Source organism: Bradyrhizobium nitroreducens, assembly GCF_002776695.1.
GTDB lineage: Bacteria > Pseudomonadota > Alphaproteobacteria > Rhizobiales > Xanthobacteraceae > Bradyrhizobium > Bradyrhizobium nitroreducens.
In genome coordinates this window covers 3,320,607-3,375,856 of sequence record NZ_LFJC01000003.1, presented here as the reverse complement: position 1 = coordinate 3,375,856, position 55,250 = coordinate 3,320,607, and the positions used below count along the sequence as shown (strand labels likewise).

The window sequence follows — 55,250 nt, the reverse complement described above, 5'->3', positions numbered from 1 at the left end:
TCGCCAAGCTCGCTGCTTGGGGAAGGATGGCCGACCGCTATGGCGGGGGCATTGGCCTCGCTTGCGGCTTCGGTGGCTTGGTCGCTGTCGATATTGACGACGACGCTTTGGTTGATCCGATCCTCGCGGTGCTGCCGCCGGTCATGGTAGCCAAGCGAGGTCGGAAAGGTCGGACGGCGCTATTTCGTGCCGTCGAGCCGTTGCCGTCTAAGAACTACCGCGCCGCCGATAGGCGGGGGTTGCTCGATTTTCTGAGCGTCGGCAAACAGACTGTTTTACCGCCGACAATTCATCCCGACACCGGCCGCCCGTATGAATGGACGACTGAGCGGACGCTGCTCGATACCCAGCTAGAAGAGCTTCCGGCGTTTACTCGCGCCCATCTCGTCACGATGGAGGTAATCCTCCGTGCGCATGGGTGGGACGAACCCGCCCCTCGCCAGCCGCGTGGCGAGGCTGTAGAGCGGCCTGCGCAGGGCGCGCCTGCTGACGACACGCTGTGGCATGACGATCTGAATACGGTCGCGCTCTCGAACTTGGCCGCCTGGGCCCCTGCGCTTTTGCCGGGGGGCCGCTGGCGCGGGCCGACCTACAGGGTGGTCGCACGATGGCGCGCGTCCGGCTCTGGCCGCTCCGAGGAGAAGCGCGGCACGAACCTGTCGTTTCATCCGGACGGGATCGTTGACTTCGGCACCGGGGAGACCTTCACGCCGGTCAGGGTTGTCGCCAAGGCCGAACGCATTCCTTATCCGGCTGCGGCGGCATGGCTACGCCAGCAACTCGGCTTGCCGGACGAACGCCTGATCCTTCTGCGCTCAACCAAGTCAGGCTCGCTCTCGCCGACCTATCCTGACCGTGCCGTCCCGCTTGCCGACGCCACGACGGAACTGCGGGGCGCTCTGGACGATTTCGAAGCGCAGATGAAGGCGTGGCGCATTTATCGCAACCAGACCCGCCTCAAGTCGCCGCTGATTCATCAAAAGCCGCCTGTATGGGGCGTAAAGATTGAAGCTGGCGGCGGTAAGTCATTTCAAGCAGCTCGAAATGTTGCCGCATGGACCAGACGCGGATGGCGCCTAGCTTATGTGGTCCCGCGTATCGACCTCGGTAAAAATATCGCGCTCGACCTGAAGAGCCTTGGCATCAAGGCACAGGTATATCGGGGCCGCGAACAGGCCGACCCCGACGCGCCGGGACAGACCATGTGCCAAAACCTACCGGCTGCGGCTGCGGCTATTGCTCTGGGTGTCAGCGTCCGGCCCGCCGTCTGTATGCGCCGGATCAATGAGACACTGGTGCAATGTCAGTTCGCTACTGTCTGCGGCCATGAGCGGCAACGCGAGGCGAAGCCTGACGTTTGGATCATCACGTCGGCATCGCTGCTCTATGAGAAGCCGGACTTTCTGCCCGAGCTAGATGGCCTTGTGATCGACGAGAAATTCCACGACAACGCCATCGGCGATCAAACGAGGATCGATACGACCGAGCTTTGGCGCGCCAAGATCGAACTTTGCAGCGACGAAGAAAACGATTTCCTGCTCGGCATGCGCGCGAAGCTGCTGACGGCGACAGAAAACAATGGCACTGGGCCGTTATCCCGCGCGGTACTCGATGAGCACGGCATTTTTCCGCATACCGCCTTGCGGGCCGCGATCTTGGAGCAACGTCTGGTCAAGCCGGATGTTCTTCGCCCGGGCATGAGGGAGTCCGGGCTCAATCTTGCACTCCACAAGCACCGCGCGCGGAATAGGCTCGCGCGAGAAGCGGGCGATCTATGGAACGAGATCGCGATGTTCCTTACATTCGACCATCGGCATTCGGGACGGATCAGCGTGGCGGGCAGCACGTTCACGTTCACGCCGCTGCGGCCGTTCCATCCGTCCTGGTGGGCGCCCGTGCTCGCGCTGGACGCAACTCTCACGACGCCGGAGATCCTGCACGCCACCGTGTTTGGGGATGAAGTCGCCGGCATTCCGGTCGCCGCCAGCGTCAAGGCCGACATCACCATCCAATGGCCGGATCATGTCCGCGTTCGGCAGGTCATCGGCGCACCCGTGTCGATGGGCTCCCTTGGAGTCGGCGAGAAGGCCAAGCCGCACCCGCGTAACGAGCGGGATATCCTCCGCTACATCCGTCAGCAGGCCGCCCTGATCGCCCCGGCGCGTCTTGGGGTCATTTCCTACCTCGGCCTTGAACAGCGGTTCGCCGGTCAGGCGCCGGCGAGTGTGTCGTGGATGCATTTCGGCGCCACGTCGGGCCTGAACGATTTCGAAACGGTGGCCGGACTCGTCGTCATCGGCCGGTGGTGGCTGTCCCCCGACAAGATCGAGGCGCGCGCGAGCGTGTTTGCCGGATACCCGGTCAAGCCTATCGGCGAGTTCTACCGAAAGCGGACTGGCGGCATTCGGATGACCGAAGGTCCGGCCGTCGCCGCCAGCGTCGAGTGTCACCCCGACCCGTTCGCCGAGGCCGTCCGCCGTGGTGTCACGGAGGACGAGCTTGAGCAGGCCATCGGTCGATTGAGGCCGCACCGCCGAACGGAGCCGTGCTTTCTCGACTTGGTCGGGGATGTGATCCTGCCGCTAACGGTGGACGAGGTCGTTGAGTGGGATGCCGTCTGCCCCGGTGCTGAGGCTGACATGATGGCCGAGGGTGTGGTCCTTCTCAGCAAGAATGACGCGATAGATGCCTTTGGCGTATCCAAGCGGGAGGCCGAGGAAGTTCGGGAGGTGAGCCCCACTTCCTTAAATAGTATTCCTATTAGAGAACTGGGGCTCACCTCGCCCGTTCGCCGCGTCACCTATAAGAAGGCTGGACCCGGCCAGAAACCCAATACCGGCACCTATCTCCCCGGCATCCTCCCCGGTGGCGAAGCCGCCCTGCGCGAGTGGCTTGAAACCCGGCTTGGAGCGCTGGCGAGCCTTGAGGTCGAGAGCGCGCCGACGAAGGCTGTCTTCGCAAAGATCGGCAGGGAAACGGAAAGCCTGTTAAGGTTCGAAGATGCATTCTCAACCACGCTGCGCTCCATCGCGGCGTGGTTCGATGATATCAAACGGCGGGATGCGGAGGGATGGTGATCATGAACCAGCAACGACAGATTGCCTATATCGCGCAGAGACAGGAAGAAGTCCGCCATTTCGCGGCCGAGCAGCGTGCCTTGATCGCAACGGATGCTTGAACGCTCTGGCTGTTCCCCCTGGGCGGGATGGTCACTGGGGCGGCGGTGTTCGGTGCAGGCATGGCATTCGCGAAGCTGATCGGGACGTGACTTCGACCGTACAGGCCGGCCGCTACCAAGTTGGGGATTTGTCAAGCTGAGGCCCGCTAAGCGGGCCAGACCGGAAGTGATCGGCAGACTTCCGGACGGCGACTTGTAACCCGTAGCGGACCTCGGCTTTCTTCCAAATGCGAATCAAGACGCTTGCTGCTTCAGGTGGCAGTCAGCGTGCAATGCCTAAAATTTAGTTATCCCAGCCTTGCCAAATTGAACGGAAGTTCCCACGTTCACGCGATGTCCCAATTGGACATGAAGCGGCCCGGAAGGCGGTTGGACGCCGACCGGGCCAGAACCCCACCTGGACGGCAGGGAGTTTGTGATCACATGGACAGTAGTTGTTGTTTAGACAAGAATTGTCAAGTGGCTCACTCGTTCCTGTCGTCCTTGCTTATCGAGGACCAGGACTATGGCTATCAATTTCGAAACGAGTGATCCGCCCGGACTTCTCAAGGCCTTCAAGAAAGCGATCGACGAAGGCCATGTAGTTACTTGGGCTTACGACAGTGATGGCGACTTCTATCATACCCCTCCTCAGTGGAAGGGCCGCGGTTGGTTGCGGCCAAGCTATGCGTTGGGGCGCCTGTCGCTCAACTACATCTGCAACGGTGGCCTCAAAACAACCAAAGCCGACTACGGCGTCTGTCACGGTCGCTTCATCGAATCGATGCTGGCTCACTGTGACGGGCTCTTCCTCAGCGCCGCGGCGACGGCGATGCCGACGAACGCCGATATAATTAATTCCACGTCAGTCGCTTAGGAGCAGGCCGGAGGCCGTGCTGTTGCTAGCGCGCGGCCTCCGGCCAAGGAGATACCATGACACCCCAACAGGCCAAAAACGAGATCCGCCAACTTTTGCGGAACGAGCTTGACGACTGTGACCGTGCGATCCGGAACGAAAATCTGTCTCGCGCGCGAAACGAACTTGATGATGCGATGCGCAAGTTGAAGCGCATTGCCGACACCCTTCAATGAACGGAGCAAACGAAATGTCAAAACGGCAAGTCTTCCACTCAGTTCCCAAAGGCAACGGTTGGGCCGTAGAGCGAGGCACTAACGTGATCTCCAATCACCGAACGCAAGCAGCCGCCGAGGCCGCAGCTATTAAGGCCGGCCATCGCGCTCAAAATAATGGAGGACTAGGCCAAGCTGTTCTCCATAAGAGCAACGGGCAAATCCGCGAAGAACGGACCTACGGCGCCGATCCGCACAACATCAAAGGTTAGCAATACGGGCGCCGTCGTTCGCGCGGCGGCGCCACACCTTCAAGGGGATATACGATGTTCGAAATTGGCAAGCGTTACCAAATCCACATGATCGAGGGCGGCAGCGAGGGCTACTCCGACTGGGAGGTTGTTTCGATTGAGCTGCCGCTGATCAAGATCCGCAATGGAGTGACTGAAGATCGGATAGTTAATACAAGTTCGCCGATGTTCGTTCGCGCCGAACTCAGTCGCCACAAATAGAATCAGAACATACCGGCATTTCTCTCAGCGCTGTGCAAGGCGCCAACCGGCATCCTTAGCGGACTAAAGGAATCCATCTTCGCCATAGAGGCGAGTATCTGCCTTCAATCCTATCGAGTTTGCGATACCTGACCGGCCCACGCGATTGTTGGAGTCTGATAACAGCCTGGCCGCCGCTGACCTTCGCGCGAACCACCGCAGCGTCTGCTATCCGGAGTAGACCGGAACAGCCCTGAAACAGGTTTGACGTCGCAGTTTGACCCAAAGCGGACATCGTGATGGCTTAATTCAAAACTGGGCACGCTATCTGCCCTCAGTTGACGAAAACTATTACTACAACCATTTTCTAGCTTATAGACCAATGACACATGAGGTCTGAGTGGATCAATGGCCCCGCGAGCGAAGGCAGCAATTTCAGGCCTCTTGAGGATTTTTTGGGTTAGCCTGTTCGTTGTGTCGGTGATTTTGGCGTTCGGCTGGTTTGTCCTTGATGGCAGCACGACCCGGTCTCGCGTCGTTCGATCACGGCTCACAATTGTAGTTGAAACTCCTGAAGGTGAACGATCAGGTTCTTCCGTTACGCAAAACACTATTAGCTTCCCTGGTGGTCTCACCAAGGCCCAAGGATGGGCACTGACCGAACAACTGGTGGGCGAGGTGGTCGCAGTTGATCTCGGCGAGCGTGGCGTGTTGTTTTCCACCTTCGAAAGACCGTCAGTTCTGTCTCGCAGAGGAGGTGACGCCTACAATGCTTCGTTGGCACCGTTCCCGCAGGAGAAATTTCGCGGCAATTATGTCTCCAACGCTTCCTTAAATGAAAAGTACGCAGCTTACCTCGACGAGCTGAACCGTCTCAAACCGAAGTCCGCCCTGTTGCCTGAAGCCATGCCCGCATTGGTCCGGTTCGTTAATCTGAACGATCCGACGAGTGTCGCGCTCCTCGATCCACACGATCTCGCTGCGAGCTTTGGTCGAGGTGTGATCCTCAAAGGCGCTACTATAGAGATCACCGACGATCCGATCACCCATGGTATCGAAGATCGATTGCCTTGGCTGAGGTCGAGCAAAGTTGCTGAGTATTTGTTTCCCAATCCGACCCATCAACCGCCGCCAGATGCTCGAGAGGTTAGACATCTCAGTTATGACGATTTCAGGAGATTGCCCCGATGACCGATATCCGGCCGGGTGCGTGATGGAGCAATTTGGGACTTCCGCTTGTGGCCCGTGGCTGACCTCAGCCCAGAGCGCGACGATGTCCGCTTCCGAGAGATCACCCGACCAAGGGCATCCTGGCTGTCGACGGCAGCCTCTGACCCGTAGCGGACCTTTGCGGCGGTAGTTCTCGGCAGCTATGATGCTAGCCCATGAAGACAGCATTTGACATAGCAACGAGGCCTGTCGTCGATGAGACTAGCATGCGTGCTCTTGTTGCTTGCATCGATGCAGTCCGTCAATGCGCAGCAGCAAAGCTCGAAATTAACTTTACGCTGCACTGGAACGAGTAGGTTGGTGGGTAAGCCCGGAGCGGAACTGGAATTTACTCCCCTCTCCAATCTCAGCATCATTGTGAGCGACGTCGATCAAACAGTGTCGTTCCAGGATAAGATCCTGTCGATCACGAAGATTACTCCCTTGCTTGTCGGGTTCAGCAGCCAATACGCGAATGGGAAGCCGACCATCTCTGGCCGGATCGATCGGCTGACCAAGAGCGTCGAAATCGAGTGGACGTATGAAAACGTCGGCGAGAACACCCATTGGGAGCTTAAGTGCCGTCCCGAAGGTCCCTTTCGTGATTGGGGGTGAGCAGCTTTACTTCTTGCCTCAGCCCACGGCCGAGGATCTGTCGGTGGTCAGGGGTAGACCGGACCTAACTTAAACCCGGCACGACCGTCGCGATTGACCCGTAGACGAAATCGTGGGTTCGGTAATTTTGCCCCAGGCTGTTAACTTGACCAGAACGGTTTTTTTGCCATCAATTCCAGGCTTTGACGGACGCGGGCGATGAAGGTTTCCCTGACATGGCTTGCAATAGCCACAGCGGTCGCATCTCTCCTGTTTGGTGCGAATGCATCTGCTGGCGTTCCTTATTCCTTTTCTGATCTTCCGTCGCAGGAGGGCCGCTGTATCGGCGACCAGGGCGTCGGCGAAATTGACCGCTCGGAGAAAACGTGTCTGGCGCAGGTTGGCGAGCTGGCCCAGCGCGTCGGCCCTGGCTTGCAGTTGAAGTTCAGGAACGGGAAGACGAGAATTTATCTCAACGAGGAAGCGAAGTGTCAGTCCGACGGCGCTGACGACTGCGTCAAGTATCAACTGACGGGGTATTTTCCCGAGCACGACCTTATCTTGATCGAAGTTGATTATTGGGAAGGTGCGAGTTGGCTCCTCGTAAGGGCCGACACGGGTGACGGCATAGCAATCGTTGCACCCCCACACTATTCGCCGGACAGACGCTGGCTCGTATCCGTCGCCTCGTCTGTAGGTCCCGCTGGACCTCCCAACGGAATGGACATCGTTCCGAGCGTATCCAATCCATCTCTCAAGGAGTGGCACTATCGCACGCCGGACGATGGGCAATGGCTCTATGAATTTGCTGGCTGGGAAGGAAACACTCGCGTCAAACTTCTTGCGTCGTCGTTGAGTGAGCCCCAACGATGGGTCTCCTGCTCTGTCGAGCGCCGGAATGGCGAATGGCATCTGAGAGAGCCACGATGAGAGCCGGCATCGCTTCCACTTCTGGCCCGATGGCGAAGTCCGGCTTGGCCCAGATATGGTCAGCGATCGGGGGCACACCGGAAGTGATAGGGCGCCGTTCAGACCGGTGCTTTTGACCCAAAGCGGATACTGATAGATGAATGACATGGAAGAGAAAGAGACCAATCGACCCTCATTATGCGCATCCGCGTATAATGTCATTTTATACGCTTTCGCGTATTGGCTGCCCGATGGATATAATCGCCCGCTCCCCACAGCAACTTGGTGCTGCCATTAGACGGCACCGCCGGATGAAACGTCTTACCCAGGGTGCCTTGGGTGATAAGATGCATGCGCGTCAAGCGACCATCTCGAAGCTAGAAGCCGGCGAACCAGCGACACAAATACGCACGCTTACGGATGCCTTGGCCGCACTCGATCTGGAGATCATCATCCGTCCACGCACCAAGGGTTCGGCCAAAGCGATCGAGGATCTTTTCTAATAGAGCGTCGCATCTTCCGTGCACCGCACGATGTGTGCTCGCGGGCTCCTGTTTGAGGTATCCTTCTTGGATTGCAACTCGTGACGCTAAGCACGCTAACGGCTGTCAGGATTCTTCACCGCTGACGCGCCAACGCTCGGTACAATGGATGGCGACAGACGCCTGTTGGCGCGACAGATTTCCGGAGAACAGTTTTAGTGTCCTGCGATTTCGCACCAAGCGCCGATGGTCCAGTTTCATCACCTTCGCGCCGACGTGTTTGATGGCTTATGGAGCCAGAGGGCGTTTCCAGTGGCGCTGCCGGCAGCAAAGCTGTATAGATAAACCCGATATCGCGCAGCGGAGTGCCAGCAGTGCCGGAGCAGCGCGCGCTTGTTGCTCGTAGGGGGAGTCTACCTCAGACGCAAAAAGCGCAACGGGCCGCGCAGTACGTCCGTATGTCCACTGACTACCAAAAATATTCGATTGAGAATCAAGCTGTGGTCATTGCTGCCTACGCACAGCTTCACGGGCTCTCAATTGTGCGCACCTATCGCGATGAAGGTGAAAGCGGCTTGCTGATTAAGAACAGGATGGGCCTTACTCAGTTGATCGCTGACGTTAGCTCAGATCAGATAGATTTTGGCAATATTCTAGTCTTTGACGTCAGCCGTTGGGGGCGCTTTCAAGACGCAGACGAAAGCGCGCATTATGAGTTCATCTGCAAAAAGGCGGGGGTTAAGGTCGCATACTGCGCGGAGCAGTTTGATAACGACGGAAGCCTTCTTTCCAATATTTTGAAGAACATCAAGCGGGTCATGGCGGCCGAGTACAGCCGCGAGCTATCGGCAAAGGTTTTTGCTGGGACCTCGCGGTTGGCTAGGATCGGATTCAAAATGGGCGGCTCGGCCGGTTTTGGCTTGGAGCGTTTCTTGGTGGATGACCACGATCAGGTCAAAGGAGTTCTCAAGCCCGGTGAACGCAAATGCTTGGCTACAGACCGAGTGAAACTACGTCCAGGACCGACCGAGCAAACCGCAATCATTAAGAGGATTTTCGATGATTTTGTTGGAGGAAAGTCTCAATGGAAAATCGCGAAAGAACTAAATCAGGAAGGAGTGGCGACACATAACGGCCGACTCTGGAGTAATAAGCTTGTAGGCGCTATTCTAAAAAACGAAGCATTCATCGGCAACTACGTCTACAATCGTTCGACGGAAAAACTAGGCACGAAGCGAAGGCACAATCCAAAAGAGCATTGGATAAGGAGCGAGGGCTGCATCACGCCCATTATCGATAAGGCTGCGTTTATACGCGCGAACAAGATCATGGATGAATGGCACGTCAAGATTTCAGAAGACGAGATGCTGCGGCGGGTGCGCAAAGTACTTCTGAAGAAAGGCAAACTCAGCGCCAAGATTATTAATCAAGCTCCGACGCTTCCACACAGCGGCACCTATTATAAGCACTTCGGTAGCCTTCAAAACCTTTACCGACTAATCGACTATCGCGAGAACAATAAACACTGGACGGATCTTACCGCCCACCAGCAGTGGCTCGATATGAACATCGGGCATGCTGTGCAGCTTCGGGAGCTTCTTGAGAAGGCTGGTGCCAGTGTCACGATTGAGTCGTCAAGTGGGAGCTTGCTGGTGGACGAGATTGTGCGCGTTCACTTCGGCTTGGCTAAATGGCGCAACTACGACGGCAAGGTGCGTTGGGGTATGCGCCACCGCGTTCGATGGCATTCAGGTTGGATAGCGGCGATCAGAATGGGCGAGAATAACGCAAGTATTCTCGACTATTTACTACTCCGCGTTCCTCCTCCGGGAGGTCCTCATTTGTGGCTGTCTGAGGAGACGCTCCGCGCTCGCAAGATCGAACGTTTCAAAACTTTCTCTGCGCTTGCTAAATCGCTCATTCGTCGCGTTTGTCGATAGGTCAGTTGCGACGAACTTGGAGCCGAGAAAATCGCATCTTGCTTTTGCGCGGTCGGCGTCCGTTAGGAAATGGACTGAGAGGGGCTCGACATCGGTAATTGGCCCATCTGCGACTCGGGGTAAAATTCGCCGTTGCGCTACTGTTGGGTGAAAAGCGGACATCGGTCGGCCCGCTATCATTTGCAGGTCACTTTGGGTCCTTCCGGGGCGCTTCCCCATGCGGGTGACGTGCAACCGCCCGGGTTTACCAGGCACAATTTTTCCAAACTGAGTTGTTGTTCTCGCACGACGTCGCCCGCTGATGTGGAACAATGCGCGAGGGGTGATTGCTTTGGGCTGTAGCGAAGTAGCCCATTATCCGACCCTAAAGGCAGTTCAATCGCCTTCAGGACGCCCCGATGCCCGATACTAGTCCGCTGTATCCGCCCGATTTCCGCGCTTCGCCCATTTCACCCTCCACCCGGAAGCGACGCAGAAATCCGCGCACCGTCTCGATGCCCGAGCGCGTCGGACCGTTCGCGAGACTTGTCTTCGCCGAGATGGCCCGCCAACGAGTGACTTACGACTCGCTGGAAGAGCGCAGCGGCGTGCGTAGGGCCACGCTGAAGGCTTGGAGAAAGAAGAATCGCCCCGGCTTAGAGAGCATTGAAGCGGCCCTGGCAACGCTCGGGTTCGGCCTTGTCCCCGTCGCCACTCTTGAAGTGCTCGACCATCCCGAACTCGCGGGCGAACTCACCGCGCTAGCCCTCAAGATGCGTATGAATATTCCGCAAACCTGGGCCGCTCTGATTGATATCGGCGTCGAGCAGAAGCTTCTCCGCATGCGGGCGGACGAGCGCGCCGCCATTTTGGCCGAGCATGAAGCGCGCCTCGCTCGCATCCCCGCCAACGACAACCAGAAGCGCCGCCGTAAAGTGGCCTAAGGGATACCGGAACGGTCCCGACGAACGCCCCTGGTTTTCCCATACTGCTCTCGTTGCTTGGTTCTCCTCCACACCAAGTAACGCCGTTCGCCAGCCTTGGCCGGTGTGTTTGGTAGCCAGATGCACCGGTCATTTTTTCAGATGGATGCCCATGTCTAACGTCTATCTCTCGCGCACCCAGGCCGCAAAGCGGATCGGCCGTTGCGCGAAGACTCTCCGCAACCTCGCCAAGCGTGGCGATGGCCCTCCGTTCTTGTTAATTGGCGACCGACCTGCATATCCGGCCGATCAGCTTCAAGTCTGGCTCGCAAGCGGTGGAGATGCCCAATGAGCCGAGCCAAGCTTCTCGCCGACCTCAAGGCGGCGTCCGCAGATTACGCAACGGCTCAGCGGCAGCTTGCGGCCGAGCGTTTCAACGTCCAGCACGGAATCGCGCACAATCTGATGTTCGCCGAGAGCCGCGAGCATGTCGCCTATCACCGCTGGCTCGGCGCTCATGAAGCATTCGCGACCAGCGCACCGAAGCTCGCTCCGAAGCCTACCCCGAAAGCATCGGACGTCGCACCGCGAGACCCCGGCGCGGAAGCCGTTGCCGACTACTGGCGGCGCTGATTCACCCCCCTTGAGATCAAGCACAATGAGCATTCTGAAGTCCCTCTTTGGCAAGAAGCCGATTACTTCCACCAATATCTCTGCCGAAATTGAGAAGGCGCGCGCCGAGCATGACGCTGCTCTTGCCAAGCGCGGCGCAGCGCTGGCCGGTCTCGGCTTGATGGACGATGCTACCCATCAGAAAGCCGAAGCAGAATATGAGGTGCACCGGCGGGCTGCAGACCGGGCTGCCGCCCGCCTCGCTGATCTTGAAAAGGCGCACGCCGAAGCGCTCGCTACCGAAGCGGCGGTCGAGAAGCAAGCCGAGGCAGAACGCTTCCGCCAGCGCGTCAAGAATGCGCGCAATGATGTTGAGGTTGGGGCAGTTGCCTTGCTTCGCGAGTACGACGCTACGGCTGCAAAGCTCGCCGAGATCATCGCGCGGCTCGGCGAGATCGACGCCGAGGCGAGCGCGGTTAACGAAGCTGGCCGTCGCGCACCGGGCTTCGAGCCTGTGCGCAGTATCGACGCCGCGCACCGTCAGCGCCCGGGTCGGCAAGCGAGCGAGCGTCGCGAGGTGCAGCAGTGCTGGGTGTTCGCGAACGGGGATGTGCTTCCCGTGCGAACCAGCGCTGATGGTAACGTCATCAAGGAAGAGCCTCGCTGGGTTCATCATGAACAGCGTTTCGACACTCCGCGCCTTGAGCAGCGTGAGATTGTCGTGTCGCGCACTGAGGCACGCGCTGGCCACTATGAAGCCGGCCTGGCCGGCATCGTGCTTCCGCCCGGCTTTGCCCGTGGTGCTGCACATTGGCCGCGCAAGTCATTAGCGCACCGGGCTCAAAGTTGACTTGGGCCATCCTGTCAAAATCGGCGGGCTGGTCTGCGAGAACGTCGCTGTGTTTGCAGAGGAAGCGCAGCTGCGACTGCCTGATGTCGGCTTGTCCGCCAATAGCGGCGCATGAGCGGACGGCGCCAGAGGTCACGTAAGGGCCAAATGCGGACGACAGTATGGCTCTTTGCCAACCTCAGACGTCGCCCCATAACGACGCGACTCCGAAGATGAATGGCCTAAAGACGAACTCATCGCGCTCGACGATCAATGACGGGCCGTTCATCCCCCAATTGGACCGGCCGGAGACTTCAACCCCATCGATGAAGTTGACCTGCGGCAAACGTACGTATGGAATGGACGGATTCTTGTAGGGATCGGAATATTCCATACCGGTCGGAAATTCCGAGACCACCGGTCGGCAATACCCAAATCCTCTGGTTGCTCCGCTGCGAAAATCGATGCTCGCACCAATATGCGGCCCGTTTTGGAGTAGGGATTCCCCGCGTGTCGCAGCGTCTCGGGGCCAAGGCAGCGCGATCCAGCCGCCAATATCGGGATAATAAGAGGGGGCAAGAAATCGCGGATGCTTTTCCCGCTGGTCCAGAGCGCGTCTTGGCATGCCTAGCGTCGATACAAATTCATGCTGCATGACTTGATTGGCCGGATACGGCGTCGCCCCATCATGATCGGTCAGTACGGGGCGACCATAAGTGAATGGATGGATCGCTTCGCTATCTTGCTGCGTAGCGGGCAGCCAGAACCGGGGCCTTTCGGCCGGCCAAAGTTCATGCGCACGCTCTTTCCCTTGCCCGAAGAGCCGATAGCGGGCGTAGCTAAAACAGACAACCCCCATTGGAATGCGGGCGGCGGACAAGCCACGGTCCCTGAGTGCTGAGGCACCGATGCGCGTCCAGTATGAAGTGCGTTTGACTAGATTTGGCTGTTCACGCCGAAATTGCTCGAATGCCGCGCGGTCGGCTCGCTCAATCGTAGCGCCGCCAAAACTCAAGTCCGACAGCGGACTGTCGTAGGCATCATCCGACATATAGGCAGTGCCGAACGCCAACGTCTCTGCGTCATCAAAGACGATGACAGCCGGCAAGAAGTCCGGAGCAACTCCGCCATTCTCCGTTGTCTCACCACGGCACGCTTGCGGTGGATGAACGACAAGTCCTTTGCCATCGCTCATTCGGCGTCCGAAGACGCTCGGCGTGACCCCAAGCTCTGACGTGCGGCCACCATCCGCGTAATTGATTTGACGTCCGCCGCAAGTGACCACGATATCGAAGTCCTGCGGTTCACCTTTATAGGTCAGCTTTACTCTTAGGCGATAGTACGTGCCGGTTTCGCGCTGTACGGATTTGACAAAATCCCAATTGCCGCGAAGCGCCTGGAAGACCGGCGAACGCTGCGCAGCGACGACCGCCCCAAGAAATGCAGCCACTACGAGCAAGAAGAAAAAAGCTACTTTGGCCTTCATGCACGATGTTGTTTCAAGGGTTTGTACTGGTCACAGCAGCTCATCGCGCGATCCAGCAGCACTTGCTCCTTACACGCCACAAGGCTGACGACCGCGTTATCGCAACCAAAGGTTAAGGCGCCGTTTGCTGCAAACTGCAAATTCCATCGAGTTCTGCTTTGGGTCATGACCACCCCTCAAGTGCCGGCTGGCTGCTTCCGGTCAACTCTCAACTTTGGACATGACCGAGCACCACCCTGGCTGCCGCGAAGGGCCAGAAGGCGAAGTGGCTCCCTTAGCAAAAAGGGCGAGATGCGGCTAATTTGAGCGATTTGAGCAAGAGGGCTTGCGGATCTTTATGCGAACAGGCTGAAATGGTCTGGATCATCGCTATTGCGTTCTTAGGGTTTGGCTGGTGGCGCGTAAGACGCGCTCGCGAACGGACTGCTGAGCTGGCAGCAGCGGGGGTCTTGCGCTCGCCGTTGTACTGGGCGTCGAACACGCTGGTTGCAATCCTGTTGGCCCTAGTGCTGTACATCGCCCACATTCACAATCAATGGCCCGTTCCAGCTTTCCTTTGGTTCGCCACCATTGCGATCATCGTAGCTTTGCTTTTCCTGCGCCGCGCGTTGAAGTGGCGCTACCCTGTTTAGATTGGCTGCCAGTCTTGGAGGCCGCGTTGTATACGAACTACGCCGATATCCGTAGTCGCATAAGCGAGGAGCCCTCATGGTTCGATGAGTCAGCAGTTCCGCGCTATGGACCTTTCAAGCCGGACGCGGTCGCGAATTTTTATGCCCGTGAAGCCGCTCTGGTTCTGGCTGCATGTCAACGCTGTGGTCATCATTTTCGCTTGGCGATTTCGCAGCCCTTCTTTGAGAAAGATCCGGACGTTGCTACTGCCATCTGTCACCGGAGTCTGCACTATGGTGATCCCCCTAACGTCGGTTGTTGTGAGGCGGGGCCGTCGACAACAGTCGTAGAACTTGAAGTGTTGGAGTACTGGTGGCGCAGATTGGGCTATGACTGGAACCGAGAGACTTCATTCGAGGTCGGCGTGGTTTCCGAAGTAATGAGCGACGACTACCGGCACGAGGCGTACTACGACGTGGATCGCAATCCCGAATTTCCATTATCGTTTGGCTCTATACCGAAGGAGCCGACAGGCACTCAATTTGAGGAGCTTGTGGCGGAATTGTTGACACGATATCCAGCGGCGCCGCGCGACGCAGTCGAAGCTGCCCTGCGTTCCGTCTGGACGGAGCGTATGTTTTCAAGACGGTGTTTTCAACTTGCTGAGGACGCGCTTGCTGGATTTCAGTGGCCTGCTGCCAGGCCGGACCGGGACGGTGCTTGAAGTCTGCTCCGGGTCAACAGCGCCGTTTTGAGCAGCGGTGGGGAGCTTCCGCTTTACCCCCGACTTCGGACAACTCGCGGCTACGCCCTAATGGAAGCGATGGGCCAGAAGCGGAACTGCGACTTGAGTTTACCGAAGGTTAGTATGCGGTAAGGCACAACCAATGGAGGTCGTTTCTTCTGGAGACTCGTTGTGACCAGCCCGGCATCCCAGCGATTTCTGATTTCGCTTTCTTTAGCCATCCACTGGGGGGTAACGTCGAGCGCCGCACTGTTAGCAGCACCGATTGATCAGTCTCCACCGCGAGAGCCGCAATCGAGCTTGTTAGAGCTCCGGTTTGGAGCAACGACGATTGTCGTTGAAAGGAAGACCATCAATTGGATCAGCGGCTATCAAAAAAGGCCGGATCAATTAACAGAACCAACGATAACCGTTCCCAACAACGGGTCCGTTTTCTTCACGCCTCCGTTTGAGGTCCCGAGGTGCTTGGAAATCGGACAGGTGCTTTTAACCTATCAGACCATCGAGCCGACCGTGCGCCAGCCGCTCTTTGTCGACTATACACCGATGGCCTCCGAGTTTCGCGGCATTTCCCAACTCAGGCCACCATCCGGACGACCTATATTGGATCTGTATCAATTTGAAGCCAGCGACCTCAAAGATTTCTGGGGCGAACAGATAACCTTCTACCGCGAGCCGCCAACGATAAACGTCAAAATACAATTGACACGCGACACTCATCTGCGCGTCCCAGCCACGGCTGAACGCTGCTTCTTTGAGCGCGGGGAGGCGACGATCAGGCAATTGATATCATTCGTAACCGGCAAGATTAAAATAATGAGATCGTGGGAACGCAATCCATGACCGTTTGCTTGAGCTGATGTCAGTATGCGGTGCGTCGAGTCCGCTTTGGGTCACAAGCTGCCCTTGAAAGATCGCTGCGGCTTGGTCGGCTCACCTACCGAAAGCAGACGTTGCGCCTCTCCGAGCGAGGGTCAGCATCGGGCCAATAGCGGATGTACGATTGCATAATCTGCAACTCGCCTCATGCATGAAGCGCATCAAGGTACTCACCGACTGGTCGGGTCCAGAGATCAGGATGGTGAATGACGTTGTGGCCCACCGCCATGGGCGTATCAAATTCGAAGAACTGGCCTTTGCCACCGGCCTTCTCGAAGGCGACGAAATTCTTTCTGCTGTGCGCGATGGAGTAGAAGGAGTCGCCTTGTCCGTACAGCCAAATCGTTGGTCGATCAAAGCGCGCTCCGCGTAGAAAGAGTTCCTGATTGATCGGCTCGGCGACCCTACATCCTTCGTTGATCCATCCTCCCACGAAATTGAGAACTCCCAGAGTTTCCGTAGAATGCGTTCCTGCATAGGCGACTGACAGGACACCTCCTCGCGAGTGCCCGCCCATGAGTATAGGGCCTGGCGCGACATCGGGACGCTCGCGAAGTACGCCAATGGCAGCGTCGATGTCGCTTAGTGCCCTAGCTGAATCCGTTCGCGCGGTGTCTTCGTCGCATGCAAATTTTGCCTTCCCGTTTTTGAGGAGTTCCTCGTCACAAAATCCATCTGATTTGCCGCGACCACGTCGCTGCGGAAATGCTACCAGCCAACCTCGCTGGTTGAGAAAACCGGCGAGTTCAACGGAGAACCAAGTTCGTTTCACGCGTTCTGGTGTCGGATTTCTGCCAGTGGAACCGTGATTGAATACTGCGAGAGGAAATGGACCCCCGCCGGGGGGCTTGAAGATCACCGCTTCTAGGCTGATTGAATTGCCATCTTCGGTCAAAGTCGTCTTGAGAAAATCGGATTTGCCACCTGAAGCGGTGACGGTCGGATCGACTTCGATCTGGGCTCGTACCGTTAGCGGCCACGCTACCGCTGCGCTGCCTGCGAGAGTAATAAATTCGCGCCTTCGCATAAGGCTACCTCGGAATGTCGGACGGCAACAACATAGCCTAGCACAAGGATGTCTTCCCGAGTCCGCTACGGGTCATAAACGTCAAAACTCCGCGCGAGCACAATCGGTCTGCTTTTGGGCGGTTAGCGAACTAACCTCTCCTTAGCGAACCAAGCGAACGTTCCCAGCCATCCGCGCTATGTCCGGGCCTGTGAGCTTCGGCGAGCCTTACCTTATCGGCGAGCAAGGCCCGAGCTTTTCGTGCCGGGCATGTCCGGCCGAATCGAGTCGAACGACAAGCTGCGCAGCCTGACCTCTGACGGCGCGGCAGCGGTGGCGCACTCGACGACTTCGGTAACGAATAATGGGGCGGTCGCCTTCAATCCGACTTTCAACGTCGCTGGCGGCGACCCGCGCGAGGTCGCCGGGCAGGTCCAGCGCGAAATGCGACGCTTCCTCGTTGAACTGAAATCGGAGGCAACGCGGATTTTTGAGCGATTGAGCGTGCAGTGTGTGGCGCATGACTGCTAAGGCCCAATCGAGCCATTCTCGCTGTGGGACATTTGAGTCTGACGCGCGATATCCGCTCGACGGCGCTGCATGAGATCGTGCAACTGGCCGACCATCTGACATGCACCCAGAGAACCGCACTCTCTTCATCGAGTACGCCTAAATGACGTCTTTCCGACGAGCTGGATGCTCGTTTGGCTTACCGTTAAGGTAGACCTTTCTTACCGCCGATGACCCAGCCTGATTCCAAGCTTAAGCGCCTTCTGGCGTAGCGAGCCTTCGCTGCGCTTTGTCAGCTTCGCAATTCTTGCGACGGGCGTTCTCGCTCTTGAATGCGCCCTAAGTTCCTTCACGTCGGCCTTGGTGTACTCGCGTCGTGCAACAATCTTCTTCTTTGCTTTCTTTGCCACTTATCGTTCCCTGAATGTGAGGCGGCCTTCCTACCACACGATTTTCCTGTGGCAAGCTTCCCAAATCGGAAAAAGTAGATCCTCCATATCTCGTTCGATCACACCCGGTACGAAGGCGCGACGTTTAACGACCTGCTCATTGTCTACCGAAGCTGCAACCACAGCCGGAGAACTGCTTACTTACGTAAGCCTTTTGTGCGCTCAACGAACTCTCGTAGCTTGTCAGGGGACATGGCGTGCATCTCATCCGTGATATGCCCGGATATTCGAGCAACGCAGTAGGCCAATTGCTCAGTGGCGTTCTTGTTCAGCTCTTCCCACACTGGATCGAGCTTGTGTGCGATGTATCGGTCGAAGTCTTCTTTGGTCCCCATTTGTGCGATCAGAGACTTCCACTCACTCAAGCTGTCCCATATACCCTCGGACGCTCGTTGCTTCAGTTCTTTTAGGCGGTTCCCCACGATGCTTGCTGCGGCGAAGACGCTGAAGATGCTGACACCAATGGCATGAATGAACCACGCGAGGAAGAAGCTCTCCCAAGAGGAGAAGCCGTGCCAGTGATGTTCGACGCCCTGACGCACCCAGGTTACGACCCAACCTGTAAAAACGACCAGGCCGATCGCCTTTGCTTGCCTGTTCCTCCAAATCCGATGCCCCCTGCGCCGGCCGCTGTTAAATCCGTATCGGGTGTCCAAGGCGCAAGCCAAATGATTGCTCGGAGTGGAAAGCTCGCCGTTATCAGGCGAGCTTTTTTGCTTATGAGGGCTCCTTTTTAACGGTAATGAGCGTTTTGCTTTCCGTCAGGATGACGCGACCGGCTTTATATTCGAGGCGAGGCGTTTCGTCGGAAAGCCCAATCTCAGCGAGCTTCTTGCTCGCACGGTTTCGACAGAACCTATCGAGAAGGTTTGCGAGGCCCGGCATCGGCCGCGCTAGCAAACCAAACATCAGACGCGCGAAACTTGCGACGCCGGCAAGCATCAAAATTACGTTCCAGATCCAGTGTCCGGTGAAGTAATTTGTGAAGAAATTAATGCCCCCTGCGGCACCTAGGACCAGCAGGAGACTGAGAAAGCCCAACTCGATCGCCTGAGCAACCCTGTTGACCCCAGTGACCACGCTTTGAAGTTGGCCCTCGCGCAGGCTCAAGGCCTGTGCTTCTCGCATCTGGAGTGAGGCTAATTGGTCGCTCAAGCGAGAGACTTCGGACGAGGCCTTTTCGAGCGAGGCTGCCGCCGCTTGCCGCTCGCTCTCGAGGGATAGCGCTGCGGCTTCCCGTTCACTCGCAAGCTCAGCCTCATGTTTTTCGCGCAATTCTTCTGCCGTCGCTTTCCTCATCACTTCAAGCAACTGCTCGGCATTTTCTGCCGTCACGGCGTTTTCGTTATTGAGGGTCTGGTCGGCAAGTTTCTGCACGCTCCTCGCGTCCTGCAGCAGCAGGTTCAATTGCCCAATTCGCTCCGGAGTGACCATGGCGAGCTGGTGCGCGAGTGCACTGCGCACCTCCGGCCTGACCTGCAGAACGCGATCGCAAGTCGCGATGAGGTGGCCGCGCGGGATCGTTTCGTCAGCACCAAGCCCGGTTCGTAGCCATGCCGTGGTAGCAAGGTCGCGGGCGTGGATGATCGCACCCTCTTGCATCGAATTTATGATCCTGCTCTGGAGAGCATAGGAACGCGCATAACTCACGAACTTTGTATTGCGCGTGACCATCGCAAAACGAGTCTTGAACACGTCGTTATTCTGCTTTCCCTCACGCAACCGCACCGTAAGAGCAAAGCAGGTCGCATCGTGGTCGCGGGCATTGATGTTGTTGCCCCATGTGACCGAGTTGAGGAAGTCGTCATATTGCGTTTGAGTGAAATAGCGATGCGTATGTGGGAATGTGTCCATGCCGATCTGGCGCACGGTAATCCCGATGTTGTCCAGCGCGCGTTCTGGACCGTTGGCGACTGCCATCACGAAGTCGAGCGGCACTTCCTTTTTGATAAGGGCATTATGTGTATACCCGCGACGCTGCTCAGGCGGCAGTGAAAGCATGCTCTTCAAATTGTGCTGCATCTCGATGCAGCTGATCGGAAAGACGATGAAGGTCGCCCCCACCTTCTTCAGCGCAGCCACGACCGTTTCAATATCATCTTTCAGAGCCTTGCCGGAACACCCAAGGAGGTCAAGTGCGATAGGCGCGTCCAGGATGACTGTGAGATCAGTCTTTGTCTCCGTGCTCGTAGGCTTCAAGAAGTCCTCGACGACTTCTGCCAATAGCCCGATAGAGGAGAGTCGCGTGAGATGAGGTACGAACTCCCGCTTGTGCCTCATCAGGTGCTGTACGAAACGCGCGCACATGTAGCGATCGTTCGGATCGAGTGGCGTGCCGCCCTCTTCGAGTTGTGCGATGAGATTGCGAGCTTCGACGGCGGGTTCCAAGTCTCCGAGCTGCGGCGCGAATGCTCCCTCGCCCGCTGTATCCATCATGACCAAAAACCGGATGAGGATGTCTTTCAGCTCTTCGCGGGTTTTCTTGTACGACAGTAGGTCAGTTACCTTGGGGGGAAACTTTTCGAACTCGTCGATGATTTTCTCGAACGCAGACAGGATCGGGGGTGGCGCGGCGTCGCCCTGGGGGTCAATGAAGTTCACGACCCAGACCGCTTCCTGGCCGGACTGCGCCCGACGCTTCAGGATGCCCTTGCGTTCTAGACGAGGGATAAAGGTAGAGGCGATATCACCCGTGAAGCGCCAGTGGTACAGCCTGCGGACGCCCGCAGAAAACACGTACGGATCGAACACCTTGCCGTTCATCAAAGATAAGATCGGCTCGAAGAACGGGATAAGCGCGTCTAGAACGTCGTTTTCATTGCCCTTCAATTCGGTGAGTGCGGCATAGACCCGCAGCGCGCGCCGCGTAACATTGCTCATTACTCGCCTCTCCGGCTAGCTCACGACTCAGGACAACCGCAGGCAGTCTAACGGAACCCGTTCAGGCGTTGATTCTTGTTTGAGAAGGACAAAATGAGAACAATAGCGCAAGGCCAAGAATATTTTTAGCACGCGACAGCGCCCGTCTGGCGATGCCAAATCGGTGCCACGCGATTTCGGTTCGATAAGAAAAGCCCGCTGAAGAAATTAAAAAAGGCCCCGCAGGGCCAATCTCTTACGAGTGGTGGGCGCACCAGGGCTCGAACCTGGGACCCGCTGATTAAGAGTCAGTCGGCGCAAACCCGCAACCGAAAGTAAGGCGCGGGCAATAGGCGGATTTGGTGGGGCTTGGAGTGGGGCTCAGGGGCAGCAATGCAAGCAGATCGCCCAACATAACAGCTTAAAAAAACGAAATTTATCTAACAAAATCAGGCTGGTGGGGGAGGCAGGACTCGAACCTGCGAAGCCATGAGGCGGCTGATTTACAGTCAGCTCCCTTTGCCACTCGGGACACTCCCCCGCTCGACGGCAGCACAATCGGGCCGGACCTTGCCGGCGACCGAAGACGGCCATGGAACGTGAGGCCGCGACAGCCCGGATGGGGGCGCGACCGGGCGCGGTTATGGGCGAAGCGGTGGGGTAAAGTCAACCGAGGCGAACAGCTAAAATCGCCCTCGCAGGGGCCCAAATTGCCATATTCCGGCACCCGTGACACAAGCGAGCCCATGAAGGACAAGAAATTCGCCCCGAGGGGGCCCCGCGGCGGGGCTAAACCCTTCAACAGAACAGGAAAATCGGCCGGCCGGCCGGCCTGGCGCGACCGCGATTCGCACCCCGACGGGCCGGTCATCCTCTATGGCTGGCACACCGTCACCATGGCGCTGGCCAACCCGGCGCGGCAGATCCGCAAGCTGACGCTGACCGAGAATGCAGCCAAGCGCCTTGCGGACGAGAATATCGCAACCCGCGTCACGCCCGAGATCGTTCGCCCCCAGGAGATCGACCGGCTGCTCTCGCCGGACGCCGTGCACCAGGGCCTGCTCGCCGAGGCCGACCCCCTGCCCTCGCCCGACATCGAGGACCTCGCGCAGGAAGGCATGGTGCTGGTGCTCGACCAGATCACGGACCCCCACAATGTCGGGGCGATCCTGCGCTCGTCCGCAGCCTTTGCGGTGAAGGCGATCGTCACCACCGCGCGCCACAGCCCCGAGGCCACCGGCGTGCTCGCCAAGGCCGCCTCCGGCGCGCTGGAGCTGGTGCCGATGGTGACCGTGCAGAACCTTGCGCGCGCTTTGACCACGCTGAACGAGATGGGCTTCCAGACCGTCGGCCTCGACAGCGAAGGCAGCGAGGATCTCTCGGACGTCGCGCTGCGCGAGCCGCTTGCGCTCGTGCTCGGCGCTGAAGGAAAGGGTCTCAGGCAATTGACGCGCGAGACCTGCAGCGTCGTGGCGCGGCTCGACATGCCCGGCGAGATCAAGAGCCTCAACGTGTCGAACGCAGCCGTGCTCTCGCTCTATGTCGGCGCGAGCCGGCTGGGCTTGATGAAGCGGTAATTCAAAAAAGCAAAACGCCCGTCCGCATTGCGCGAACGGGCGTCTTTCAACTCAACCGATCAGACGATCAGTAGTAGCGGCGCAGCACGCGGTGACCGCCGTAATACGGCATCGGCGCGTGGCGGTGGGCGTAGCCATAGCGCGGACCGTAGCCGTAGTGCACGCGCGGCAGATAGCCCACGCGCGGGCCGTAGCCGTAGCGGTACGGACGGTAGTACGGGCGGTGATACGGCGCCACGGCGGCGCGATAGCGGTAGCCGTAATTGGCGGGCGCGACGACCGCGTCTTCACGGTAGGTCGGATACGGCGCGAAGGCGCCCGGGCCGGTGTAGGTTGGGCCCTGGTTGACGTAGTAATACTGCGTGGTCGGCTCGGCGAGACGCTCATAGGCGCCGTAGCCGGCACCATAGCCGTAGCCATAGCCGCCGCAACCGGTGTTGCAGCCGGAATAGACCGGCGCGACCGGCTGGCACGGATTGAAGCCGCACGCCGCGGCGGGTGCCGTGGCGACGAACATCACGGCAGCCGCCGCGACCAGTCCCGAAATCATCTGACGCATTACTTTCTCCTGTTGATTTCCGTTTGTTGGATTTTGACGTTTCTTAACCCGGCGGCTTGCCGGGGACTTGGACATGCGGCCGCGGTCGCGGCGGCCGCGGACGATCGTTGATCTCGGGCGCGTAGATCACCGGCGGCGGATCGACGGGCGGATCCATCTGCGCCGGCAGCGGCGCCGATTGCGCGCCCCAGCTCTGATGGTAGCTCTCGGCCGGCTTCGGCAATTTGCGGTTCGCGGGCGGCTCGACTTCGAGCCGGCCGTAGCCGGGCCGCAGGCCCAGCGTCGGATAGTAATGGCCGACGTCGGCAGGCTGCCGCTCGGCGATATAGCGCCCGCCATAGATCGTGGGCTGCACCTGCTGGTTCTTGCCGAGGCCCCACACGCCTTCGACCACGGCGTAGGACGCATCGATATTGTTGATGATGATCGGCACGCCGGGACGGCCGGGAACGACGATATCGAAGCCGCTGCCGGCAAATGCCGTCGCGGGCAGTCCGATCAGAAAGGCAGCGAGCGCCACAGCACGCATGAGGGAACCCCGGTTATGCGGCCGCAACCTAACCGATCCCTGAGAGAAGAGAGTTAAGGCCGGCTCACCAAATTCCGGTAAGCCTAATGTGTAAGGATTGCGCGCCGCTCAAATGCTGCAAAGCGAATGAGCGAAGCGTTAACGGCGCGTGGCGTGGCCGCGCGGAACCGCATTTGCTCACATCGGTTTGACCGTCACTTCGAGAAAATCCCCCGTTTCCCCGGAACGTCCGGCGCCGCAAGCGTTTAGCTCTCGTCAACAAGATGGGAGCCAACAAACCATGAATATCAAACTTCTTGGCGCGACGGCGATTGCGGCGACCATGCTGGCAGGCTCTGCCATGGCGCAGGCCGTCGTCAACGAACCCGGCCGCTGCTCGGCGCAATTCCCCAACGCCAATTGCCAGAATCTCGGCCCCGGCAATCCCTACACCGATCGCGGATATCGTCACCATCGCGCGTCCTATCGCCAGACCAATTCCTATCGTCAGGCCAATGGCGACTGGAATAACGACTGGAACAGGAGCCGCACCGGCTTCTGGCCGACCGACGTCGCGGCCGGCGTAGCCGGCGCCGCGATCGGCACCGCAGGCGCTATCGCCTCGGCGCCGTTCCGCGCCTGGGATAATTCCTACGCCTATGACAATTCGTGGGACAACCGTGGCTGGGACACCCGCACCTACGCCCAGCGCAACGGCTTCGTCTGTACGCCCGGCACCTGGTTCAAGGGCGAAGACGGCCGCCGGCACATCTGCCAGTAAGGCAATCAACAGCTAGCGCATCGGATCAGGCGGCCCTCGAGGCCGCCTGATCCATGTCCGCAACCATCATCGCGGGTTCTGGCACTTTCCGATCAAGTCTGGTATTGCGGCGCGCACGGGTGGACACCCCGGCCCATGCCGGCCCTGCCCCAGCGTCGCCGGCTTAGCTCAGCGGTAGAGCAGCGGTTTTGTAAACCGAAGGTCGGGGGTTCAATCCCCTCAGCCGGCACCAGTGTTTACAACGACTTAGCGCAAAATGCAGCAAACGCCGCCGATCTTCACATCGCCAAGCGAACAGCAGTCGATGCAAATTCCGCCCGGAATCTTGGGGATGAACATTACGAAGCCCATGAGAGTATCAAAGGCGGCTTTCGCGCGCCGGGCGGGATCGGGCCTCTCGGCACGCCAACAATGATCGGTGCGACGGCCGCCCCGGCGTCCGGGATACCGAGTTCGCGCTTCACTTCGGGCGTGTTGAGAACGCCCACCGCAAATCCAATGCAGCAGGTACCGAGCCCCTTGGCCGTGGCGGCCAACATCAGGTTCTCCGCGGCAAGCCAGCAATCGGCATCCACGAAAGGGCCGCGTGCCCTGCAGCCGATCACAACGAGTGTCCCCGCATCGTAGAAAATGTTGAACGCAGGATCGGATAGAACCGCCAGCGCCCGCGGCTCCTCACGCTGAAAGAACGAGGTCGCCTCCCGCTGCTCCAGCAACAACGCCTTCGCCCGGTCGGAATATCGCCGCAGGCGCTCCTTGTCCTGGATCACCGCAAAGGCCCACGGCTCACGGTGGACCGCCGTCGGCGCCTGTATCGCCGCATCAATCAATTCTTCGATGACGCCTCTTCCGAGCCTTTCCGGTGTGAAGCTGCGGATCGCGCGACGGCCACGGATCGCGCTCATGACATCCAATCCCGTCTCGGTCGACATCAACGCCTCCCATTGAAAGGTGCATGTCACGATAGGCGCGACCCGACACCAGGGATTGAGATGGCGCAAGGCGAGGACGCGGCGACCGACTTGACCCGGAAAGCTGGTTTGATACAGCGCAATAGCTGGATCTGGCCGCCTGATAATCTTTCTTTGATAATCAACGGGGTCTGGTCCAATGAAGCTGCTGAACCGGTTTGCGATCCTGGCGGCCTCGGCTGCCGCGATGACCACTGTCGCAATCGCACAGTCCGACTTTCCGCCGTCCCCGAATGCGAAATATGCGCCGCGTCTGGTTGAAACGATGAATGCCGCGCAGCTTCAGCACCTCAAGCTCTGGTATGCTGGCAAGTCGAAAAACTGGGAGTTGGCCAATTTCGAGCTGCGTCAACTGACGAACAGCCTGGCTGAAGCGGCCATATTCTACCCAGGCATTCCGGTCAGCAACGTCACCACAATGAAAGACCCTCTGCTGTCGGTCGCTGACGCCATCACGGCCGGCGACAGCCGCAAATTTGCTGCTTCTATGCGTGGCCTGACCGAGGGCTGTAACGCCTGCCACACCTCGATGCAGCGCGGCTTCATCGCAATCGGCATACCGACCGAGCACCAGCCCCCCGCCAATCAGATCTTCGCGCCTGTCGGGAAGCACTAGAAGCATTTTCGGTTCTGATTGAATCAGAACCGAAGCTCTAGATTCTTGTTTTGACGCGTTTTCTTCGCGCGAACCGGTGTCCACTTCGCTCGAAAACGCTCTAAAATCTCCCGCTCCGCGCGAACCTCATCGCGATATGATTGCGCTCCACGTCCGAAAGGCGATCCCGCTTGTACGCCACATTGCGGCGCCGGCCCAATGGCGGCGGCCTTCGCAAGAAGCGCAATTTTCGGCCTGCATTTTTAGTTGCTGGCAATCCGGCCATCGATCACCTGGATAATCCGGTCGCAGCGACGCGCCAGATCCATATTGTGGGTGACCAGCAAGAAGCTCGTGCCACTCTCCCGATTGACGCGTCGCATCAAATCGAAGACGGCATCGGCCGACTTGGTGTCGAGATTGCCCGTTGGTTCATCCGCGAGCACGAGATCCGGCCTCATGGCCAATGCTCTGGCGATCGCCACCCGCTGCTGCTGTCCGCCGGACATGTTGTTGGCAAGGTTGCTTCCGAACTTGTCCAGTCCCACCTGAAGCAGCAGATGCTCCGCTCGGGCCTCGATCTCCGCGCTCGGAAAGCCGCGATCCGCCAGCATCGGCATCATGACGTTTTCGCGTGCCGTGAACGCGGAGATGAGCAAGTGATACTGAAACACGAAGCCGATGGTACGACCTCGCAGATGCGTGAGCTCATCGTCCCCGAGCATGGCCGTATCCCTCCCTTTGATCAGGAGACGGCCGGAGGTCGGGCGGTCGAGCAGGCCTATGATATTCAGGAGCGTGCTCTTGCCAGAACCGGAGGGGCCGATGAGAGCCAGAAACTCGCCACGATCGAGCTCGAGATCGATGTCGTGCAACACCTCGACTTCCGTTGGCAGGCCGACATTGTAGGCCTTGCAGACATGCTCGAGCTTGAGGATCCCGTCAGCCACGAATCGCCACCACGGGGTCGAGATTTGCGGCACGCAAAGCCGGCGCGGTCGCGGCCAGCAAGCCGGTAACCGTGGCCAGCATCGCCGTGTAGACGAACAGGCTTCGTTCCAGAATGAGCGGGAAGAATTCGGCACCATCCGCCTGGCGGGCGACAGCATGCCAGTAGATCAGCGCTGCTGCTCCCATCGCGGCGCCGAAGACCGAGCCGATGAAGCCGAGGAGCCCTCCCTGAAGCAGGAACACGCGGAGAATTTGGCCCTTCGACGTGCCCATGGCGCGCAGGATGCCGATTTCCTTCGAGCGCTGGATCACGGAAACGATGAGGACGGCGGCAATGCCGAACGCCACGGAAAGACCGACGAAAATGCGGATCAAGGTGTTCGTGTAGATCTGGGCCTGGACTGCGGTGAAGAACTGCGCATTGGTGGCGATCCAGCTATCGGCTTGGACCGGTGTTGCGGCCTGGATTCGCTGCGCAATGATTTCAGCCGCGTAGATGTCCTTGATCTTCATGTCGATCGTCGTGACCCCGCCGATCATCCCGAGCAGCGACTGGCCCGTGCGCAGCGCGACGAACGCCACGCGCTGATTGACACCCTTGTTGCCGAAATCGACCAGGCCGGAAATCGTCAGCACGCGATTGGCACCGCCGGTGGCCTGCAAGTTCAGCTTGTCGCCGACGGTTGCCCCAAGGTTCTTGGCCAGCTCAATGCCGATGATGACATCTTCGCTGGTCAGCCGCGCCTCCCCCGAAAAGATATAGTTTGGAATCCTGACGATATCGAAATATGTCTCCGGCTCTATCCCCGTCAGCGTCACGGCCCGGCTGGCATCGCCACGCAGCGCCAGAACCGATCCGGTGATCGTCGGCGAGACTGCCGTGACTTCGGGCATCGCAAGCATCTGGCCGCGGATTTTTGGCCATTGGTCGATTGAAATCACCCGCTGGCTCGGCCGCTGTACCGCAGGGTCCTCGATCTCTCCGGCGGACTTCCGCAACGGACGGGCCACCTGATCCGGGGTGAGAAGCTGGATCTGCGGCTGAGAAGTCAGCACGCGCTTGATGAAGTTCGCTTCGAGGCCGGCAAGCATCGCAGACATGAAGACGATCACGCCGACGCCGATCGCAATGCCGCCGATGATGAAAATGGTCTGCAATCTCCCCTCGCGCAGGAAGCGCACGGCCGCGATCCACTCGAATGGAAGCCAGGGGTTCATTGTAGAACGGGGCGCAAGCGCTGGCCGGCGAGAACGCCCGAATTCTGCGGGATCGCGATGTCGCCGGGCTGCAAACCCTCAAGGATCTCAATCTGGCTGCTACCACGCAGACCGAGCTTGACCGGTCGCCTCAGGGCCCGGCCGTTCTTGACTGTCAAGACCCACGGTTGACCGGACAATACGTCATGCACCGAGCGTGCTGGAAGGACCTGCGCATTGTCCTTCGCTGCGACCTCGATGTCGACCGACACAGTCATATCCTGACGCAGATAGTCCGGTGGTTCGGCGACCGTCAGCTTCACCTGGACCGTGGCGCGGGAAATGTCGATGCCCGGATTGATGTAGGTAACGACTGCGGAAAAATGTCGGTCGGGATAGGCGTCAGCCGATGCGAGCGCCGTCTGTCCGAGCGCCAACCTGCCGAGGTTTCGCTCGTCGATCTGGAGCACCAGCTGCAAATCGCCCGAGGGCGCCAGCACCAGCAGCGTCTTTCCCGCCTGCGCCACCGTGCCACGCTCGACGCCGCGTGTGATGAGAACGCCGTCACGCGGGGCCGTAATCGTCGCATAGCCGAGACGGGACTCCGCCGTCTCCAGATTGGCGCGGGCTTGATTGAGCTGGGTCTGGGCCATCACATAATCGCTGCCGCCGGGGCTTGCGGTATAGACCTGGAATTCCGCGGAGCGCTTGACGGCGCGGGCCACATCGAGCGTCTTCTGCGCGTCATCGAGCGCTGCTCGCGTCGCATAGCCGTTGCGCTCGAGTTGCGCAGTCCGATCAAAGGTCTGTTGGGCATTCAAGAGCGTCGCTTCAGCCTGTGCCCTTGCTTCCTTCGCGGAAGGAAGCGTGAGTTCCTCGAGCTGCCTGATCCGAGCTTCGGCCTGCGCCACCGCCCCTTGGGCCTGCACGACCGACGCCCTCAACTCTCGGGCTTCCAGAGAAATCAACGGCTGACCTTTGGCGACCCTTTCACCCTCCCGGACAAGTACGTCCTCGACCGTTCCCGTGATCTGGCTGCCGATCTCGACCCGATAAGGCGTCTCGACGTGCCCGCTCGCGACCACCGTCTCAATCAACCGACCCTGCGCAACCTGGTCGACCACGACGGCAGGTCCGAACAGGACGCGCATGCCCTGCCAGACACCAAGGCCCAACAGGACCACAACGGTCAGGAGGAACCATCTGTGCGCAATGACGACGGACCAGATCGCTGCAGCAGAAAGGTGGCCGCCATGCTGCTGCTTCGACAAGGGTATTGCTTGTTCGACCATGATTATGCCGTGCGGATCCGCGGACAAGTTTAAGAATACCGCGCCTGCCGGCCGCCCCGATTGCGCTAGGTCAACGTCAGCCTCACCGCGGCTGACTGGCTTCACGATATGAAGCGCTCCGCCGCGCTTGACGAGGATCAACCCCAACCGCCGGCGGCCGTACGAGACTACTATCTCGCAATGGAACCGACAGCAGCTTGAGGCAACGAGATGGCGCACAAACAAGTCCTGTTTCATTCCGCGGCCCGTGAAAAAGTCTTGCGCGGCGCCTCCCTGCTCGCCGATGCCGTTCGGGTCACGCTGGGTCCGAAATCGAAATCCGTCTTGATCCAAAAGGCTTGGGGCGCTCCGATCGTCTGCAACGATGGCGTGACCATTGCCAAGGAATTCGATCTCAAGGACGCCGAAGAAAACCTCGGTGCCCAGGTTCTCCGACAGGCGGCCGAGAAGACCGGCGACGTCGTCGGTGACGGCACCAGCACGTCAACCATTCTCGCCCATGCGATCCTTGCGGATGGCGTCCGGAACGTCGTGGCAGGCGCCAGCGCGATCGATCTCAAACGCGGCCTCGATCGCGGGACGCAGGCCGCCGTCGCGGCACTGCACGCGATGGCAAAGCCGGTGAAGACAAGGGCGGAGAAGGTGCAAGTTGCCACGATCTCAGCTCATAATGATTTGTCTATCGGCGAAATGGTCGCCGATGCAATCGAGAAGGTCGGAGGCGATGGCGTGATCTCCGTCGAGGAGTCCAAGACAACCGAGACCCTTCTGGACGTCGTCGAAGGGATGAAGTTCGATCGCGGCTTTCTGTCGCCTTATTTCGTCACGGATGCCGATCGCATGGAATCGACCTTGGAGGATCCTTACGTCCTGCTATGCGACCACAAGATCGGCGCGTTGCGCGATCTGGTCCCGCTGCTCGAGCAGGTTGCCAAGAGCGGCCGTCCGCTTCTCATCATCGCCGAGGACATCGAGGGCGAAGCGCTTGCAACCCTCATCGTCAATCAACTGCGCGGCGTCCTCAAGGCCTGTGCCGTCAAGGCACCCGGCTTCGGCGACCGGCGCAAAGCCATGCTGGAAGATATCGCCATCCTCACAGGCGCCCAGGTCATATCAGAAGAGATCGGTCTGAAACTGGAAAACGCGACCCTGCAACAGCTCGGCCGCGCGGCTCGGGTGGTCGCCGACAAGGAGAATACCACATTGATCGGCAGCGGCGGGGACCGAACCAGGATCGACGCCCGGCTCGCTCAGATCCGTGTCGAATTGGAGAAGACGACCAGCGATTACGACCGCGAAAAGCTGGAAGAGCGCATTGCCAAGCTGTCTGGCGGCGTTGCCGTGATCCGGGTCGGAGCGCCGACCGAGGCCGAGATGAAGGCGAAGAAGGAGGCTTTGGACGATGCCATCAGTTCGACCAAGGCCGCGGTTGCGGAGGGAATCGTCCCCGGAGGCGGTCTCGCTTTGCTTCGGACTGTCGCTGCGGTGGCCAGGGAAGAGACCGCGTGTGAGGGCGACGAACGAACCGGCGTACAGATCTTGAAACGTGCGCTCGAAGCACCTGCACGACAGATCGCCGAAAATTCCGCGACGGATGGCGGCGTCGTCGTTGCGCGGATGCTGGAAAGCCAGGGAAATTTCGGCTTCGATGCCGCCCGAAAGGTCTATGTCGACCTCGTCGAGGCCGGCATTGTCGACCCCGTGAAGGTGGTACGGACCGCGCTCGAGAACGCAGTGTCTGTCGCCAGCGTACTGCTGCTGACGGAAGCGACGATGACGGAAATTCCGGAAACGAAGCCCGAGCGAATGCCTGAGCGGGATATCGCTATGTAGCGCTGTCACCTCCCCGCGACTTGATTTGGAGCGTTTGAACCCACCCCTGGCTCAAGACCGGGCCTGACGATGGTTCCTCAGAGCGGGTCAAGATGCCTTATCGATCGAACGACGATCTTCCTCCGCCAGTGCGACATCACTTGCCGTCGCATGCCATGGACATCTACCGGGAAGCTTTCAATCACTCGTTCGCCGCCCACGCCGGCGATATTCGCCAGGAAGAGATAGCGCACCGGACAGCTTGGGCTGCAGTGAAGCGCCTGTACGTCAAGGCTGCTGACAAATGGGTACGGAAATAGCGTCGGAGCCGACATAACGTCTGGCTCTCTGACAGATTCAACTTCGGCACAGGTGTCCGGCTCGAGTTGCTTAGCAAGTTACCTCGAGCGCACTTGGAAATCCCCTCGCTCACAATTGTGCGACGAGTACCAAGAAATGCTCGCCATTCAATACGGGCTTGAGCGATGTCAAATCTCCCTTCCATACCCTTGGCTACCCTCCTGCGCGACCGAGATGGTCAAGCCTCGAAGGAGAGATGATCATGGCAACCGAGACGAAGCTTCCTGTCACGAAATCCACGACCACGCCCGCTCCCGCCGGTGAGCCTTGGCGGCCATTCCAGGCGTTGAAGAATGAAATCGACCAGATCTTCGACGATTTTGGCAATGGTTTCTGGAATCGGCCGTTCCAATCGCTCGCTCGGCTCGAACGCGATTTTTCAAAGTCGATTGCAGCGCCGGCCGTTGACGTCGTCGAAGGCGACAAAGCCTACGAGATCACCGCAGAGCTTCCTGGCCTCGACGAGAAGAACATCGACGTCAAGCTCATCAATGGCGGCCTGACGATCAAGGGCGAGAAGCGCGAGGAGACCGAAGAGACGAAGAAGGACTACTACGTCTCCGAGCGCCGCTATGGCTCTTTCGAGCGGTACTTCACCCTGCCGGACGGCGTCAACGCCGACAAGATCGAAGCGACCTTCAAGAACGGCGTGCTCAAGGTCGTCTTGCCAAAGACCGAGGAAGCCCAGAAGCCGGCCAAGACCATCAATGTGAAGGCCGCCTGATGACCTCACCGGCACGAGGCGGCTGTAACCGCCGCCTCGCGCCGATGCAGGCGCCTTATCGCATCCTCAACCTTCCGAGAACAGTCAAATGCATGCCATTCATGTCATGACGAGAGACGTCGTCGCCGTCACGCCGCACACGACAATCGAGGATGCCGCGAAGATCATGCTGCGGATGCACATCAGCGGCCTGCCGGTCATCGACGATGCCGGCAATCTCGTCGGCGTCGTCTCGGAAAGCGATTTCATCCGCCGCAGCGAGATCGGAACCGGGCGTCACCACGCGGCCTGGTTGACATTCTTCATGGGGCCCACGCGATCGGCCGCGGAGTTCATTCACGAGCGCGGCCGAAAAGTCGAGGACGTCATGACCCGGAAGGTCATCACGGTCCAGGAGGAGACGTCCCTGGCGGATATCGTCGCACTGATGGAAAAGCACGACATCAAGCGAGTTCCCGTGATGCGCGGCAAGGGTGTGGTCGGAATCGTGACGAGAAGCAATCTCCTGCAAGCCATGGCGAGCCTTGCTCACGAAATTCCGGATCCGACCGCCGACGACGATCACATCCGCGAACGCATCACAAGGGCTGTCGAGGCCACCGACTGGCGTCCCATCGGGTTCAAGGTGACCTGCCGTCAAGGCGTCGTCCATCTGTACGGTCTCATCACGACGGATGAGGCTCGACGGGCGGCCACGGTCGCGGCCGAAAACACCAACGGAGTTAAGGAAGTTCACGACCACCTCAGCTTCGTTGACACGTATTCCGGGTACTCCGTGGAATCGCCGGAAGACCTGAAAGCCGCGGGCTGAATTCGCGCGGATCGGCAGCCATCATGCCGCGAGCACGAGCAAGCGGGAAGATCGCTTGCAGACTCGAAAACCGTCAAACTCTGTCTTGAGGGTTTTTGCCAACGTTTGAGGGCAGCGATCCATTCCCGAGGTCTGTAAGGGCGTTCGTCGCGTCAGGAGATATCCTCCCCGCGCTCTTGCTGCGCGGCCATAAGAAGCCTGCGGACTGCTTCGACCCGGCACCGCAAAGGCAAAGCCGCTCCTTCTTGCGACGACTACGCCGATCATCCTTCCATGCAAGTTCATTAATGCGCCTCCGAGCCCGGCTCGCACCAGTACGGTGGCCTCCAGCGTACGGCCGTCGAGGAGCAGCGCCTTCACGACGGTCGCGTCTGCGACGAGATGATTTGCGGCCACGATCAGGCCTGCCTTGGCGTCGACAATCACGCCCTTGCCACTCTCGAGGCGTAGGGGGATCCGGATAGCACAGCCTCCGGCGATCCGATTGACGCCGGTCCAGCCTAACCATCGCGCGCGAATTGGGTTTGACGATTCTCAAACTCGCCTCACCTCTCATCGATCGTTGAAATGCCGTATCGCGGCGGATCGCCCCCTCAGCCTTAACCTAAGGTTAGTTCCTTAGGTGAAGGGCCCGAATTTCGGCCGCCCGCCTGATGCTCTACAGAGAATTCGCCGGCCCGCAGCTGCTCGATGACTATGGTGCTTGCAATGAACCACTCGATCCATAGCGCCGACAAGGCAACCCACCTCAAGGTGGTGATCTCCGCGTTGCTCACCGGCATTACCATCATGGCGGCAGCACTGACCGTCCGCATGATCCAGCCGGAAACCAATATACCGGTGAAGGCGGCCCGGGCCGTCTACAAGGCCCATCCAGTCTCTGCTGTCACCGAAATGGCCCGTGTTGAGAAGCATCCGATCTAGATGAAGGAGGGGAGGATATCGAAATGACCAATGAAGTGATCAAGGTGCTGATCTTGCTTGCGCTCTACGGCGTGCTCGAAATCACGCTCTTTTCCTCGTCCATCGGCAGATTGGCCAAGCGCACGGTTCAATCCGGACATCGTCACCTGGCAGACGGCAAGAGGCGGGCAAGGGACGAATAGATCGAAAGCTGCCGCGGACGAGCTAGAGCGGCTCGTCGTCCAGCGTAGACGGCTCCGTCTGCAAGGAAACGAAATCGCCCCCGCCGTAGTCGTCCTCCGGATCGGGATGGGCAGGTTGGATACAAAGACGGTCTTCCACCGACCGAACGTTCGGAACGTTCTCGCACGCTACGATGACCGCTCGATGTGCGTTTCCAGCCTTGACGACGCCGCGTAGCGTGACCGTGCCGTTCCTGACGCCGACGTTCAGACCGACCGGTTGCCACGGCATCCCAGCCAACGCGGCGAGAACGGATCGCCGAACCTGCTCGTCGTCCTCCGAATAGCCCGATTTGTTCGCCAGCGGGCCAGCAACTGCCGACACGAAATCAGAACGGGTGATGATGCCGACGATGCGATCGCCACGCATGACCGGAACGTGATTCAGACGTCGTCGCTCCATCAGGTCGGCAACCTCCTCCAGAGGCGCCTGCTCGCTCGTGGTGACTGGCTGGGGGGTCATCACCTGCTCGACCTTGCGTCCGTGTTCCTTCACGAACTCGCCGGCGCTGCGATCGGCTCCAAGCAGGACCGCGAGCAGTCGGTTGCGCTCATGCTCCGTGCCGATTTCGGCGCGTCTGAGAAAATCGCTTTCGCACAAGATACCGACGAGCTTCCCGCTCGAGTCGACGACCGGCAAACCACTGATGTGGTGCGCGAGCATCGACCTGATGGCATCGGCGATCGGCGCTTCGGGCCTTACAGTGACCACCCGTCGGGACATAATCTGTTGCGCGCGCATGTCTTCCGCTCCCGGAAAGGCTCAAGACGTATTTGCCACGTTGAATGAGGTGTTGATCGAGATCAAGAGCGGGAGGGACCATGATGCCATTCTGATTATTATATCGGAAGCCTCGTCCATGCCCTTGCGGATGCTCATGTTGATCGCGATACTGGCGACACTTTCGGCCTCCAGCGCCGGGGCGCCTGCCGATTCGTCCCCTGCGTTGTCCGAACTCATGACCCGACTGCAGCTTCAGCACGCGAAATTGTGGTTTGCCGGCAAGCTGAGCAATTGGAGCCTGGCAAGCTACGAGCTTCGGCAGATCGACGGCAATCTCGAAGCCGCAGGCAGGCTGTTATCCGATCCGTCTCGAGCCATTCGCGCGAGGGAACAGATTCAGGCCGTCGGACAGGCTCTACAATCCAAGGACGTGGCCACGTTCATGAAGTCGTACGCGGCCCTGACCAATGAATGCAACGGCTGCCACAGGAGCAGCGGATACGCTTCGATTGCAATCCAGATACCCTTGACGGTGCCCGTGCCCAATCAACTGTTCGTCGATCAGGTGACGGAGGGACGGGCCCTTGCCCACTCGAATTGCGGAACGTGCCACGTTGTCGCTGATGCGGCAAAGGAGCCGCCGACGCTCCGCCCGCCTGCGCCCGCCTTCCCGGAGATCGTGAGCAGATCGTCGTTCTCCGCTGATGCGCTCCGACTGTTCTTGACATCAAGCCATCGCCGCCTTGGTCCTGATCAAACCATGCCTAATCCGAGGCTTTCGGAGTACCAGATCGAAGCCATTGTCGCCTACCTGGAGACTCTCGGAGCACGCCCTCCTCGCTGAGATGTAATGCCCGTGCTGTACCCCAACGCCAACAAAGCAACGCATCCATATTCAAAACGACGTGGCCCTTGTCCAGCGGAGGGAGCCGCTCTGCCGGATTCGCGCTTTCGGATGACGACTTTGACCTCGTTATCGGCATGACGCAGCTGGACTTAGACTATGGGATCGATACACAAGCTGGAGCGAAAGCATGAACTCCTGTGCCGTTCAGTGGATGCCGACTTCGGCTCATTTCGGACCCCGGCTTGCAGAGGCACTCGGGATCGCCGGCAACGCGATCGATCTACACCGATTTCCCGATGGAGAGATCCGCACGACCGTGGGTCCGACCGCAGCAACCACGATTGTCTGCTGCTCTCTCAATCAGCCCAACGAAAAGCTGATTGCCCTGCTCCTCGCCGCGGAAGCGTTGCGCCGCAATGGCGCCAGCCGGCTCGTACTCGTGGCGCCCTATCTGGGCTACATGCGCCAGGACGCTGCATTCCGTCCAGGCGAAGCCATCAGTCAGCATGCGATCGGGAGTCTTCTGGCGAACAATTTCGATCGGGTGATAACATTCGATGCCCATCTCCATCGCAGGAACAGCCTGGCCCACGTCTTCCCTGGCGCCGAAGCCGACAATCTCTCGGCAGCTCCCGCGATCGAGGCCCTGCTTCGCGCCGAAACAATCTCTCCCGACACGGTCATAGTTGGACCGGATGAAGAGTCGCGCGCCCGGGTGGCCGACATTGCCGGCCATTTCAAGCTTCCCTACGACGTCGCACAAAAGGTGCGTCTAGGTGATCAGAATGTGCAGATCGCGTTTCCGGAGCCGAGGATGCTCTCCGGCCGCCGGGCTCTGTTCATCGATGACATCGTGTCTTCCGGCGGAACGCTCACCGCCTGCGCGCAGGCTCTCATGACGTCAGGCGTTTCTTCCATCGACGTCATCGTCGTCCACGCCCTCTTTCCTCCGCCGCTTGTGGTGGAATTCGGGGGCGTGGGCATCCGCTCCATTCGATCCACCGACAGTGTGCAGCATCCCACGAATGCCATCAGCCTGACTCCTCTTCTCGCCGACGCACTTCGTCAAGAGGTGGCCGGCGTGCCGACGGACAGCAGCCTGGCGTAATCGTTACAGCCGATGCGCATTCGGCCCGCCCGGCAACGTTTCGGCGGGCAGACCCCTGCCAGACGCTCATTCAGTCCGGAAGACGAACCTGCCACAGCGTCATAGCAAGCAGCATGTACGCGCCGCAGGTCCAGAGCGATTGCCAGTTGGCAGGTCCCTCGTTGAACGCGACGTAGACCGCCGCCACGGCGAAAATGCCGGCAAACATCGATTCCGCGAGAGGCCGGCTTCCACTCCTGGAAGGATTGAGCAGCGCAATGGCCGCAAACGGTATCGTCGCCATGGTCAGGGACGCAAACGGAAACTCGATGTTGCGAGGGTCAAACACCAGGGCGATTGCTGTCTCCGTGCCAACCACCGCAATGACCATCAAGGCCAGTCCCAGCGCCGCCGCCAACGCCGACGACGTTCGGACGCGCCTCGGACCCAACAATTGCAGAGAACTGGGCAGTGTCCGTCCCGCCATGAGGGAGCCGGCACCAAGCACTGGCGAAACGCTTGCTGCCAATAGAAACACACCCGACAACACCCAACCGCCCGCGCCGACGCTCTCGTAGAACGCTCTTTGACCGGCCACGCCCAACAGACTTCCCGCGGTCGTTGCCGATGCTCCCACGGCGATCCAGGAGGCCAGGCAGCGCTCAACCGGTTTGCGCCCATAGCCCCACCAGGCCGCGCCGAAGACAAGCAAGGCCAACGCCATTCCGCAGATCATCTGCAGCCTCCACCACGGGAAGTTGCCGATGGGTACGCCTGGCGGATATTTCAGCGCACGCCGTTCGGAATCAAACAGTCCCCAGGATCCGCCGACGGTCCCCTCAAGCTCGCGCTTCCAGGATTCATCATAAGCCTCGAACAGGTTCACGCGGAAGTTTTCGCGGCGGGCAAGGTCGAGAATGTCCGAAACGACACGGGCCTGGTTGACCGGCGATGGCAGCGCGGACTCCCGCATTCGCCCCTCGCTCGGCCAGCCTATTTCTCCGATCAGGACGTCCTTGCCCGGAAACTCCGCTGCAACCCGCCGGCGAATCCGGTCGGCATGAGCGGCGGCGAGCTCGGCTGCAATCGGAACGTTCTCCCAATAGGGCAGAACATGGATCGTCACGAAGTCGACAACATCACCGAGCTCGCGATTGCTGAGCCAAAATTCCCAGACGTCCGCATAGGTCACCGGGACGTCAACCTGTGCCTTGACCGTGCGGATCGCAGCGGCAAGCTCGGAAGGCGCCATCTCCTTGCGCAACAGCACTTCATTGCCGACCACGAGGGCAATGACCGTTCCCGGATGCTCGTTGGCGAGCCGTACGCCCGCGGCGATCTGGGCTGCGTTCTTCGTCCGATCACGGTCGAGAAAGATTCCCTGAACAACTTTCAGACCCGCCTTGGCGGCAAGTTCTGGGATTTGATCCAGACCAAGATCCGTCGCGTACGTGCGGATGCAGTCCGACATCTTGGCGAGTTCTGCCAGATCCTCCGCAATCTGTTCTGCCGAAACACGCGTTGACGACGAAAGCGAGGTCTGATGGCTGCGGAAGGGTGCATAAGATATGCACGGCACTTTGTCGTTCGGGTCTATTGGGGCCCGCGCGAACTCACCTGGCCTGCCAAGCCACCACCATACTGCCGCGATGATGCTCAGGGACACAAAGAGAAGTGCCAGCGGCGTGCGGACAACGACAATTCCCGGCCTCCTTGGGAATGGCCCTTTGGGCCTCATCAAAGCGTCGGGGTGCCGTTGCCGGAAGTTGGTTGGCTCAGCGCCTCGCTTACCTGCGTTTTGTCTGGTGCTTTGCATTACCGAACCGGCTTGGGCGCTATTGCCGCGATCCTTGCGTCGATCGCCTCAGCCGCTGCTCAAGTGCGACGAGAAGCTGCCGAGGATTCCGGCAAGCCTTCGGTCGCGGATGACCAGCATCTGCGAAATCTGGCAGATGTCCGTCTGCTTCACAACCCGTTCCATTGCACGCGGTCCGCGTCTTAAGGGCCTTAGTGAGACATAAGGAGGCAGATCTCTGCCTCCTGCAGAAGACTTTGCGTCATGCCGCCAAAAATCCACTCCCCGAGCCTGCTGTGTCCGTAACCTCCGGTAACGATGAGGTCGGCATGAACGTCCTTGGCAAGGCGAATGAGATAGCCGGCATCGGCCTCTGCAGTATGCACACGGATCTCATGCTCGCAATTCACACCATGTTTCGCGAGATAATTGGCGACATCCCGCACCCGACGGTGCGCCGCGTCCTGCTCATCCGATGTGCAGATCTCGGTTATGGTCACTTTCGACGCCCGGGTCAGAAATGGCATCGCGTCGCGCACCGCACGGCGCGCTTCGCGGGTATCCTTCCAGCCGACCACAATGCGATCGCCGGACAATTTCGTTGCACGCTCGGGGACCGACAGCGTCGGGCGCCCCATCTGGAGCATGGCGCCGGCCGGGTCGAAGAGGTGGCTGGGGCTGGCCCTGAGCGAGCTGCGCTTGACGACAACGAGATCCGCCGCCCTGGCTTGCTCAACGAGGAAGCCGGTCGGATCGTTGATCGCCCAGCGCCATTCGACTTTCTCGGCCGCCGAACGCACCACTCTCCTGAACCAGCCCTCCTTTTCCGCGAGCGCGGCTCGTATGCGCCCGAGGTCCTCCTCCGTGGTCTGTTCAATGATGACGCCTTCGGCCACGAACGGAGGCTGCACGGCCACGGCGGACACACCGAGAATGGAAGCCTCGAACCCAGACGCGATACTATCCGCAACGGCGACCTGCCCCGCCTCTTGCTGCTCGGTGTCGACGTAAACCATGACGCTGGCGATTGACATGACATCTCTCCGATAAAATGCGCATCTGCTCTCTTATCGCCCGACGCACGACCAGTCGGTTGAGCAAGATCAAACCGCGCCCAGGAGAGACGTCCGTCTCAACGAGGCTGCAGTCCATCCCCTAGTCCTGGAGATGCTTCTCGATCTCGCCGACCGGGTGCTTGGTAAGGTCCTTGTCGAGTTCGCCGACAATCCGGCGCTTGACATCCTCATGGAAGGCGGATCGAAGCTCCGCCAGGGTCCGCGGCGGTGCGACGACGATGAGCGGCGTCGACTGCTCGCTGCGGATGAGACGCTCAGCGGCTGCCGCGACCTGCCTCACGAAGCGGCTCTCCTCGAGCTCGTGCCAATCGGTGGTCTCGACGGCACTTCTGTGCGACGAATGCGAAGCCTTGCTGACTCGGCCGGGACGATCAGTCCCATGTGAATGGGTCGGCGGATTTTCGTGTTCAAACACCGCTTCCATCTTCAAGTTCGGAAACCTCTCATCTCCCTGATTTCGCAGGAACAGTGCCTTCCGTCCGTCACCCACGAATACGACTGCGCGATGCGGTATTCTGACCATTTTGGCCTCCTCAGTGAAGCCTCCTCAGTGAATACGCCAATTGCTATCGCCGCGTCGGCCGAGCCGCTTGATCCGCATCAAGCCGGGGAGCTCACAAATCCGGCAAGATCGCGAAAATTGATGAGCCCACATGGAGCCTGTCATGAAAGCACGCGACATCATGGTATCCCCGGTCGTGACGGTTGGCCCGCACGCATCCGTCAAGCAGGTGGCGAGAACCCTGCTGGAACGCCGGATCAGCGCGGTACCCGTGGTCGATCCCGACAACAAGCTTCTTGGAATTGTGAGTGAAGGCGATCTCATGCATCGGGCGGAAAGCGGCACCGAACGCTCCTACTCCTGGTGGCTGCGCTTGTTGACCGGTGACGCCGAACAGGCAACCGACTACGTGAGATCGCATTCGGTCAAGGTGCAAGACATCATGACGCAAGACGTCGCGACCGCGTCGCCCGAGACACCTTTAAGCGATATTGCGATGCTTCTCGAGGAGCGGCAGATCAAACGCGTCCCGATCGTCAACAGGGAAGGTCAGCTCGTCGGGATCGTCAGCCGATCCAATCTGGTTCAAGCGATCGCGAGCGCCAAGCCGAAGCTCGAGATCTCGCTTCCGGATGCGGCCATCAGGAAAAGTCTCTTCGACGAGCTCAAAAAGCAACCTTGGGCGCATACGCTCACTGTGAATGCCACGGTCCAGAACGGTGTGGTGGACCTCTGGGGCTTCGCACCGTCACTGGCCGAACGGACGGCTATTCGCGTGGCCGCGGAGGCAATTCCCGGCGTCCAAGCCGTCAATGATCACCTGCTTGAAACTCCGGTCTTTATCTACTGATCGCACCGGGATCTGATGACGAGGTATACTATGGCCCACTTCACCGTCCGCTTCCTCAAGGACGTGCTCGGCGACCAAGGGCAACCCTGCGAAGCTTGCCAGCGCATTATTGACGTCGATGCACGCGATGCCGACGAAGCCGCTGCGCTGGCAGCGAGGCAGTTTTGCGAATTCCGCGATATCCGAGATTGGTCGCTGCATGCTGATCGCATTGACGTACAGCCGGCCGACTTCCCGTCTTGATGCCGGGAGGCTTGAACGAGCGACCTGGAGCGGCCTCGCAATGTGGGACGAATGCCATGCGGTCGGCAGACGCCTTTCTTTGCTGCGTCCGTGAGAGTGTGCGAAGTTGCGCACGCGACCCCTAGCGCCGGGTCATTGAGCCCGAACGTGTGCTCATAGTCCTGACGGCTGATCTGAAGGAGCGTTCCGCCCTTGACCTCATCCAGCTTGGGCTCAAGCTCGGGCAAGGTGAAGTTGCGATGCACGGCATCGCCTCCTGAGCGGGCTCAGTCCAGGGTCATTAGCGTTATGATCAGGTGAAACAGCTCCCATCCGAAGGTGACCAGCAGGGCCCCGATGACGAGTATCTTTCCATACCACGAGACCGTGGGACTGATGCGGACCCATTTTCGACGAGACGCCTTTGCCGCCCGCGTCTGGTGCGGCACCGCCGACTGATCCGCTGCGCGATCGCGCGGACTGCTGATGACGCGATCTCTCGAATTTGCGTCCATGATCGTATGCTCAGGTGATGGGAACGGCCACGAAGTTCATTGCACCCGACCGTTTGATCCGGACCAGTATCGTCCGCCGGGATTGTGCTCGGGCTTCGTTGACCATTCTGTCGACATCGGCGCCCGCGAGGACGGGATGTCCTCCGATGGCGAGAATGATGTCGCCGACCTGAAGACCACCGTCAGCCGCGCCGCTGCCCGGCCTGATCTCAAGGATCACCACCCCGGTCTCCCCGGCACCCGAGACAAGGCGTGCCGGGGCGATTGTGAGCCCGAGCTCCGACCTTTCCCTCAGCTCCGCCTGCTTTTCCTTGCCGACTTCCGGCGCGCGCGGGAGTTCGCCGACCGTCACATCGATCGAATTCTGCTGCCCATTCCTCTGGACACGGAGATTGATCACAGTCCCAGGGCTGATCGCGGCCACTGTTCTGGCGAAATCACGTGGGCTCTTCAACTCGTGATCGTTCAAGGAAGTGATGACGTCACCCGGCTCCACGCCCTGCTTGGCCGCCGGCCCTTCATCGAGCTGCGCAACGAGCGCACCCCGGGTACTCCTAAGGTTCATGGCGTCGGCGATGCCAGGCGTGATCTCCTGAAGGGAAACGCCGACCCAGCCTCGCGAGACGTAGCCCTTATCTCGAAGCTGGCGGACGACCAATCTCACCGTCTCCGCCGGAACATCGAACGCCACTCCCACCGAGCCGCCCGAAGGCGAGTAGATGACGGTGTTGACCCCGATGACTTCGCCCCTCACGTTGAATGATGGCCCGCCGGAGTTGCCCTTATTGACCGGAGCATCGATCTGGATGAAATCGTTATAGGATTCCCCGCCAATATCGCGCCCGCGCGCCGAAACGATCCCAGCGGTGACCGAGCCGCCAAGCCCGAACGGATCACCGATCGCGAGCACCCACTCGCCTATTCGGGGCTCCGCCGCGGCAAAGCGGACGTAAGGCAGGTCACTCGGTGCGGAGATCCTGATCAGCGCGAGATCGGTCTGTGGGTCACTGCCGATGAGCCTGGCGGAATAGTTCTTTCCGTCATCCATCGTCACCTCGATGTCGACGCCCTTCGCCACGACGTGCTCGTTCGTGACGATATCGCCGTCGCCGGAGATCAGGAATCCAGAGCCAACCGTGACATCGGCCCCTGGAGTAGGATCCGGGGGGATTTGCACCCCGAATTGCCGAAAGAACCGATCCAATAGCGATCCGGGCGGAAACGCCTGCGCCCGCTCGCCATCAACACTTCCCGGCTCGGTCTTGACACGGATGCCGACAACAGCCGGTCTGACCCGTTCAATGATCTCTGCAAATCCGACGGGAGCATTGACGCCGGTGGCATCGACCTCGGCAGCGGCGGCGCGCCCCATTCCATTTGGTACGAGCGATGCACCCAGCATCGCGACGCCCAGGCCCAACGCGATCAGCCTCCCGGTACAGGTCACCGCCACAACCCGCACACCGGCGTTGACGAGAATCACACTCCACCTCGCTTTCGGGTCAAAATGACATGGAAGCTTGACCGGCTTTCTCACCAGCAGCTTGATCTGCCTCAACTGAGCTGAAGCCCGCCAACCTCGCAGCGGGAAGGCAACAATACGAATTTTGACTTGCCTCAAGAGCAGAGAGCCACGACGTGCTCTGTTATGGACATGTCCGGGTACATTAGATCCTTCCTCGAAATCGGATTGGGCGACGTCGGTCTAGTCGGCGGCAAGACCGCTTCGCTGGGCGAGCTGTACACGGCACTCGCGTCACAGGGGATTGCCGTTCCCAATGGCTTCGCCATCACGGCCGAGGCCTATCGCGATGCGCTGTCACGACACGGGGTTGCCGACGAGTTGCACCGGCTCCTCGACGGGATCGACAAGAGCAAAATAAGGCAGCTCGCCAGCAGGGCTGCGAAAGCTCGCGAGATCATATACGAGGCCATGGACACGCCCCTCCTCCGCAAGCAGGTCGTGGACGCCTATCGGCAACTCGAACGCGAGGCCGGAAACGGGGTTGCCGTCGCCGTGCGAAGTTCCGCGACGGCCGAGGACCTGCCGACGGCGAGCTTTGCAGGCCAGCACGAGAGCTTTCTCAACGTGCGCGGGCCCAAGGATCTGTTCGAGGCATGCCGGCGTTGTTTCGCGTCGATCTTCACCGATCGGGCGATCTCCTATCGCGTCGACAACGGCTTTGATCATTTCAAGGTGGCGCTTTCCGTCGCCGTCATGAAAATGGTGCGTTCCGATCTGGCCGCCAGTGGCGTCGTCTTCACGCTCGACACCGAATCCGGCTTTCGTGACGTGGTCTTCGTCACAGGCTGCTACGGTCTCGGCGAGACCATCGTGCAGGGCCAGGTCGATCCGGACGAGTTCTATGTTCACAAGCCGACGCTGAGCCGGGGATATCGCCACGTGCTGCGGCGTCGGCTCGGAGCCAAGCAGATCCGCATGATCTACGGCAAGCGCGGCGGCGAGCATGCAACGCTCACGCGCAATGTCCCCGAAGCCGAACGCCGCAAATTCTGCATCTCCGACCCAGAAGTGCTCAGCCTTGCCGACATCGCGGTTCGTATCGAAGCCCACTACTCCCAACACGCCGGTGCCGCGATGCCGATGGACATCGAATGGGCCAAGGACGGCGCGGACGGGAAGCTCTACATCATCCAGGCCAGGCCCGAGACGGTCGCCTCGCGGCGCTCCGCGGACGTTTACGAGACATACAATCTGAAGGGACGCGGCCCGGTCGTCGTCACCGGCCGCGCGGTGGGCGAGAAAATCGCCTCAGGACGGACACGCCGCATTGTGACCGCACGCGATCTTGCCGCCTTTAAGCCCGGTGAGATCCTGGTGGCGCCGGCCACCAGCCCGGACTGGGAGCCGGTCATGAAGATCGCCGCCGGCATCATCACCGACAAGGGCGGCCGCACCTGTCACGCCGCCATCATCGCGCGAGAGCTGGGCATCCCTGCGGTGGTCGGAGCCACGCTCGCGACCGAGAAGATCAAGACCGGCACCGAAGTCACGATCTGCTGTGCCGAAGGCGACGTCGGTAGCGTCTACCAGGGAAAGGTGAGCTTCGACGTGACCAGGACGCCGGTGAGCGATTTGCGCCAGCCACGGACCGCCATCATGGTGAATGTCGGCACTCCGGAGATGGCATTCCGCACCGCGATGCAGCCGCAGGCCGGGGTCGGCCTCGCCCGCATGGAATTCATCATCAGCGAGCATATCGGCGTTCACCCCATGGCGTTGCTCAAGCCGGACAAAGTCGAATCGGCGAAGGCGCGGGCCGAGATCGCACGCCTTGTGAAGGGCTTCGCCAGCCCAGCCGACTTCTTCGTGCAAAGACTTTCGGAAGGCGTCGGCACCATTGCTGCGGCCTTCTATCCGAAGCCCGTGATTGTGCGGCTTTCCGATTTCAAGACCAACGAATATGCCAGCCTGATTGGAGGCGAAGGTTTTGAGCCTCGGGAAGAGAACCCAATGCTGGGCTTCCGGGGCGCCTCTCGCTACAGCCATCCCGCCTACGCCGAGGGGTTTGCCCTGGAATGTGCCGCGCTCCGACGGGTGCGGAACGAGATGGGTCTTTCCAATCTGCGCGTCATGGTGCCGTTCTGCCGAACCGTCGCGGAAGGCCGGCGCGTGATCGCCACGATGGCGGCCAATGGGCTGAAGCGGGGCGACGACGGTCTCGAGATCTACGTCATGTGCGAGATCCCGAACAACGTCATCCAGATCGACGCGTTTGCGGAGCTGTTCGACGGCTTCTCGATCGGCTCCAACGATCTCACCCAGCTGACGCTGGGAGTGGACCGGGATTCCGACATCGTGGCCTTCGATTTCGACGAGCGCGATCCGGGAATGCTGGAGATGTTCCGGCAGGCGGTGGTCGGCGCCAAGCGCAACGGTCGCCATATCGGCATCTGCGGCGAAGCGCCCGCGAACTATCCGGAGATCGCGCGCTATTTGACCGGCCTCGGCATCGATTCGATCAGCGTCAATCCCGCGAGCGTGTTTCGAACCATGGCCATCGTGTCCGAGGCCGAAGCCGATCTGCCGAAGTCCGACGCGCGACGCCTGACCTCGCTGTAGCGATCAGATCACCGCCGGCACAGCCGCGGCGTGAATGCGCTCTGCTTCTGCGTTGACCCTGGTCATGGTCTTCGTCAGCTCCACATAAACGTGGTCCTCGATGGTCACGGTGCCGAAATTCGAATCCTCACCGTCGAACCGCCCCTCCGCCGGCTCATCGGCATGCTCGAACCAGTGATAGCCGACCACATTCGGCTTGCTGAGCGCCGTCACAACATAGCCCTCGAAAGCCTGGGCACGCTCTGTCTGGGTCGCCACCCGGGGTCCCCCTCCCTTGGTATTCGGCAAGCCTGCGTCGTCGCCTCGAAACGAGAATTCGGTGATCAGGCATGGCTTCGCGCCGGCTGCATAAGCGTCAATGACGGGACCGGGGTCAAAGTCGTAGCAATTGAACGAGATCACATCGAGATGGCGGCCGGCAGCCGCGATGACGCCTGCCGGTGGCTGATAGCCGAACCGGGATCCGAGCACGAGATGATTGGGATCGGCCGCCTTGATGGCCGAGACGCAGAGTTCGAAATATCTGTCAGCCACGATAGCCACGAAGGCGTCGCAATCCGCCGAGAAGGCTTCGCGGGCGGGATCTGCCAAATTGGCCTTGGTCTCAAGCGCATCGTTCAGGACGCCGGGGCGAAGCCTGACGAAAGGTGCCGCGACATGTTCGATCCTGTCGAGCTCCTGCCAGGATCGCGCCGGTGTGCGCCAAACCGCGTTGAACTGAGCAAAATCCCGATAACGCGCCTGCAGCCCTGTGAGGGCAGCGACCCTGCCGGGTCGACGAGGCGGCAGGTTCAGAAACAGCGTGAGGAGCTCGTCGGAACTGCGCCAGTCGGGCGACCAATAGAGCTCGTTGTCGATGAAGGTGCCGAGCAAGCCGGGATCATTGCGTCGATGCCGGCAACGCTGATCGGCGCTTGCGCGGATATGCGCCGCGAATTCGGGATCGAAGACATCAGGGAAGACCTGATCGCGCCGATGCAGGCGGAAGGATGCGCCCAGCTCCGCGACCGGCGTGGTTGCCAGCAATCGCGATCCCGCACTGGCGACGAGTTCGTCCGACCAGCAGCCGACCGTGTTGAAGGCCCAGCTTGCCAGCCTGTCAGCCGCGGCAGTACGCCAGATCTGCAGGCTGCCATATTTGGCCTGGCAGGCCTCGGCGTAGGGGAAGCGGTCGGTCTGCCCGATGCGTTCCTGATCGAAGCGGACCGTATTGACCCCTTTTGAAATGAAACGGCCCCCGTCGGGATCGACGAGCCAGAATACGCCATTGCGCTCGGCCACGCGAAAGTAGCCGCTCCCGCGGAGGTCGCCGTCAACGACCCCGCCCCATTTCGTTCTTTGCACTACGGACCCCAGCAACGGTCTTAGGACGTCAATCCTTTGCACAGTCGAGCCAGGGCTCATTGAGATATCTCAATACCGCCCAGAGCCGGCATGACTACCAATGTCACATCACTCATTGCGGGCTGGACCAATCAGGTCGTTCATGTCGACAACCCGACTGCCAAACACCACGAGCCTGCGACCGGATTTCATCTGGGGCGTCTCCACCTCGAGCTTCCAGATCGAGGGAGCCACGCGGGAGGACGGCCGCGGGCTCAGCATCTGGGATACCTACTGCCAAAGCGGCGCCATCAGGAATCACGACACCGGCGACATCGCGTGTGACCACTATCATCGCTATCGCGAGGATGTCGGCCTGATGAAGGCGCTGGGCGTGGAGGCTTACCGGTTCTCGGTGGCCTGGCCGCGCGTGCTGCCGCAAGGATGCGGATCCGCCAACGAGGCCGGCCTTGCATTCTACGACCGTCTGATCGACGAGCTCCTGGCCGCCGGGATCGAGCCATGGCTGTGCCTCTATCATTGGGACCTGCCCCAGGCTCTGGAGGAACGCGGCGGCTGGCTCAACCGAGAGTCCGCGGCGTGGTTCGCCGACTACACCGCCCTGGCCGCCAGACGCTTCGGCGACCGGGTCAAGCGTTTCGCGACATTGAACGAGCCGTCCATCTTCACTCTGTTCGGCCGCTCGCTCGGCAAGCGGGACCGCGCAAGCGAGGACGAGCTCCACCGCATGATCCACAGCGTCAATCTCGCGCATGGGGCCGCTGCGGATGTGCTGCGCGCGAGCGTAGCCGGTGCCTCGATTGGATGCATTCACAACCGGCAGCCCTGCCGTCCCTCCAGCGCGAGCGAAGCCGACGCGGCGGCGGCGGCACGCCTGGACGTCTATTGGAACGGTGTCTTTCCAGACCCGCAATGCCTTGGCGCCTATCCGCCATCGATGCGGACGGCGATCGAGCCGCACATGCAACCGGGCGACATGGCGCGCATTTGCCGTCCGATCGATTGGTTTGGGCTGAACCACTACAGTCCCGTCTATGTGAAGGCGCGTGCGGACGCGATGCTGGGCTACGATTTCGGCGACAAGCCGGCCGACGTTCCCTTGACTCCGATCGGATGGCCGATCGAGCCCGACGCTTTCCGGCTAACTCTCGAAGCCGTCCAGGAGCGTTATGGTCTGCCGATCTACGTCCTTGAGAACGGATATGGCAGCTTCGACCAGCCGGATCAGAAGGATGTCGTGAACGACAGCGGCCGCATTGAATTCCTGAAGGCCTATATCGAGGCGATGAATGCCGCCGCCTCAGGCGGCGTCGATGTTCGCGGCTATTTCATCTGGTCGCTTCTCGACAATTTCGAATGGGATTCCGGCTACAGCACCAGGTTCGGCCTGACCTATGTGGACTATGCCTCGCTGCGGCGGATACCAAAGGCTTCATTCGGCTGGTACGCCGGGCTCATCAAGGCGAGGCACTCGTCATGACAGCAGCCTCTTCGAGGACAGCCACCCTGCTCGCCGACATCGGCGGGACCAACGCCCGCTTCGCCCTGTCCGCCGACGGCAGGCTCGGTCCGATCTCCCATATGGCGGTCGGCGATTTCGGCACCTTTCAGCAAGCTCTCGCGGCCTATCTCGGCGATACGGCGCCGCCCGGTACAATTCGGAATGCCATCGTCGCTGCGTCCGGCCCAATTCAACATGGCCGCTGCGTCCTTACCAACAATTCATGGATCATTGATGCTGCAGAGCTGTGCGGCAATTACGGGTTCTCATCGGTCCGTCTTCTCAATGATTTCGAAGCGGTGGGGTGGGCCCTGTCCCGTCTTCCGCCGGAGAGCCTGCTGCAACTCGGCGGGCGGGAACGCGTCGAAGGAGCGCCCCTCGCCGCGCTTGGCCCCGGCACTGGCCTGGGCATGGTGATCAGCATACCGCATGCCGGCGCCCCGATCGTACTTCCCAGCGAGGGGGGCCATTCCACGATGGCGGGCGGCTCACTGCGCGAAGATGCCGTCATCGACCACCTGCGGCGGCGCTTCGGGCATGTCTCTTCCGAACGCGTTCTGTCGGGTGCCGGGCTGGAGAATCTCCATGACGCTCTTGCGTCCCTCGATGGCGTGACCGTCCCGAGACGGCGTGCGGCCGACATCACGCGCGCCGGGATCGAGGGCACCTGCCCGATCAGCCGGGCGGCGGTCGACATGTTTTGCGCGATGCTGGGATCCGTCGCGGGCAATCTTGCGCTCGCAATCGGCGCAAAAGGCGGCATCTTCATCGCCGGAGGCATCTTGCGTCACATGCCGGGATATCTTGCCGCATCGCAGTTTCGCACACGCTTTGAAGGTAAGGGACGGCTCGGGACATACCTCGCGCCAATACCTGCCTATCTCGTCCTCGACGAAGACGTCGCGTTCGTCGGCCTTCGCGCTTTGATGGAGACTGAGGGTCGTGGCTGAGACAGCGCCCATCCGGATTGTTACGCTAACCATCAACCCGGCTGTCGATATCTCGACATCGGTCAAGAAAATGCAGCCCTTCGTCAAGATGCGCTGCGCGGAGGCTCAGCGCGATCCAGGTGGCGGCGGCATCAACGTCGCCCGCGTTCTGAAGCGGCTCGGCACTGATGCAACCGCGATCTACCCGGCCGGGGGCGCCTCCGGGCAGACCCTGTCGGCGCTGGTCGAACGCGAAGCCGTGCGCAGCATCGTGATTCCGACATCGAACGAAACCCGCGAGGACATCACCGTCTTCGACGAGACGACACGTGAGCAGTTTCGCCTGGTCTTTCCGGGCACCCACCTGAGCGAGTTCGAATGGCAGCAGTGCCTCGACGCCCTCGCGCGCATCAGCTGTCAGGCGGCTTTTGTAATCGCAAGCGGCAGCCTTCCGCCCGGCGCCCCAGATGATTTCTATGGCAGGGTCGTACAGGCATCGAAGGGCGCAGCCAGGGTGATCGTGGATACGACCGGCGCCGCACTGAAGGCGGCATTGGCGGCGGGCGTCTATCTCATCAAGCCCAATCTGCGGGAGTTTCAGGACCTCGCCGGCATCAGCAGCGCCGATGAACCATCGCTCATCGCAGCGGGGCGCCGCCTGTTCGACCGCTACCGCATCGAGATCATCGCGCTTTCGATGGGCTCGCAGGGCGCGTTGCTGCTGACCCGCGACATGGCCTTGCGTGCGGATGGCCTGCCGATTGTGCCCGTCAGCGTGTCCGGCGCCGGCGACAGTTTTCTGGGGGCGATGGTGTCGAGCCTGGCCCATGACGACAACCTGGAAAGGGCGTTCCGATACGGCATTGCCGGCGGCTCGGCCGCGCTGCTCAGCCCTGGCACGGGGCTTTGCCGCGCCGAGGACGTTCAGCGTCTCGCCGCGAGCGTGAACGTCACGAAAGTCTATCCTGTCTAGCAACCGGGATACCGATCGCCGGCAAGCGTTTTTGTAAGCCGAAGATCGGGCGCAATCCCTTCAGCCGGCACCAGCTTCAGACACCTTCAGCCCGAATTCTTTTTCGGCACGCTGCTTTGCCGAAAATGCTCGGCACCTTCGATCTCGACCCAGCCATGTTTCGACTGCTCGAACACCGATCGGATCGGCGCCGGGAAGTCCGGTTGCGCGATCGCGCCGACGGCAACGCCGATCATCCCAGGCAGATTGTCGGCCTGCCAATAGACCGTTGCGCCGCAGTCGGGACAAAAATGGTTGTGGACCTTGCCGCCGCTCGCGGCTGTCCGAACGTACTCCTTTGACAATCCTGAAATCGTGACGGCGTGCGCCGGGTAGAACGCACCGACACCGAACGGCGCGCCGGTTCGTCGCTGACAGTCGAGGCAATGACAGGCGACGACGAGCTGCGATGGTCCCGGCAGCGACAGCGAAAGCGCGCCGCAGCTGCATCTGGCATCGATCATTGAATGTGTTTTCCCTTCTAGACGGAAGCGAATTGAAAGGCGGTCGGCCCGTGCTCCGGACGCAGCGCAGCAACGCTAAGCCGTTGCAGCGCGTCCGGGACACCAGAGCGGAAGCTCACTCCGTCGCGGCCTCGAATGCCAGCAGCACGTTGCCAGGGACGCCGCTCCATTGGCCATAACCGGAATTGGTATAGAGCATGCCGCCGGCGATGACGGGACCGGGACCGTCGATCGCACCGCCATGGGCGGGGATGCCGTTCACGGCCTTGAAATCCCGCGCGGTGTCGAACTCCCAGAGCAGCTTGCCGTCGGTGGCGTAGGCGCGCAGGAAGCCGCTGACGCCGCCGGAGAACACGACACCGGGGATCAGGCTCACCGCCGCCGAGAGGGCGGGGCTGCATTGAAGGCGCTCACCACAGGCCACCGGCGGCACCTCCATCACGACCTTCCCGCTGGCGAGATCGAGACCGAACAGGCCGCCGCCTTGCGTGGGATCGAGCTGCCGCGTGCCGTCGCGCGTAAAGCGCACGTCGGAGTTGGCGGCGTAGATGCGCTCGCCGTCCGCGGCCGAGCCCCACTCGCTACCACCCAGCGAACCGCCCTTCCCGATCCTCGTCTGCCACAGGATCTTGCCGCCGTCGTCGGGATCGAGCGCGTGCACGACGCCGGACTTTTGCGCGATGGCCAGGATGCGCTTGCCATCGCGCAAGGTGACGAGGATCGGTGACTGGCCGAAATCGTGATCGGGCCCGGGCTCGTCGGGACAATTGGTCTTGTCTGCCATGAAGCACGCCACGACGAAGGCGTCCTTCGGCGTCGCCTGCTGCTTCCACAGCAGCTTCCCGCTTCCGAGCTCGAACGCCAGGATCGAATCGGCGGTCGCAGCCGGCGGGTTCGAATAGGAATTGCTGGTCGCCACATAGAGCGCGCCCCGCTTCGCATCGATCGTCGGCGCCGACCAGATCGCAGCGCCCGACGGGCCGAACAGCTGCGTGCCCCGGGCATTCCTCGTCGTGGGATGCGGGATCTCGGGGATGGTGTAGGCCTGCCAGACCGTCTTGCCGGTCGCAGCCTCCAGCGCCACCACGCTGCCGCGGAAGGTGCAGCATTCGTAGGAGGCTTGCGAGCCGGCGGCTTCCTCGAGCGAGGACACCGGCACGTAGAGCACGCCATCATGCAGCGTCGGCGCACCGGTAATGCGCGCAGCCGCATGCTCCTCCACCTTCGTCTTCCAGATCTGCGCACCGGTAAGCGCATTCACCGCATAGGCGTTGGCGCGCAGATCGCCGAAGAAGATCGCGTACTGATCGGAGCCCGGAAGCCTCGCAAAGCTGATCGCGGCACGCACCGCCGCATCGATCGCCAACGTCCACAGCGTGCAGCCGCTTCGCGCGTCGAGCGCGTGCACCTTGCGATCGGTGCCGCCGATGAACAGCATGCCGCCGACGATCGTCGGCGGCGCAAACGACACCGAGGCGCCGGGGAAGGCATAAGCCCATTTCAGCCGCAGGCGCGGCACCTGCTCCGCCGTCAGCCCGGCCATGTCGGCCGGCTGGAACCGGCTGTTGCCAGTGTCGACGCCCCAGCCGTTCCAGCGCGGACCGTCGAGGGGTCCAGGAAAGCTGTTCGCCTGCTGCGCGCAGCGGCCGTCCGCGTCGGCGCCGCCGCCCGTCGGCATCTTGCCGGTGACGAAGGATGCTATCGCGCGGCGTTCGGCGTCGCTGCGGTCCTTCGCCATCGCCGTCATGCTGCCGGAGGTCAACGCCCCCAGCACATGATCGAACGACATCGCCTGCAGGGCGCCGCGGCCGGGCACGCGGGCCTGCGCATCGCCGTCGTGGCATTGCGCGCAATGCGCGGCATAGAGCGCAGCGCCGTCCTGCTGCGCCAGCGCCGGCGAACTGAACCCAATCAACAACGCGGCCAAGGCGGGACGTAGGCTCATGGTGCGCTCCGGCATGCGACAGGAGATCGCTTACACAACCCGAAGTCTATCGTCGGCACGATCGAGTCCGCAATGGAGGTTGTGCCCGCAGCTGTCACACATCCGTGGCCATGTGAACGGGATTCGGTAGGTCGTCCAGCCGCCACAGCCCGAGGCTCTTGTCGCGCCAGCCGCCCTCGCCTTCCTCGCAGCGCTCGTCGATCAACTCGCGCGGCGCGGGCCAGCCGAACGGCGCCTTCATCATGTTGAGCGCGCGCCAGTCGCCGTCCTCGCAATCGCGATTGTCCTCCCATTCCGGAAACGTCGTAACGAGCAGGAATTGCGCGCCGCTCTCGCGAAAGCGGGCGACGGCGCGGGCGATGTTCTGAAAGCTCAGATGCACCAGGCAGTCCCGGCACAGGATCAGATCGGCGCGCGGCAGTGCATCGCGCGTGATATCGGCAGCCAGGAATCGGCCGGCCAGCTCGCCGTCCGCCACGCGCCGGTTGTTGGCCTCGATCAGCGACGGCACGATGTCGATGCCGATGTAGTCGAGATCGAGCTTGATGCATCCGATCCAGCCCGCATCGCCGCAGGGGGCGTCGAGCAGCGAACGCACGCCGCGCCGCTGCACGAGCGGCGGAAGCGCGTCCCGGATGGCGGCGGTGGCCATGTCCTCCGAGCCCAGACCCGACACCGAGCCGGCAGCGCCCCACAGGTTGGTCCGCTCGATCCGCTCGAACCGCGCGGCGAGATCGAGGCCCGTGAAATTGTCGCGGTCGGCCACGAAGCGTTCGTGGGCCAGCACGGGAGGACGATTGGAGATCATCGGATCAGCCCGAGCCAAAATTCCGTCGCAAGCTCACCATACAGCGGATGGGCCGCGCCCGAAATCTCCTTCAAGCGAGCCTGCCGATGATCACTCGACGAACGGCCCTGACCGGTCTCGCCGCACTGCTGTTGCCCGCTACGGCGCGTGGCGCACCGACCGAGCAGCTCAGCGTCGCGGCCGGCAATGAGAGCCTGTCCCTCTCGCGCTATGCGGCGAAACTGACCGGAAAGCGCCCTGCGGTCATTGTGCTGCACGGCTCGCGCGGCATCGAGCTGAGACAACGCGCCTATGAGCGCTATGCCGACGCATTGACGGCGGCAGGTATCGACTCCTATTTCCTCCATTACATGACCGGCAGGGACACCGCGGCGCTCGATCCGAAGTCAAGCACGAAAGGGAGCCGCGAGGCCTATGACACGGGGCGCTTCGACGGCTGGTCGGAGACGGTGTCCACCACCGTCACGACCATTCTCGGCCGTGCCGACAGCTCTGGGCAGGTCGGCCTGCTGGGCTTTTCGCTCGGCGGGTTCGTTGCCGCCAATACCGCCGCCCGCGATGCGCGCATTGGCGCGCTTGCGGTGCTCTATGCCGGCATGCCCGAAGCGATGGCTGGCAAGGTCAAGCATATGCCACCCTCGATCGAGTTGCACGGCGAAGCCGATCAGAACGTATCGATCGCGAATGGCAAGAAGCTGATCGAGCTTGCGAGATCCGTCGGCGCCGACGCTGAGTTCGTGCCCTATCCCGGCAAGCCGCATGGCTTTGACTTCAGCGACTCCGATCCGATGACGTCGGATGCGATTGATCGCGTCGCGCGGTTCTTCAGAGCGAGGCTCGCTGCCTGATCCGGCACCGCTCAATCCGGCTTCTGCCATTCCATGATGTGGAAGTAGGGCACGCGGCGATGCCGGGCGATCTGCTCGGGGGTGCCGCCCGTCGGTTGGGGCTCGCTGAACAGGCGCAGCTGGAGACCATGATCGAGCAGCAGCGTCATGTAGGTGCTGAGCGGCCGATGCCAGTTCAGGATCCGCATGTCGCGCCAGCTCACCCAGGTCGCGCGTTCATCCATGTAGTGATCGATGATGAAGCGCGGAGTACCGTCGTGGTCGCGCGTCCAGCCTTCGGGCGGGCCGGCGGTGTTGAAGCTGGTCATGTTGGCGATCAGCAGCGTGCCGCCGGGCCGCAGCGCCCTCACCATGCCGGCGATTGCCCCGCCGAGATCGGGCATGTCGATCAGGCTGAGATAGCTGACGACGAGATCGTGCAAGGCCTCGACATCCATCGTCTCGGCGCGGCCGAGCCGATAGTCGCCGTCCGGGTCCAGCTCCCTGGCGCGCGCCAGCAAGGCCTCGGTGGGATCGATGCCGGTGGTGCGAATGCCGGCGCGCTGCATGATGCGGCAGAAGCGCCCCTCCCCGCATCCGACGTCGAGCGCATGGCGGAATCCGCGGCCCTCGATCCGCGCCCGCATCGGCGCATCCAGCACGCAGCGGCGGCCATAGTCGCCGTCTTCGCCT

At 60.6% G+C, this 55,250-nt stretch carries 56 protein-coding genes and 2 tRNA genes (2 of these 58 cut by a window edge); 36 read left to right on the top strand and 22 right to left on the bottom strand.

Translation table 11 applies throughout. The features are described from left to right. The 13 genes from TSA1_RS16475 to TSA1_RS38885 all read left to right on the top strand — a co-directional run. Positions 1-3,077, top strand: partial view of a bifunctional DNA primase/polymerase gene (locus TSA1_RS16475; RefSeq protein WP_145984326.1) — the 3' portion only. 184 nt of this gene lie to the left of the window's left edge; the window shows 3,077 of its 3,261 coding nt (coding positions 185-3,261); its start codon lies beyond the left edge, outside the window; it ends in the stop codon at positions 3,075-3,077. A gap of 606 nt (positions 3,078-3,683) precedes the next feature. Beyond that, positions 3,684-4,034, top strand: coding sequence for a hypothetical protein (locus tag TSA1_RS16465; RefSeq protein WP_100177276.1), 351 nt, complete (start codon positions 3,684-3,686; stop codon positions 4,032-4,034). Between the two features lie 56 nt (positions 4,035-4,090). Further along, complete coding sequence (locus tag TSA1_RS39330; protein WP_161497237.1) at positions 4,091-4,249, top strand: hypothetical protein; 159 nt, start codon at positions 4,091-4,093, stop codon at positions 4,247-4,249. Then, positions 4,246-4,500: a DUF2188 domain-containing protein gene (locus TSA1_RS41140; RefSeq protein ID WP_430649764.1), complete on the top strand. Its 255-nt coding sequence runs from the start codon at positions 4,246-4,248 to the stop codon at positions 4,498-4,500. The genes TSA1_RS39330 and TSA1_RS41140 overlap by 4 nt, the downstream gene beginning before the upstream one ends. A gap of 54 nt (positions 4,501-4,554) precedes the next feature. Next, entirely contained in the window at positions 4,555-4,740 is a 186-nt protein-coding gene (locus tag TSA1_RS16455) for a hypothetical protein (protein WP_100177275.1), read from the top strand. A gap of 387 nt (positions 4,741-5,127) precedes the next feature. Continuing rightward, the gene (locus TSA1_RS38890; protein WP_145984325.1) at positions 5,128-5,910 is read left to right on the top strand and encodes a hypothetical protein; all 783 of its coding nucleotides are present in this window, start codon (positions 5,128-5,130) and stop codon (positions 5,908-5,910) included. Between the two features lie 339 nt (positions 5,911-6,249). Then, positions 6,250-6,543 (top strand): hypothetical protein, encoded by a 294-nt coding sequence (locus TSA1_RS16445; RefSeq protein WP_145984324.1) that lies wholly within the window; start codon positions 6,250-6,252, stop codon positions 6,541-6,543. A 198-nt stretch (positions 6,544-6,741) separates the two neighbouring features. Then, complete coding sequence (locus tag TSA1_RS16440) at positions 6,742-7,452, top strand: hypothetical protein (protein ID WP_245448305.1); 711 nt, start codon at positions 6,742-6,744, stop codon at positions 7,450-7,452. Positions 7,453-7,682: 230 nt separating this feature from the next. Beyond that, positions 7,683-7,934 carry a helix-turn-helix domain-containing protein gene (locus TSA1_RS16435; protein ID WP_100177272.1) on the top strand — a complete coding sequence of 84 codons (252 nt, stop codon included), beginning with the start codon at positions 7,683-7,685 and terminating at the stop codon, positions 7,932-7,934. Between the two features lie 344 nt (positions 7,935-8,278). Next, positions 8,279-9,853, top strand: coding sequence for a recombinase family protein (locus tag TSA1_RS16430; protein WP_347338548.1), 1,575 nt, complete (start codon positions 8,279-8,281; stop codon positions 9,851-9,853). 398 nt (positions 9,854-10,251) lie between these two features. After that, complete coding sequence (locus TSA1_RS16425; protein ID WP_145984323.1) at positions 10,252-10,776, top strand: hypothetical protein; 525 nt, start codon at positions 10,252-10,254, stop codon at positions 10,774-10,776. Between the two features lie 327 nt (positions 10,777-11,103). Then, on the top strand, positions 11,104-11,388 hold the full coding sequence (locus TSA1_RS16420; protein ID WP_100177269.1) for a hypothetical protein: 285 nt from the start codon (positions 11,104-11,106) through the stop codon (positions 11,386-11,388). A 25-nt stretch (positions 11,389-11,413) separates the two neighbouring features. Further along, positions 11,414-12,217 (top strand): hypothetical protein, encoded by an 804-nt coding sequence (locus TSA1_RS38885; protein ID WP_145984322.1) that lies wholly within the window; start codon positions 11,414-11,416, stop codon positions 12,215-12,217. Positions 12,218-12,395: 178 nt separating this feature from the next. On the opposite strand, the gene TSA1_RS16410 is transcribed toward TSA1_RS38885, so the two are convergent. Then, positions 12,396-13,682: a hypothetical protein gene (locus tag TSA1_RS16410; protein WP_100177267.1), complete on the bottom strand. Its 1,287-nt coding sequence runs from the start codon at positions 13,680-13,682 to the stop codon at positions 12,396-12,398. Positions 13,683-14,035: 353 nt separating this feature from the next. Between TSA1_RS16410 and TSA1_RS16405 the strand changes: the two genes are divergently transcribed. The 3 genes from TSA1_RS16405 to TSA1_RS16400 all read left to right on the top strand — a co-directional run bounded on the left by TSA1_RS16405 (position 14,036) and on the right by TSA1_RS16400 (position 15,882). After that, positions 14,036-14,314 carry a hypothetical protein gene (locus TSA1_RS16405; protein ID WP_100177266.1) on the top strand — a complete coding sequence of 93 codons (279 nt, stop codon included), beginning with the start codon at positions 14,036-14,038 and terminating at the stop codon, positions 14,312-14,314. A 26-nt stretch (positions 14,315-14,340) separates the two neighbouring features. Further along, the gene (locus tag TSA1_RS38880) at positions 14,341-15,018 is read left to right on the top strand and encodes a hypothetical protein (protein ID WP_145984321.1); all 678 of its coding nucleotides are present in this window, start codon (positions 14,341-14,343) and stop codon (positions 15,016-15,018) included. Between the two features lie 192 nt (positions 15,019-15,210). Next, positions 15,211-15,882 carry a hypothetical protein gene (locus tag TSA1_RS16400; protein ID WP_145984320.1) on the top strand — a complete coding sequence of 224 codons (672 nt, stop codon included), beginning with the start codon at positions 15,211-15,213 and terminating at the stop codon, positions 15,880-15,882. 181 nt (positions 15,883-16,063) lie between these two features. Here TSA1_RS16400 and TSA1_RS38875 read toward each other — a convergent pair whose 3' ends face one another. Next, the gene (locus TSA1_RS38875; protein WP_145984319.1) at positions 16,064-16,945 is read right to left on the bottom strand and encodes a dienelactone hydrolase family protein; all 882 of its coding nucleotides are present in this window, start codon (positions 16,943-16,945) and stop codon (positions 16,064-16,066) included. A 249-nt stretch (positions 16,946-17,194) separates the two neighbouring features. On the opposite strand from TSA1_RS38875, the gene TSA1_RS39695 reads away from it, so the two are divergent. Continuing rightward, positions 17,195-17,455 carry a hypothetical protein gene (locus TSA1_RS39695; RefSeq protein ID WP_174718926.1) on the top strand — a complete coding sequence of 87 codons (261 nt, stop codon included), beginning with the start codon at positions 17,195-17,197 and terminating at the stop codon, positions 17,453-17,455. Between the two features lie 565 nt (positions 17,456-18,020). On the opposite strand, the gene TSA1_RS16385 is transcribed toward TSA1_RS39695, so the two are convergent. The 3 genes from TSA1_RS16385 to TSA1_RS16370 form a co-directional block, all read right to left on the bottom strand. After that, on the bottom strand, positions 18,021-18,539 hold the full coding sequence (locus TSA1_RS16385; protein WP_100177262.1) for a hypothetical protein: 519 nt from the start codon (positions 18,537-18,539) through the stop codon (positions 18,021-18,023). Between the two features lie 61 nt (positions 18,540-18,600). Further along, positions 18,601-20,763 (bottom strand): hypothetical protein, encoded by a 2,163-nt coding sequence (locus TSA1_RS16380; RefSeq protein ID WP_100177261.1) that lies wholly within the window; start codon positions 20,761-20,763, stop codon positions 18,601-18,603. Between the two features lie 434 nt (positions 20,764-21,197). Then, positions 21,198-21,283: transfer RNA gene (locus tag TSA1_RS16370), tRNA-Tyr, on the bottom strand. 205 nt (positions 21,284-21,488) lie between these two features. Between TSA1_RS16370 and rlmB the strand changes: the two genes are divergently transcribed. Then, the gene (gene rlmB, locus TSA1_RS16365) at positions 21,489-22,319 is read left to right on the top strand and encodes a 23S rRNA (guanosine(2251)-2'-O)-methyltransferase RlmB (protein ID WP_174718925.1); all 831 of its coding nucleotides are present in this window, start codon (positions 21,489-21,491) and stop codon (positions 22,317-22,319) included. A 67-nt stretch (positions 22,320-22,386) separates the two neighbouring features. Here rlmB and TSA1_RS16360 read toward each other — a convergent pair whose 3' ends face one another. Further along, complete coding sequence (locus TSA1_RS16360) at positions 22,387-22,878, bottom strand: hypothetical protein (RefSeq protein ID WP_100177259.1); 492 nt, start codon at positions 22,876-22,878, stop codon at positions 22,387-22,389. Positions 22,879-22,921: 43 nt separating this feature from the next. Then, positions 22,922-23,407 carry a hypothetical protein gene (locus TSA1_RS16355; RefSeq protein WP_100177258.1) on the bottom strand — a complete coding sequence of 162 codons (486 nt, stop codon included), beginning with the start codon at positions 23,405-23,407 and terminating at the stop codon, positions 22,922-22,924. A 280-nt stretch (positions 23,408-23,687) separates the two neighbouring features. Here TSA1_RS16355 and TSA1_RS16350 point away from each other — a divergent pair, with 280 nt between their 5' ends. Both TSA1_RS16350 and TSA1_RS16345 read left to right on the top strand, forming a co-directional pair. Beyond that, positions 23,688-24,167: a hypothetical protein gene (locus TSA1_RS16350; protein ID WP_100177257.1), complete on the top strand. Its 480-nt coding sequence runs from the start codon at positions 23,688-23,690 to the stop codon at positions 24,165-24,167. Between the two features lie 157 nt (positions 24,168-24,324). Further along, a tRNA-Thr gene (locus tag TSA1_RS16345) sits at positions 24,325-24,399 on the top strand. Between the two features lie 106 nt (positions 24,400-24,505). Here TSA1_RS16345 and TSA1_RS16340 read toward each other — a convergent pair. Further along, complete coding sequence (locus TSA1_RS16340; protein ID WP_100177256.1) at positions 24,506-25,099, bottom strand: nitroreductase family protein; 594 nt, start codon at positions 25,097-25,099, stop codon at positions 24,506-24,508. Positions 25,100-25,277: 178 nt separating this feature from the next. Here TSA1_RS16340 and TSA1_RS16335 point away from each other — a divergent pair, with 178 nt between their 5' ends. Continuing rightward, positions 25,278-25,754 carry a hypothetical protein gene (locus TSA1_RS16335; protein WP_100177255.1) on the top strand — a complete coding sequence of 159 codons (477 nt, stop codon included), beginning with the start codon at positions 25,278-25,280 and terminating at the stop codon, positions 25,752-25,754. Positions 25,755-25,996: 242 nt separating this feature from the next. On the opposite strand, the gene TSA1_RS16330 is transcribed toward TSA1_RS16335, so the two are convergent. From TSA1_RS16330 to TSA1_RS16320, 3 genes are read right to left on the bottom strand one after another with little or no spacing between them, the layout of a single operon-like run. After that, positions 25,997-26,683, bottom strand: coding sequence for an ABC transporter ATP-binding protein (locus tag TSA1_RS16330; RefSeq protein ID WP_100177254.1), 687 nt, complete (start codon positions 26,681-26,683; stop codon positions 25,997-25,999). Next, the gene (locus TSA1_RS16325; protein WP_100177253.1) at positions 26,676-27,902 is read right to left on the bottom strand and encodes an ABC transporter permease; all 1,227 of its coding nucleotides are present in this window, start codon (positions 27,900-27,902) and stop codon (positions 26,676-26,678) included. Before TSA1_RS16325 ends, TSA1_RS16330 begins: the two co-directional genes overlap by 8 nt. After that, complete coding sequence (locus TSA1_RS16320; protein WP_100181162.1) at positions 27,899-29,173, bottom strand: efflux RND transporter periplasmic adaptor subunit; 1,275 nt, start codon at positions 29,171-29,173, stop codon at positions 27,899-27,901. Before TSA1_RS16320 ends, TSA1_RS16325 begins: the two co-directional genes overlap by 4 nt. A 210-nt stretch (positions 29,174-29,383) precedes the next feature. On the opposite strand from TSA1_RS16320, the gene groL reads away from it, so the two are divergent. The 4 genes from groL (at position 29,384) to TSA1_RS16300 (ending at position 32,880) form a co-directional block, all read left to right on the top strand. Beyond that, complete coding sequence (groL, locus tag TSA1_RS16315; protein WP_100177252.1) at positions 29,384-31,006, top strand: chaperonin GroEL; 1,623 nt, start codon at positions 29,384-29,386, stop codon at positions 31,004-31,006. 92 nt (positions 31,007-31,098) lie between these two features. Further along, entirely contained in the window at positions 31,099-31,305 is a 207-nt protein-coding gene (locus TSA1_RS16310) for a ChaB family protein (RefSeq protein WP_100177251.1), read from the top strand. Between the two features lie 242 nt (positions 31,306-31,547). Beyond that, positions 31,548-32,069, top strand: a complete 522-nt coding sequence (locus TSA1_RS16305) for an Hsp20/alpha crystallin family protein (RefSeq protein ID WP_100181161.1) — start codon at positions 31,548-31,550, stop codon at positions 32,067-32,069. Between the two features lie 88 nt (positions 32,070-32,157). After that, complete coding sequence (locus tag TSA1_RS16300) at positions 32,158-32,880, top strand: CBS domain-containing protein (protein ID WP_100177250.1); 723 nt, start codon at positions 32,158-32,160, stop codon at positions 32,878-32,880. A gap of 21 nt (positions 32,881-32,901) precedes the next feature. Here TSA1_RS16300 and TSA1_RS16295 read toward each other — a convergent pair whose 3' ends face one another. Then, on the bottom strand, positions 32,902-33,306 hold the full coding sequence (locus tag TSA1_RS16295) for a hypothetical protein (RefSeq protein ID WP_174718924.1): 405 nt from the start codon (positions 33,304-33,306) through the stop codon (positions 32,902-32,904). Positions 33,307-33,588: 282 nt separating this feature from the next. On the opposite strand from TSA1_RS16295, the gene TSA1_RS16290 reads away from it, so the two are divergent. Both TSA1_RS16290 and TSA1_RS39325 read left to right on the top strand, forming a co-directional pair. Beyond that, the gene (locus TSA1_RS16290) at positions 33,589-33,804 is read left to right on the top strand and encodes a hypothetical protein (protein ID WP_100181160.1); all 216 of its coding nucleotides are present in this window, start codon (positions 33,589-33,591) and stop codon (positions 33,802-33,804) included. Between the two features lie 23 nt (positions 33,805-33,827). Then, positions 33,828-33,986 carry a hypothetical protein gene (locus tag TSA1_RS39325; protein ID WP_161497236.1) on the top strand — a complete coding sequence of 53 codons (159 nt, stop codon included), beginning with the start codon at positions 33,828-33,830 and terminating at the stop codon, positions 33,984-33,986. 22 nt (positions 33,987-34,008) lie between these two features. Here the strand turns inward: TSA1_RS39325 and TSA1_RS16285 are convergent, their stop codons facing one another. After that, the gene (locus TSA1_RS16285) at positions 34,009-34,767 is read right to left on the bottom strand and encodes a CBS domain-containing protein (RefSeq protein ID WP_100177249.1); all 759 of its coding nucleotides are present in this window, start codon (positions 34,765-34,767) and stop codon (positions 34,009-34,011) included. A gap of 52 nt (positions 34,768-34,819) precedes the next feature. Here TSA1_RS16285 and TSA1_RS16280 point away from each other — a divergent pair, with 52 nt between their 5' ends. Next, positions 34,820-35,593, top strand: coding sequence for a c-type cytochrome (locus tag TSA1_RS16280; protein ID WP_245448303.1), 774 nt, complete (start codon positions 34,820-34,822; stop codon positions 35,591-35,593). A 190-nt stretch (positions 35,594-35,783) separates the two neighbouring features. After that, on the top strand, positions 35,784-36,704 hold the full coding sequence (locus TSA1_RS16275; protein WP_100177248.1) for a ribose-phosphate diphosphokinase: 921 nt from the start codon (positions 35,784-35,786) through the stop codon (positions 36,702-36,704). Between the two features lie 70 nt (positions 36,705-36,774). Here the strand turns inward: TSA1_RS16275 and TSA1_RS16270 are convergent, their stop codons facing one another. The 3 genes from TSA1_RS16270 to TSA1_RS16260 all read right to left on the bottom strand — a co-directional run bounded on the left by TSA1_RS16270 (position 36,775) and on the right by TSA1_RS16260 (position 40,077). Beyond that, complete coding sequence (locus TSA1_RS16270; RefSeq protein ID WP_488226044.1) at positions 36,775-38,421, bottom strand: glycoside hydrolase family 17 protein; 1,647 nt, start codon at positions 38,419-38,421, stop codon at positions 36,775-36,777. A gap of 269 nt (positions 38,422-38,690) precedes the next feature. After that, entirely contained in the window at positions 38,691-39,512 is an 822-nt protein-coding gene (locus tag TSA1_RS16265) for a universal stress protein (RefSeq protein WP_100177247.1), read from the bottom strand. 121 nt (positions 39,513-39,633) lie between these two features. Next, the gene (locus TSA1_RS16260) at positions 39,634-40,077 is read right to left on the bottom strand and encodes a baeRF12 domain-containing protein (protein WP_100177246.1); all 444 of its coding nucleotides are present in this window, start codon (positions 40,075-40,077) and stop codon (positions 39,634-39,636) included. Between the two features lie 142 nt (positions 40,078-40,219). Here TSA1_RS16260 and TSA1_RS16255 point away from each other — a divergent pair, with 142 nt between their 5' ends. Both TSA1_RS16255 and TSA1_RS16250 read left to right on the top strand, forming a co-directional pair. Then, positions 40,220-40,906 carry a CBS domain-containing protein gene (locus tag TSA1_RS16255; protein ID WP_100181157.1) on the top strand — a complete coding sequence of 229 codons (687 nt, stop codon included), beginning with the start codon at positions 40,220-40,222 and terminating at the stop codon, positions 40,904-40,906. Positions 40,907-40,936: 30 nt separating this feature from the next. Further along, positions 40,937-41,149, top strand: coding sequence for a hypothetical protein (locus TSA1_RS16250; protein WP_100181156.1), 213 nt, complete (start codon positions 40,937-40,939; stop codon positions 41,147-41,149). 504 nt (positions 41,150-41,653) lie between these two features. Here TSA1_RS16250 and TSA1_RS16240 read toward each other — a convergent pair. Further along, entirely contained in the window at positions 41,654-43,126 is a 1,473-nt protein-coding gene (locus TSA1_RS16240) for a trypsin-like peptidase domain-containing protein (protein ID WP_100177244.1), read from the bottom strand. 165 nt (positions 43,127-43,291) lie between these two features. Here TSA1_RS16240 and ppsA point away from each other — a divergent pair, with 165 nt between their 5' ends. Beyond that, positions 43,292-45,727, top strand: coding sequence for a phosphoenolpyruvate synthase (gene ppsA, locus TSA1_RS16235; RefSeq protein WP_174718923.1), 2,436 nt, complete (start codon positions 43,292-43,294; stop codon positions 45,725-45,727). Positions 45,728-45,730: 3 nt separating this feature from the next. Here ppsA and TSA1_RS16230 read toward each other — a convergent pair whose 3' ends face one another. Further along, the gene (locus tag TSA1_RS16230; protein ID WP_245448299.1) at positions 45,731-47,131 is read right to left on the bottom strand and encodes a glycoside hydrolase 5 family protein; all 1,401 of its coding nucleotides are present in this window, start codon (positions 47,129-47,131) and stop codon (positions 45,731-45,733) included. An 82-nt stretch (positions 47,132-47,213) separates the two neighbouring features. On the opposite strand from TSA1_RS16230, the gene TSA1_RS16225 reads away from it, so the two are divergent. From TSA1_RS16225 to TSA1_RS16215, 3 genes are read left to right on the top strand one after another with little or no spacing between them, the layout of a single operon-like run. Next, entirely contained in the window at positions 47,214-48,551 is a 1,338-nt protein-coding gene (locus TSA1_RS16225) for a GH1 family beta-glucosidase (protein WP_100177242.1), read from the top strand. Further along, on the top strand, positions 48,548-49,522 hold the full coding sequence (gene glk, locus TSA1_RS16220) for a glucokinase (protein ID WP_100177241.1): 975 nt from the start codon (positions 48,548-48,550) through the stop codon (positions 49,520-49,522). The genes TSA1_RS16225 and glk overlap by 4 nt, the downstream gene beginning before the upstream one ends. Beyond that, positions 49,515-50,474 carry a 1-phosphofructokinase family hexose kinase gene (locus TSA1_RS16215; protein WP_174718922.1) on the top strand — a complete coding sequence of 320 codons (960 nt, stop codon included), beginning with the start codon at positions 49,515-49,517 and terminating at the stop codon, positions 50,472-50,474. The genes glk and TSA1_RS16215 overlap by 8 nt, the downstream gene beginning before the upstream one ends. Positions 50,475-50,560: 86 nt before the next feature. On the opposite strand, the gene TSA1_RS16210 is transcribed toward TSA1_RS16215, so the two are convergent. From TSA1_RS16210 to TSA1_RS16200, 3 genes are all read right to left on the bottom strand, one after another. Next, positions 50,561-50,977, bottom strand: a complete 417-nt coding sequence (locus TSA1_RS16210) for a GFA family protein (RefSeq protein WP_100177240.1) — start codon at positions 50,975-50,977, stop codon at positions 50,561-50,563. A gap of 115 nt (positions 50,978-51,092) precedes the next feature. After that, complete coding sequence (locus tag TSA1_RS16205) at positions 51,093-52,922, bottom strand: outer membrane protein assembly factor BamB family protein (protein ID WP_100181153.1); 1,830 nt, start codon at positions 52,920-52,922, stop codon at positions 51,093-51,095. A 94-nt stretch (positions 52,923-53,016) separates the two neighbouring features. Beyond that, positions 53,017-53,730, bottom strand: coding sequence for a class I SAM-dependent methyltransferase (locus TSA1_RS16200; protein ID WP_100177239.1), 714 nt, complete (start codon positions 53,728-53,730; stop codon positions 53,017-53,019). A gap of 86 nt (positions 53,731-53,816) precedes the next feature. On the opposite strand from TSA1_RS16200, the gene TSA1_RS16195 reads away from it, so the two are divergent. Then, the gene (locus tag TSA1_RS16195; protein ID WP_245448297.1) at positions 53,817-54,578 is read left to right on the top strand and encodes a dienelactone hydrolase family protein; all 762 of its coding nucleotides are present in this window, start codon (positions 53,817-53,819) and stop codon (positions 54,576-54,578) included. 11 nt (positions 54,579-54,589) lie between these two features. Here the strand turns inward: TSA1_RS16195 and TSA1_RS16190 are convergent, their stop codons facing one another. After that, on the bottom strand, positions 54,590-55,250 hold the 3' portion of the coding sequence (locus TSA1_RS16190; RefSeq protein ID WP_100177238.1) for a class I SAM-dependent methyltransferase. It continues 59 nt past the right edge of the window; 661 of the gene's 720 nt are visible here — the last part of the coding sequence; its start codon lies off the right edge, out of view; its stop codon occupies positions 54,590-54,592.

Coding starts and splice junctions, on each gene's coding strand:
- rlmB (WP_174718925.1), top strand. CDS start 21,489: ATGAAGGACAAGAAATTCGCCCCGAGGGGGCCCCGCGGCGGGGCTAAA.
- TSA1_RS16265 (WP_100177247.1), bottom strand. CDS start 39,512: ATGTCAATCGCCAGCGTCATGGTTTACGTCGACACCGAGCAGCAAGAG.
- TSA1_RS16305 (WP_100181161.1), top strand. CDS start 31,548: ATGGCAACCGAGACGAAGCTTCCTGTCACGAAATCCACGACCACGCCC.
- ppsA (WP_174718923.1), top strand. CDS start 43,292: ATGGACATGTCCGGGTACATTAGATCCTTCCTCGAAATCGGATTGGGC.
- TSA1_RS16355 (WP_100177258.1), bottom strand. CDS start 23,407: ATGCGTGCTGTGGCGCTCGCTGCCTTTCTGATCGGACTGCCCGCGACG.
- TSA1_RS16360 (WP_100177259.1), bottom strand. CDS start 22,878: ATGCGTCAGATGATTTCGGGACTGGTCGCGGCGGCTGCCGTGATGTTC.
- TSA1_RS16290 (WP_100181160.1), top strand. CDS start 33,589: ATGAACCACTCGATCCATAGCGCCGACAAGGCAACCCACCTCAAGGTG.
- TSA1_RS38875 (WP_145984319.1), bottom strand. CDS start 16,945: ATGCGAAGGCGCGAATTTATTACTCTCGCAGGCAGCGCAGCGGTAGCG.
- TSA1_RS16300 (WP_100177250.1), top strand. CDS start 32,158: ATGCATGCCATTCATGTCATGACGAGAGACGTCGTCGCCGTCACGCCG.
- TSA1_RS41140 (WP_430649764.1), top strand. CDS start 4,246: ATGAACGGAGCAAACGAAATGTCAAAACGGCAAGTCTTCCACTCAGTT.
- groL (WP_100177252.1), top strand. CDS start 29,384: ATGGCGCACAAACAAGTCCTGTTTCATTCCGCGGCCCGTGAAAAAGTC.
- TSA1_RS16340 (WP_100177256.1), bottom strand. CDS start 25,099: ATGTCGACCGAGACGGGATTGGATGTCATGAGCGCGATCCGTGGCCGT.
- TSA1_RS16210 (WP_100177240.1), bottom strand. CDS start 50,977: ATGATCGATGCCAGATGCAGCTGCGGCGCGCTTTCGCTGTCGCTGCCG.
- TSA1_RS16425 (WP_145984323.1), top strand. CDS start 10,252: ATGCCCGATACTAGTCCGCTGTATCCGCCCGATTTCCGCGCTTCGCCC.
- TSA1_RS16410 (WP_100177267.1), bottom strand. CDS start 13,682: ATGAAGGCCAAAGTAGCTTTTTTCTTCTTGCTCGTAGTGGCTGCATTT.
- TSA1_RS16250 (WP_100181156.1), top strand. CDS start 40,937: ATGGCCCACTTCACCGTCCGCTTCCTCAAGGACGTGCTCGGCGACCAA.
- TSA1_RS16310 (WP_100177251.1), top strand. CDS start 31,099: ATGCCTTATCGATCGAACGACGATCTTCCTCCGCCAGTGCGACATCAC.
- TSA1_RS16380 (WP_100177261.1), bottom strand. CDS start 20,763: ATGAGCAATGTTACGCGGCGCGCGCTGCGGGTCTATGCCGCACTCACC.
- TSA1_RS16230 (WP_245448299.1), bottom strand. CDS start 47,131: ATGAGCCCTGGCTCGACTGTGCAAAGGATTGACGTCCTAAGACCGTTG.
- TSA1_RS16275 (WP_100177248.1), top strand. CDS start 35,784: ATGAACTCCTGTGCCGTTCAGTGGATGCCGACTTCGGCTCATTTCGGA.
- TSA1_RS16260 (WP_100177246.1), bottom strand. CDS start 40,077: ATGGTCAGAATACCGCATCGCGCAGTCGTATTCGTGGGTGACGGACGG.
- TSA1_RS38885 (WP_145984322.1), top strand. CDS start 11,414: ATGAGCATTCTGAAGTCCCTCTTTGGCAAGAAGCCGATTACTTCCACC.
- TSA1_RS39325 (WP_161497236.1), top strand. CDS start 33,828: ATGACCAATGAAGTGATCAAGGTGCTGATCTTGCTTGCGCTCTACGGC.
- TSA1_RS16200 (WP_100177239.1), bottom strand. CDS start 53,730: ATGATCTCCAATCGTCCTCCCGTGCTGGCCCACGAACGCTTCGTGGCC.
- TSA1_RS38890 (WP_145984325.1), top strand. CDS start 5,128: ATGGCCCCGCGAGCGAAGGCAGCAATTTCAGGCCTCTTGAGGATTTTT.
- TSA1_RS39695 (WP_174718926.1), top strand. CDS start 17,195: ATGTCCGGCCGAATCGAGTCGAACGACAAGCTGCGCAGCCTGACCTCT.
- TSA1_RS16205 (WP_100181153.1), bottom strand. CDS start 52,922: ATGAGCCTACGTCCCGCCTTGGCCGCGTTGTTGATTGGGTTCAGTTCG.
- TSA1_RS16195 (WP_245448297.1), top strand. CDS start 53,817: ATGATCACTCGACGAACGGCCCTGACCGGTCTCGCCGCACTGCTGTTG.
- TSA1_RS16440 (WP_245448305.1), top strand. CDS start 6,742: ATGAAGGTTTCCCTGACATGGCTTGCAATAGCCACAGCGGTCGCATCT.
- TSA1_RS16350 (WP_100177257.1), top strand. CDS start 23,688: ATGAATATCAAACTTCTTGGCGCGACGGCGATTGCGGCGACCATGCTG.
- TSA1_RS16255 (WP_100181157.1), top strand. CDS start 40,220: ATGAAAGCACGCGACATCATGGTATCCCCGGTCGTGACGGTTGGCCCG.
- TSA1_RS16325 (WP_100177253.1), bottom strand. CDS start 27,902: ATGAACCCCTGGCTTCCATTCGAGTGGATCGCGGCCGTGCGCTTCCTG.
- TSA1_RS16455 (WP_100177275.1), top strand. CDS start 4,555: ATGTTCGAAATTGGCAAGCGTTACCAAATCCACATGATCGAGGGCGGC.
- TSA1_RS16465 (WP_100177276.1), top strand. CDS start 3,684: ATGGCTATCAATTTCGAAACGAGTGATCCGCCCGGACTTCTCAAGGCC.
- TSA1_RS16435 (WP_100177272.1), top strand. CDS start 7,683: ATGGATATAATCGCCCGCTCCCCACAGCAACTTGGTGCTGCCATTAGA.
- TSA1_RS16270 (WP_488226044.1), bottom strand. CDS start 38,421: ATGAGGCCCAAAGGGCCATTCCCAAGGAGGCCGGGAATTGTCGTTGTC.
- TSA1_RS16405 (WP_100177266.1), top strand. CDS start 14,036: ATGGTCTGGATCATCGCTATTGCGTTCTTAGGGTTTGGCTGGTGGCGC.
- TSA1_RS16225 (WP_100177242.1), top strand. CDS start 47,214: ATGTCGACAACCCGACTGCCAAACACCACGAGCCTGCGACCGGATTTC.
- TSA1_RS16320 (WP_100181162.1), bottom strand. CDS start 29,173: ATGGTCGAACAAGCAATACCCTTGTCGAAGCAGCAGCATGGCGGCCAC.
- TSA1_RS16335 (WP_100177255.1), top strand. CDS start 25,278: ATGAAGCTGCTGAACCGGTTTGCGATCCTGGCGGCCTCGGCTGCCGCG.
- glk (WP_100177241.1), top strand. CDS start 48,548: ATGACAGCAGCCTCTTCGAGGACAGCCACCCTGCTCGCCGACATCGGC.
- TSA1_RS16420 (WP_100177269.1), top strand. CDS start 11,104: ATGAGCCGAGCCAAGCTTCTCGCCGACCTCAAGGCGGCGTCCGCAGAT.
- TSA1_RS39330 (WP_161497237.1), top strand. CDS start 4,091: ATGACACCCCAACAGGCCAAAAACGAGATCCGCCAACTTTTGCGGAAC.
- TSA1_RS16285 (WP_100177249.1), bottom strand. CDS start 34,767: ATGCGCGCGCAACAGATTATGTCCCGACGGGTGGTCACTGTAAGGCCC.